The organism is Gardnerella vaginalis (genome assembly GCF_001563665.1).
Lineage (GTDB): Bacteria > Actinomycetota > Actinomycetes > Actinomycetales > Bifidobacteriaceae > Bifidobacterium > Bifidobacterium vaginale_A.
In genome coordinates, this window is the sequence record NZ_KQ961857.1 from 45842 (window position 1) to 90479 (window position 44638).

Annotated in this window: 35 protein-coding genes, 1 tRNA gene and 1 pseudogene; 8 read left to right on the forward strand and 29 right to left on the reverse strand. The window is 37.4% G+C overall.

Going from position 1 to position 44638, the window contains the following annotated elements; genetic code table 11:
• The 5 genes from HMPREF3230_RS06505 to HMPREF3230_RS02230 all read right to left on the reverse strand — a co-directional run.
• The coding region (locus HMPREF3230_RS06505; RefSeq protein WP_196489631.1) for a hypothetical protein at positions 1-274 on the reverse strand (274 nt) is incomplete at its 3' end.
• A 15-nt stretch (positions 275-289) separates the two neighbouring features.
• Positions 290-607, reverse strand: coding sequence for a hypothetical protein (locus tag HMPREF3230_RS02215; RefSeq protein WP_075523351.1), 318 nt, complete (start codon positions 605-607; stop codon positions 290-292).
• 61 nt (positions 608-668) lie between these two features.
• Complete coding sequence (locus tag HMPREF3230_RS02220; RefSeq protein WP_075523352.1) at positions 669-1436, reverse strand: trimeric intracellular cation channel family protein; 768 nt, start codon at positions 1434-1436, stop codon at positions 669-671.
• A 51-nt stretch (positions 1437-1487) separates the two neighbouring features.
• On the reverse strand, positions 1488-2639 hold the full coding sequence (locus HMPREF3230_RS02225) for a branched-chain amino acid aminotransferase (protein WP_419471020.1): 1152 nt from the start codon (positions 2637-2639) through the stop codon (positions 1488-1490).
• Positions 2640-2815: 176 nt separating this feature from the next.
• A complete protein-coding gene (locus HMPREF3230_RS02230; protein WP_075523353.1) occupies positions 2816-3433 on the reverse strand; it encodes a 50S ribosomal protein L25/general stress protein Ctc in 618 nt (205 codons plus the stop codon).
• A gap of 326 nt (positions 3434-3759) precedes the next feature.
• Here HMPREF3230_RS02230 and HMPREF3230_RS02235 point away from each other — a divergent pair, with 326 nt between their 5' ends.
• Entirely contained in the window at positions 3760-5799 is a 2040-nt protein-coding gene (locus HMPREF3230_RS02235) for an AMP-dependent synthetase/ligase (protein WP_075523354.1), read from the forward strand.
• Positions 5800-5891: 92 nt separating this feature from the next.
• Here HMPREF3230_RS02235 and era read toward each other — a convergent pair whose 3' ends face one another.
• The 6 genes from era to HMPREF3230_RS02265 form a co-directional block, all read right to left on the reverse strand.
• A complete protein-coding gene (era, locus tag HMPREF3230_RS02240; RefSeq protein WP_082266238.1) occupies positions 5892-7049 on the reverse strand; it encodes a GTPase Era in 1158 nt (385 codons plus the stop codon).
• 131 nt (positions 7050-7180) lie between these two features.
• Complete coding sequence (locus HMPREF3230_RS02245; protein ID WP_419471021.1) at positions 7181-8557, reverse strand: hemolysin family protein; 1377 nt, start codon at positions 8555-8557, stop codon at positions 7181-7183.
• Between the two features lie 233 nt (positions 8558-8790).
• Positions 8791-9330 (reverse strand): rRNA maturation RNase YbeY, encoded by a 540-nt coding sequence (gene ybeY, locus HMPREF3230_RS02250; protein ID WP_075523355.1) that lies wholly within the window; start codon positions 9328-9330, stop codon positions 8791-8793.
• 86 nt (positions 9331-9416) lie between these two features.
• Positions 9417-10616: a PhoH family protein gene (locus HMPREF3230_RS02255; protein WP_075523356.1), complete on the reverse strand. Its 1200-nt coding sequence runs from the start codon at positions 10614-10616 to the stop codon at positions 9417-9419.
• A gap of 3 nt (positions 10617-10619) precedes the next feature.
• The gene (locus HMPREF3230_RS02260; protein WP_075523357.1) at positions 10620-10982 is read right to left on the reverse strand and encodes a histidine triad nucleotide-binding protein; all 363 of its coding nucleotides are present in this window, start codon (positions 10980-10982) and stop codon (positions 10620-10622) included.
• Between the two features lie 91 nt (positions 10983-11073).
• Complete coding sequence (locus HMPREF3230_RS02265) at positions 11074-11871, reverse strand: 16S rRNA (uracil(1498)-N(3))-methyltransferase (protein WP_075523358.1); 798 nt, start codon at positions 11869-11871, stop codon at positions 11074-11076.
• Between the two features lie 87 nt (positions 11872-11958).
• Here HMPREF3230_RS02265 and HMPREF3230_RS02270 point away from each other — a divergent pair, with 87 nt between their 5' ends.
• Positions 11959-13047 carry a succinate dehydrogenase/fumarate reductase iron-sulfur subunit gene (locus HMPREF3230_RS02270; RefSeq protein ID WP_075523359.1) on the forward strand — a complete coding sequence of 363 codons (1089 nt, stop codon included), beginning with the start codon at positions 11959-11961 and terminating at the stop codon, positions 13045-13047.
• Positions 13048-13135: 88 nt separating this feature from the next.
• On the opposite strand, the gene HMPREF3230_RS02275 is transcribed toward HMPREF3230_RS02270, so the two are convergent.
• From HMPREF3230_RS02275 to HMPREF3230_RS02295, 5 genes are all read right to left on the reverse strand, one after another.
• Positions 13136-13870: an LOG family protein gene (locus tag HMPREF3230_RS02275; protein WP_082266251.1), complete on the reverse strand. Its 735-nt coding sequence runs from the start codon at positions 13868-13870 to the stop codon at positions 13136-13138.
• A 98-nt stretch (positions 13871-13968) separates the two neighbouring features.
• Positions 13969-15282 (reverse strand): Na+/H+ antiporter NhaA, encoded by a 1314-nt coding sequence (locus tag HMPREF3230_RS02280; RefSeq protein WP_075523361.1) that lies wholly within the window; start codon positions 15280-15282, stop codon positions 13969-13971.
• Positions 15283-15472: 190 nt separating this feature from the next.
• Positions 15473-15546, reverse strand: a tRNA-Arg gene (locus HMPREF3230_RS02285).
• Positions 15547-15691: 145 nt separating this feature from the next.
• Positions 15692-16390: an ATP-dependent Clp protease proteolytic subunit gene (locus tag HMPREF3230_RS02290; protein ID WP_075523362.1), complete on the reverse strand. Its 699-nt coding sequence runs from the start codon at positions 16388-16390 to the stop codon at positions 15692-15694.
• 5 nt (positions 16391-16395) lie between these two features.
• On the reverse strand, positions 16396-17007 hold the full coding sequence (locus HMPREF3230_RS02295) for an ATP-dependent Clp protease proteolytic subunit (protein WP_103043086.1): 612 nt from the start codon (positions 17005-17007) through the stop codon (positions 16396-16398).
• A 514-nt stretch (positions 17008-17521) separates the two neighbouring features.
• On the opposite strand from HMPREF3230_RS02295, the gene HMPREF3230_RS02300 reads away from it, so the two are divergent.
• A complete protein-coding gene (locus HMPREF3230_RS02300; protein ID WP_230955898.1) occupies positions 17522-18262 on the forward strand; it encodes a hypothetical protein in 741 nt (246 codons plus the stop codon).
• A gap of 43 nt (positions 18263-18305) precedes the next feature.
• On the opposite strand, the gene HMPREF3230_RS02305 is transcribed toward HMPREF3230_RS02300, so the two are convergent.
• The 7 genes from HMPREF3230_RS02305 to HMPREF3230_RS02335 form a co-directional block, all read right to left on the reverse strand.
• Positions 18306-19748 (reverse strand): chloride channel protein, encoded by a 1443-nt coding sequence (locus HMPREF3230_RS02305; protein ID WP_075523363.1) that lies wholly within the window; start codon positions 19746-19748, stop codon positions 18306-18308.
• A 233-nt stretch (positions 19749-19981) separates the two neighbouring features.
• Positions 19982-21340, reverse strand: a complete 1359-nt coding sequence (gene tig / locus HMPREF3230_RS02310; protein ID WP_075523364.1) for a trigger factor — start codon at positions 21338-21340, stop codon at positions 19982-19984.
• Positions 21341-21391: 51 nt separating this feature from the next.
• Positions 21392-22906: an HRDC domain-containing protein gene (locus HMPREF3230_RS02315; protein WP_075523365.1), complete on the reverse strand. Its 1515-nt coding sequence runs from the start codon at positions 22904-22906 to the stop codon at positions 21392-21394.
• A 181-nt stretch (positions 22907-23087) separates the two neighbouring features.
• A complete protein-coding gene (locus HMPREF3230_RS02320) occupies positions 23088-23462 on the reverse strand; it encodes a hypothetical protein (protein ID WP_075523366.1) in 375 nt (124 codons plus the stop codon).
• 103 nt (positions 23463-23565) lie between these two features.
• The gene (pflA, locus tag HMPREF3230_RS02325) at positions 23566-24447 is read right to left on the reverse strand and encodes a pyruvate formate-lyase-activating protein (protein ID WP_075523367.1); all 882 of its coding nucleotides are present in this window, start codon (positions 24445-24447) and stop codon (positions 23566-23568) included.
• 89 nt (positions 24448-24536) lie between these two features.
• Complete coding sequence (gene pflB, locus HMPREF3230_RS02330; protein ID WP_075523368.1) at positions 24537-26912, reverse strand: formate C-acetyltransferase; 2376 nt, start codon at positions 26910-26912, stop codon at positions 24537-24539.
• Between the two features lie 166 nt (positions 26913-27078).
• Positions 27079-28776, reverse strand: coding sequence for an NAD+ synthase (locus tag HMPREF3230_RS02335; RefSeq protein WP_075523369.1), 1698 nt, complete (start codon positions 28774-28776; stop codon positions 27079-27081).
• Between the two features lie 359 nt (positions 28777-29135).
• On the opposite strand from HMPREF3230_RS02335, the gene HMPREF3230_RS02340 reads away from it, so the two are divergent.
• The 3 genes from HMPREF3230_RS02340 (at position 29136) to HMPREF3230_RS02350 (ending at position 31565) form a co-directional block, all read left to right on the forward strand.
• Positions 29136-29969, forward strand: a complete 834-nt coding sequence (locus tag HMPREF3230_RS02340; protein WP_075523370.1) for a MetQ/NlpA family ABC transporter substrate-binding protein — start codon at positions 29136-29138, stop codon at positions 29967-29969.
• A gap of 102 nt (positions 29970-30071) precedes the next feature.
• Positions 30072-30851: a methionine ABC transporter ATP-binding protein gene (locus tag HMPREF3230_RS02345; RefSeq protein ID WP_075523371.1), complete on the forward strand. Its 780-nt coding sequence runs from the start codon at positions 30072-30074 to the stop codon at positions 30849-30851.
• A 33-nt stretch (positions 30852-30884) separates the two neighbouring features.
• The gene (locus tag HMPREF3230_RS02350) at positions 30885-31565 is read left to right on the forward strand and encodes a methionine ABC transporter permease (protein ID WP_075523372.1); all 681 of its coding nucleotides are present in this window, start codon (positions 30885-30887) and stop codon (positions 31563-31565) included.
• 127 nt (positions 31566-31692) lie between these two features.
• On the opposite strand, the gene HMPREF3230_RS02355 is transcribed toward HMPREF3230_RS02350, so the two are convergent.
• The 3 genes from HMPREF3230_RS02355 to HMPREF3230_RS02365 all read right to left on the reverse strand — a co-directional run bounded on the left by HMPREF3230_RS02355 (position 31693) and on the right by HMPREF3230_RS02365 (position 34975).
• A complete protein-coding gene (locus HMPREF3230_RS02355; protein WP_075523373.1) occupies positions 31693-34032 on the reverse strand; it encodes a RelA/SpoT family protein in 2340 nt (779 codons plus the stop codon).
• A gap of 169 nt (positions 34033-34201) precedes the next feature.
• A complete protein-coding gene (dut, locus tag HMPREF3230_RS02360) occupies positions 34202-34681 on the reverse strand; it encodes a dUTP diphosphatase (protein WP_075523374.1) in 480 nt (159 codons plus the stop codon).
• Positions 34682-34975 carry a DUF4193 domain-containing protein gene (locus HMPREF3230_RS02365; RefSeq protein WP_075523462.1) on the reverse strand — a complete coding sequence of 98 codons (294 nt, stop codon included), beginning with the start codon at positions 34973-34975 and terminating at the stop codon, positions 34682-34684.
• Positions 34976-35135: 160 nt separating this feature from the next.
• Here HMPREF3230_RS02365 and sepH point away from each other — a divergent pair.
• A pseudogene (sepH, locus tag HMPREF3230_RS02370) lies at positions 35136-36089 on the forward strand (septation protein SepH); the annotation flags it as partial.
• Between the two features lie 484 nt (positions 36090-36573).
• Here the strand turns inward: sepH and HMPREF3230_RS02375 are convergent.
• Positions 36574-37914: an alkaline phosphatase family protein gene (locus tag HMPREF3230_RS02375; RefSeq protein WP_075523376.1), complete on the reverse strand. Its 1341-nt coding sequence runs from the start codon at positions 37912-37914 to the stop codon at positions 36574-36576.
• Positions 37915-38106: 192 nt separating this feature from the next.
• On the opposite strand from HMPREF3230_RS02375, the gene HMPREF3230_RS02380 reads away from it, so the two are divergent.
• Positions 38107-40779 (forward strand): DNA gyrase/topoisomerase IV subunit A, encoded by a 2673-nt coding sequence (locus HMPREF3230_RS02380; protein WP_075523377.1) that lies wholly within the window; start codon positions 38107-38109, stop codon positions 40777-40779.
• A gap of 27 nt (positions 40780-40806) precedes the next feature.
• Here HMPREF3230_RS02380 and HMPREF3230_RS02385 read toward each other — a convergent pair whose 3' ends face one another.
• Both HMPREF3230_RS02385 and HMPREF3230_RS02390 read right to left on the reverse strand, forming a co-directional pair.
• A complete protein-coding gene (locus HMPREF3230_RS02385; RefSeq protein ID WP_075523378.1) occupies positions 40807-43281 on the reverse strand; it encodes a DNA gyrase/topoisomerase IV subunit B in 2475 nt (824 codons plus the stop codon).
• Positions 43282-43378: 97 nt separating this feature from the next.
• Positions 43379-44638: RNA polymerase sigma factor (locus HMPREF3230_RS02390; RefSeq protein ID WP_155642879.1), on the reverse strand; the 1260-nt coding region annotated here is incomplete at its 5' end.

Consider the following 44638-nt stretch of genomic DNA (forward strand, 5'->3'; position numbering starts at 1 on the left):
TGTCTTTTATAACATCTGGATAAATATTAGCTAGATCCCTCAAAGATAAAATCGCTGCATCCGGATCTTCAACTACGTTAAGACAATTAAATAATATTTCATAAGATATGCATTCGCATGATTTTAAAATTGATTCTATTGCATCTCTCGCTGAATCCGGTCGCAAAAATCCTGCTCTAATAAGACTTCTCGCGCTAATAAACGAATCCTGAGCAGAATCACTATTACCCATATAAGCAGAATCACTCAAAGAATCAGCAGATTTTCTTGCCACAATCTTCACAATCAACTAATTTTTACGTCTAGGATCATTATTGCTCAAAAACATATAAGGGAATTGACTTAGAAGCCAACTATGAATTGGAGGAATCTTTCCAACAAACATTCCAAAACACAACGCAAAAATCACGCATAATGTTGCAATTTTCATATTCAACATAAACAAAACTATTGCAAGCACAATGCAAACAACACTCAAAACTTGCTGAATAATATTTTGCATTTTAGTCATTTGTGACATTCTTAAAGGTATTCCAGCGAAATAAATTCCAATAACTAAAGATAATACAAAAGCAATCACTGTTATAAGAATCTCTATTAGCGACATGACTGTTACCTTTCACGCACAGCAATAATATCTTTAGTTTAGCATTTAACTAGCATTACTATCATATGTTTTTAATATTGCTATTCTTTTTCTCATCTATTGATTCACTATTCTTATGCAAACGAATCTTATGCGCATGCATCCTAATTTTAGGAGCACGCACTTTAATAGCCTCAGTTCTTTTAACAGCGCCTAATAAAGTTAAATCAAATTTTACAGAAATAATTCGCATTAAAACAACAATAATCACAATAAAAGTATCTAAAATCATCTCTGTAGTAACATCAAACGCTCTAGAATGAGCAAACTTCCAAACAAAAACAGTTAATACACATCCAATTGCAGCAGGAAAAGCGTACCAATGTTTATCTCTTACAACAACAGGCACTTGATTAAGCATCATATCTCTGATTAAGCCTCCTGCTAATGCAGTAAACATGCCTAAAAATACAGATGCCATACCAGACATACCATAATCTAAAGCTTTAGCAGTACCATTAACAGCAAAAAGACCTAGAGCGAGCGCATCTAGAGTAAGCATAAACCATTTCCATTTTTCTATTTCAGGATGAGCAATTGCTACTATGACACCTGCTAATAGACCTGTTAAAACAAATCCGCGATCTGAAATACCAACTGGAGGAAGTGCGCCTAATAAAACATCGCGCACAATACCTCCGCCTAGAGCTGTAATCCAAGAAGTTGTAATAATGGCAAAAAGATCATATTTTTTGCGTATCGCCCACATTCCACCAACCATTCCGCAACATCCCATTGCCACATACTCAACAACAAGGAAAAAGATATTATCGCCTAATGCCCCTTCCACAAATTTCCTTTCGCAATAATTTTTTAGAAAACAAATATTATTAACTTAAATCTAATCGCAAACTTTCCACATCCAATTATGCTTATCTTCAACTTCTCCAAGTTGAATACCAAGTAATTCATCTCGCAATGATTTAGTTAATTCACCAATCTTTCCTCCAGAAACTTCAACTTCTCCATCTTCTGATTTAAATTTTCCGATTGGAGTTACAATAGCAGCAGTTCCGCAAGCAAATACTTCACTAACTTTTCCGCATCGAATATCATTTAGCAATCCATCTAAAGAAATCATGGTTTCAACTACTTCAAGACCACGATCTTTAGCAAGTTCAATAATTGAACGACGTGTCACTCCAGGCAAAATGTTTCCAGTTAAAGAAGGAGTTTTCAATATACCATCTTTATAAAGTACAAATACATTCATTCCGCCGAGTTCTTCCAAGTATGTTTTCGTAGCAGCATCAACGAAACATACCTGTTCACAACCATGCTCAATACCTTTATATTCTCCAAGCAATGATGCAGCATAATTACCACCACACTTAGCGAAACCTGTTCCTCCTGGACCGGTTCTAAACCATTGATTTTCAATCCAAATGCTTACAGGTTTCAAACCACCTTTGAAATATGGTCCAGATGGAGAAGCTATAACGCAATAATCAACTTCTTTGGCTTCTCTAACTCCTAAAAATGGTTCAGAAGCAAACATGAAAGGCCTTAGATAAAGCGTGTATTCCCTTCTTGAAGGAACCCAATTTCTATCTTTTCTAACTAAAGCTGCAACTGAACCAAGAAAATCGTCAATAGGAAGCCCTGGAAGATAAAGTCTGCGAGCTGAATTTTTGAATCTTTCAGCGTTTACATCAGGTCTAAACAGCCATATTGACCCATCTTTGCGCTTGTATGCTTTAAGACCTTCAAAACACTCTAATGCATAATGTAAAACAGCAGATCCTGGATCCATTTTCAAAGGAGCATATGGCTCAATTCGCCTGTCTGACCATCCTTCTCCTTTAGTCCAAGACATGTGAGCCATACTATCAGAAAAAACTTCTCCAAAAGAAGGCTTATCTATGAGTTCATTTCGCTTGGAATCGCTCACAAGATTATCATTATAAAGGACAGTAAATCTGCTTGCTAAATCGTCTAAATCACAAGCATTATAATGATTTTCTTGAGCCAATAATGAGTTTGCTTCTATCATTGAATCAGACATTTTCTCCTCTTTCTTTAAAGCTTTAAAGCACATGAATCCATTTCTAATAATTCTATAAATTATTGCGAAATTTACGAATACTATTAACAATAAATTTAGACTTGCGTGAATTAATCATGCAAGCCTAATTTATTCTAAAAAGTATTTAGATTACTGTTATTAAATCACTTAGCGTCAGATGCTGGAGCATCAGATGCTGCAGAGGCAGAAGCCGGAGTTTCAGCTTCTTCACTTGTAGCAGCATCTTCAGGAACAGTAACGCTTACAACAGATTCCTCGCCGTCCATATCAAGCACAACGCCTTCAGGAAGCTTTACATCTTTAGCGAAAACTTTAGTTCCATCAGTTAATCCATCAACATTAACAACCAAGCGCTCTGGCAAATTAGCAACATCTGCGCGAACTTTAAGTTCCTGAACATCAATGAATGCAACAGCAGCACCCTTTGGAGTTCCTTCAACGAAGACTGGAACTTCAACATCAATCTTTTCTCCAGCTTTAACTTCATAGAAGTCAACGTGTTCAACGATGCGCTTTACAGGATTGCGCTGAACATCCTTAACAACAGCAATACGAGATTCATTTCCAAACTTAATTGTGAACAATGCATTTGCGTGACGCAAAGCTAAAGTTGTTTCCTTCATAGGAAGAGTAACATGTGTAGGTTCAGCTCCACCAGCATAGATACTAGCTGGAATCAGTTGAGCTACACGCAAACGGCGAGCAACACCCTTGCCGAATTCATTACGTACGCTGCCTTCAAGAGTAATTTTTGTAGCCATATCGGTCTCCTTATGGTCTGGTTATTATTCCAGCTTCAGGCGCACCGACGCGCCGAAAACCACCATAAGTTGGCTATCAGCCCAGTCGATAACGGAACTTGTTAAAACGCATACATTAAAAATACGCGCACTATTCCCTCGCCAAAGCAACTTTGTAAGTATAAACATAAGCTAAGACTAATCGTTTTATAAAATATAAAACAAAATATTGTAGCAATTGACAATAGTACTTGAGCACTGGAGCTATTATCATAGTTATTAACAATACAAGCGCACAAAACAATGCGCTTACAGGGAGCCGTTTTCGGCATGATGAAGGAGCAGACGTGTCCGTCCTTAATAAACTCCAACAACAGGCATACGATCTAGCGAGAAAAGCACTCAGAATCGGAAGTAATTTTGCACATCCTGTCAGCGATGACCGTGCTGGAGGTCCAGACTATCCAGAATTACACAACACATCAGAATCTAATGGCAACCCACTTCTTCCACGCGTTGATGAATGGGGTCCAGATATGCCAACTACAACAATGTTAGATCCTGAAACAGGCTTATTAACTACATGCACTCAAGGAAATCCGCCTCTTGACGAAGGCACAAGCATATATGATTTGTATGCAAATAGAGCTTCAAGAATGGGAGATGAACCACTTTACACTTATAAAAATTCAGATCAATGGGTTACTAAAACAGCGAATGAGTTTCTTTCAGAAGTAAGAAAAGCTGCTAAAGGTTTAATCCATTATGGATTACAAAAAGGTGATTCTGTTTCTCTAATGTGCAAAACATCATACGAGTGGGATGTTATTGACGCAGCTGTTATGGCATGTGGAGGTGTGTTAGCTACTATTTACGACACTGACTCTCCTGAACAAATTCGAAATATTGTAAACAACTCAGATTCCAGATTCCTTATTGTTGGAACTACGGAAATGAGAGATAAAGCAGATGGCGCTATTGAGGATTGCCCTACTCTTGAAAGAATTATTTGCGTTGAAACAGGAGGATTAGCAGAACTTCAAGCTTTTGATTATTCTGTTAGCGATGAAGAGCTTGACGAGCGCATAGATTCCGTAAAAAAGACTGACTTGTGCTCTATTGTTTACACTTCAGGTTCTACTGCAGCTCCTAAAGGCGTGGAAATGACGCATGAAAACTATTGCACTACAGCATTGAATTTGCCAACATATTTACCTGAACTGTTAAGCGAACCAAACGGATCTGTGTTGTTGTTCTTACCACAAGCACACTCATTCGCTCGAGCAATCAATTACATAGTTGTTGCAAGTAATTTACGCATCTATATTGCTCAAGGTATTTCAACTCTTATATCTGATTTACAAATTGCAAAACCAACTGTAATGATTGTAGTTCCTAGAGTTCTAGAAAAAGTTTATAACGCTGCATCTCAAAAAGCTGGACATGGCGTAAAAGGACTTGCATTCCAAGGAGCTGTCGTTACAGCTCAACAATATATGAAAGAAGTTGCGAAGTACGGTAGCGCTAAAGCTCTTACTAAAGCAAGACGCGCAGCATATGATCCTATGGTCTACTACCCTCTTCGTCAAGCTTTAGGCGGGCGCGCTCGCTGGATTGTTGCAGGCGGAGCACCACTAGATCCAGAACTTCTTTCATTCTTTAGAGGAGCAGGAGTACCTGTATATGAAGGATATGGATTAACAGAAACAACAGCTCCATGCGCATTCAACCCTCTAGGAGTGCCTTTTAGAGAAGGCTCAGTCGGAATCGCATTCCCTGGATTTACTTTGAGAATCGCAAATGATGGAGAAATTCAGATTAAAGGCGCATGCGTATTTAAGTGCTACCACAAGAACGCTGAAGCAACTGAAACATCTTTCACGCAAGACGGATGGTATGCTACAGGAGATCTCGGAAGAATTGATAATGAAGGTTTCCTTTACATTACAGGGCGAAAAAAGGATTTGATTATCACAGCAGGCGGAAAGAATGTTGCTCCAAGTCCTATTGAAGAAATAATTAAGCGTTGCGAAATCGTTTCTCAAGCTTTAGTACTTGGAGATAAACGTCCATTTATTTCAGCATTAGTTACTTTAGATGAAGAAACGTTGCGTAGATGGCTTAAAAATAAGGGTCTTGATGCAACTATGAGCATGGAAGACGCGTCAAATAACGCTGTTGTAAGAGCTGAAGTACAAAAGTTTATAGATCTAGCTAATGAAGGTGTTTCTAGAGCTGAATCTGTGCGCAAATTCATTATTTTGCCAGAAGAATTCACTCAAGAAAATGGTTTATTAACAGCATCTATGAAAATAATTCGCCCTCGTGTTATTAAAAGATATTCAACTCTTCTTAACACAAAGATGTATACTTCTCGTAAAAAATAAATATTAACATTTTCTAATACAAAATAGAGGAGCAAATAAGTTATTTATCTGCTCCTCTATTTATTTGCAAAACACTTTATTTTGCAAAACACTTAGAATCCGAGTCGCTCAAGTTTCTTCGGATCACTCTGCCAACCTTTAGCAACTTTAACATGCAACTCAAGAACAGCTTTAAAACCTGTAATACGATTAACAGCTGTACGTAAACGCTTCTTAACGCGCACTAAATGCTCAGCACGATGACCTATAATAATCGGTTTTTGTGAATCACGTTCAACATATACAGATACGAGTACGTGAGCTTTAGAATCATTGTATTTAGTTTCTAAATCTTCTCCTGGATACACAATATCGTCAACAACTACAGCCAACGAATGAGGCAACTCGTCATCTAACTCTTCAAGAAAGGCTCCACGAATCAATTCTGAAATCATCTCTGAAGGACTTTCTTCGCTAAGCTGATCTTCAGGATACATTTGTGGACCTTCTGGAAGATTATCAATCAAAACTTTTTTAACTTCATCTACATTGTCATTTTCAATAGCGCTCACAGGAACAATATCTGTAAAATCAGCAAATTCTTGAATTTTTATTAGATGAGAAACGAGATCACTGCGATTCAAAGTATCAATTTTCGTAACTATACCTATAACAGGGATTTTCCACGACCATTTAAGAGAATCATCCTTTTTCGCAAAATCAGCACGTAGCCGACTTAAAATTCTTCTATCTCCAGGTCCAATCTCTTGATCTGCAGGAAGTAAAAATGCAATAACATCAACATCTGAAAGTGATTCATCTACAATATCATTCAAACGCTGACCTAAAAGCGTGCGAGGTCTATGAATACCAGGAGTATCAACTATTACCATTTGAGCATTTTGTGTAGTTACAATTCCGCGAATTGCTTTACGAGTAGTTTCAGGTCTAGATGAAGAAATTGCAATATGAGTACCAATTAAAGCGTTCATAAGAGTAGATTTACCAACGTTTGGGCGCCCAACTACTGCCACAAATCCTGAACGATATCCATGAAAATCATTATTAGAAATAGTTACATGAGTAGAAGAATCAAGATTAGAGAAAATATCATCGTCATCAACAATATTATTATCGGATTCATCTAAATTATCACTAATAGAATCATTTGAATAATTTGAATCAAATGAAGTTAAATCAGTTGTTTCATTAGACTTTTTATCGTCTAAATAATTTTCATTATTCATATAATCATCTTTCACACTATCCATCTAATACACCTTACATAAATACTTAACTTAAGTTAATAGACACATTACCTAAATACATTACTTAAACACTTAACTTATACACAAACTATTACTTATTTACAGTTTTATCAAAACTATTACTTATTTACAGTTTATATCGTTTTATCTTCACTATTATCTTGTTCTTCGTTAGTTTCTTGCAAACCTTGAACATCGCGTTCAACTAGGATAGTAGACACTTTTTTACGCCTGCCTGCAGAATCAACAGCAGTTAATTTAAGACCCCTAGTTACTGCGCTTGAGCCAACAATAGGCACATTCCCAAGCAATTTAGTAAGCAATCCAAAAACTGTATCAACATCATCTTCATCAATATGAACTTCAAACAAATCTTCTAAATCTGCAATAGGAGTACGAGCAGGCATACGCCACACACCATCGCTTACTTCAACAGGATCAGCTTTTTGAGTGCGATCATGCTCATCTTCTAACTCACCAACAATTTGTTCAATAGCGTCTTCAATTGTAACTAAACCAGCGATACCGCCATACTCATCTACTACGACAGCTACGTGTTGACGGATACGTTGCATCTCATGGAACAAATCATCAACAGGCTTAGATTCAGGAACAAACATTGGTTCACGAATAATAGTAGAAACAGGTCTTAATGAAGCAGCGTGATTAAATACTGTAGCACGCACAGCATCTTTCAAATATGCAATCCCTACTAAATCATCCACAGAATCGCCGATAACAGGAACTCTAGAAAATCCTGAGCGAGAACATAATTTAAGGAAGTTTTCCAAAGTTTCATCACTTTTTACACAAATCATATCCGTACGAGGAACCATGATTTCGCGAGTTAAAGTATCTGAAAGAGTCAGAACATTCCTCATCATTTCTGAAACTTCTGGATCAAAATCATTTGCTTCAACTAGCCGATCGATACTTGCTTTAGCTTGATCTCTCTGTATGTCTTCTAATGCTTCATCTTCTGAAAGATCCGTATGTTTTTTTCGCGAAATATCTACATCATTGGTAATTCGAACAAATGGATTTAATGCAATCGCAATAGAAACAATACGAGATAATCGTATAAGCTTTGCAACAGGCTGAGCTGCTCCAACAGTTCTAGGACTTACAAATAAAGATACGATAGCAACTAATATTGATGCAATAACACCTAGCAGAACAGTAAGCCATAATGGAGAATCAAAAACACTAGCAAGGGACGCAATCAATACTCCATCTAAAACATTACAAAAAATTCTTACAAAAACACACGCGCTAGATGCAGCATAGCGATCTGAAATTAAACGCTTTACTCTGTGTATTCTCGCAATTTTACGCATACGAACAATAGCACTAATTTCATCTTCATTAGTTTGAATTTCAATCACCATATTGTTCAAACTTGCACGAGTTACTCGCGGTATTGCACCCTCTGCAGCAGCCATTGAAAGTGAAAGCCACACGAAGCACACAGCTATTACAACACAAGTAAAAACTATTATCCACATATTCATAGATAGCGTAGGAAAAGCATGGAATGTAAGATTTTTCAATATGCTCATAACTGTTATCATCGCCTAGATTAAGTAAAATTATTTTATTATTATATTTTATTTTAAGCTTTAAGTATTTTATTGATTTATTTAAATCCTAGTAAATCGGACGAAAAACAAAAAATTCGAAAAATCAAAAAATCAAAAAGCGCTTACTATCTTTTACTATCGTTTACTATTCCTATTATCGATTACTATCTTTTACTATCTTTTGCATGCTCAAGCTCGTATCGTTCTAACTCATTTACAACGCCATCTGGAAGAGTAGCATCATAAAGTTCTCCAGAACGAGCAGCAAAAAAAGTAAGCAATAATTGCCGTTGCAAACCAAACATTTGCTTTTCTTCATCAGGCGTAGTGTGATCATATCCAAGTAGATGAAGTATTCCATGAATAGTTAATAGCAACATTTCTTCCATAGTGCTATGACTTGAAGCTAAAGCTTGTTGCTGTGCAACCCAAGGGCATATCACTAAATCACCAAGCATCCCTTCAGATACTTTATCATCACTTCCAGGAGTCAACTCGTCCATAGGAAAACTCATAACATCTGTTGGACCTTCTAAGTTCATCCATCTTTCATGCAAACTTGCAATAGGCTCAGGATCTACGAAAGTAATTGACAAATCAGATTGAGTACTTACTTTCATTTTTTGTAAAACCCACATGCCTAAATCTGAGAAAATCTTAGAATCAATATTCCATACAGTTTCATTCATTACATCAACGCTCATAATAATTTACTATCCTCTCAAAAGTAGCAAAATATATCTTTGCAACAAACGACTCATTAGATTCCTAAAAATAATTTTAGATTCTTTTAGATCCCTTTAGATTCTTGTAATTCGCTTGATTCTTTAACTTCTTTAAGTTCTTGAGATTTCTGACGTAGCTCAATCTTCTTACGCTCTAAAATAGAATCATAACGATCATAAGCTTCCACAATTCTTCCAACTAAAGCATTACGAACAACATCTTCTGAACGTAAATGTACAAAAGAAATATCTTTCACACTATTCAAAATTCGTTCAATTGAAAGCAAACCAGACTTAGGCACAGCTAAATCAACTTGCGTAATATCTCCAGTAATTACCATCGTAGTATTAAAACCAAGACGAGTAAGAAACATTTTCAACTGTTGAACAGTGGCATTTTGTGCTTCATCTAAAATCACAAAAGCATCGTTTAACGTACGCCCACGCATATAAGCAAGAGGAGCAACTTCTACAACATTCTCATCAAGATAACGCTTCAATTGAGTAGCACCTAACATATCCGAAAGAGCATCATAAAGAGGTCTTAAATATGGATCAACTTTATCGTTAAGAGTACCAGGCAAAAACCCTAAACTCTCACCTGCTTCTACAGCAGGCCTAGTGAGAACAATTCTACGAACACGCCCATCTTCTAATGCTCTAACAGCTTTAGCTACAGCCAAATACGTTTTACCAGTTCCAGCAGGGCCAATACCAAAAGTTACAATATTAGAATCCATTGCTTGAATATAAGCCATTTGACCTTGAGTTTTAGCTCGCACAGGATAGCCGCTTGCAAAAGTGATTACACCTTTAGACATTCTAGCTTTGCGATTCAAAGATTTCCTAGTTGAGTCACGATCAGAATCAAATAAATCACTTTTTATGTAAGAAAACTCGTTTCTTAAAGATGGCACAAAAGAATTATCTAAAACACCACCATTATGACCAATATGAGCCAAACCAACATTATGCTCAGAATTTTTAAGTATATCTCTCTCAAGCATACGCTTAACAGAATAAGCATCCATTGGACGCTCATACGCAGCATCAATCATTCGCTGTATAGCATACTCAGCTTTTGAAGCATCTTCTTCAAAAGCTGCTTGGCGAGAAACAATTTTCACACTTTTACCATGTACACTAATATCTAATTTAGCAAAAGCATGTTCAACTTCTCTTAAACCAGCGTCAGCAACACCAAGAACAGCAACAGAACTTAATTCATCAGGAATTTGCACTATTCGCGTTGTAGTATGTACCACGATTTACAAACTACCTTCTACAAGTTTTTCGCCAGTCAACACATGTGCATGAACATGGAAAACAGTCTGACCAGCAGCTATACCAGTGTTAAACACAAGACGATACTGTCCATTAAAAGCATCGTTTGCAATATTTTGAGCTACTTCAACAATATGCGCCAAAGTTGAAGAATCATTATTTGCAAGCTGAAAAACATTCTCATAATGTTTGCGAGGAACAATCAAAACATGCACTTTAGCTTGAGGATTTATATCTTTAAAAGCCACAACACAATCATCCTCATACACTCTAGTACTTGGAATTTCTCCAGAAATAATCTTACAAAAAATGCAATCATTGTCATTATTGCATACCGAATCGCTCATAACTCTCCCCTATAGATTATTTTCATATAACAAATACTTAATAATTATGCTATTAGCACACTTCTTACTATTTTACACAAAAACATGCCATTTACTCATATCTTCCTAATGCATAAGAAAGCAGAGATAAAGCTACTGGACCAGCAGTAGATGCGCGCAAAATATTAGATCCCAATACGCAAGTTTTAGCACCAGCGTCAACAAAACTATTCACTTCATCATCACTGATTCCGCCTTCAGGACCAACCAGCACATAAACTGAGCGCTCGCGACCATCACAAAGACAACGTTCTGTAAGAGAATTAACATATGACTCTATTTTATTCCATGAGCAAGTTGCATCTTGATGTAAAACAACAACTAAATTACCGTAAACGCAAGCTCTTCTACATATTGACAAAATATTCTTACTAGAAACACAATCTTTAAGTTCAGGTATCCAAGCTCTTCTAGATTGTTCACTAGCAGATTGTAGTACTTTACTCCAACGCTTGTCACTTCGACCTTGCTTCCACTTTGCAATAGATCTATCTGCACACCATGGAATTATTTCATCAACACCAATTTGAGTAGCCATATCTATTGCTTGCTCATCAGATCCGCTTTTAGCTAGTGCTTGTACAAGAACTAAACGAGTACTTGTACGAGGCTGGCGCAAAAAAGAATTAACACGAACTAAACCATTTTCTTCATCCGTAACAGTAGCACGAATTCGCAAGCCTTTACCATCTGAAAGTTGCAAATCATCACCAACACTCAATCTCATAGCGCTAATAGCATGACGTTTTATGCGATCAGGCAACTTCAAAGTCCAACCTTCTTCAATGCCATTTGCAAGCATAGGTGCATCATCGTGATCAATATCTAATAAAAATAAAGCGTCAGTCATAGTTCAAGCCTAACCTGAGGAGCAGCCAAGGATTTATTCTGTGCAACGATTGTGGCAAACTAGAAATAGAATAAGGAAGGATATTAGATGTGCAAAGAGTACAATCGCAAAACTATTCAAAGCGAAGATAATAATGCTTTGGTACTTACTTTGCGCGTATCTCGTTTTACACCTATAACATCTAATTTCGAAAATCAAGAACATGTAAAACAAGAGTTTTCAAATACACAATCCACAAATAAAGTACATAAACGAAAACATAAGGAAAACCCATTCGCAAAAACAAAGCACAATAATCCTTTTTCAAAATTAGATGAGTCTGAAAACAAAAAGCTTCAAGGAAAACATTGGATTCAAGACTACACTATTTGTGCTCATGAAAATGATACGATTTTAGATTGTCTTCTTAAAATTAAACGTACTTTAGATCCAACTCTAGCTTTCAGATACTCATGCGGTCATGGAGTATGCGGTTCAGATGCTGCAAACGTAAACGGAATGCCAACGTTATTATGCACTGCAACAATTAGAGAACATGCTAGAAACACAATTGAAAGCTCAACAATTAAATCTCATGGATTTAGAAAAACAGGATCTAAAACTAATAACTCAACTAATGACTTAGATAACACTAACTCAACCACTAACTCAACCACTAATTCAGCAGATGATTCAATCACTAATAAAAAGCTTTATTTAAAGAATACGCATAATAATTTTGGAATTATTGAACTTTCACCACTTTCTGGATTTACAGTTCAAAGAGATTTAATATGCGATATCACACCAATGATCTCTCAAATAAAACGCTTAGAACCTTACTTACAAGCAAATAATATAGGAAATCTTAACATTCTTGAGTTTTTGCAAAATCCTCAAGAACTTCAAAAATTTGAGCTTTTAAGTAATTGCATTTTATGTGGAGCATGCGAAGGAGTTTGCCCTATATATGCAAGCGGAGAAGCATTCATTGGACCAGCTGCTTTAGTTAACGCTGCACGATTTATTTACGATTCGAGAGATAATGCTGGAAAACATCGATTGGATTTAATAAATAGCGCAGACGGAATAAGTGCATGCCAATCAGTAAGAGCATGCTCAAAACAATGCCCTAGAGGAATCGATATAGGCGAAGAAATTTGGCAATTAACTACACTCGCAAACGAAAAATCTTAAAAATCAAAGATCAACTAACATTCTCGCATCTGTAATAGTTATAAGCGATAACAAAAGGCTCAAAGTTAAATACTCAACTTAAAATAATCTAAGCTCTACATGCTATACGTACTGCTTGTAAAGGATCATCTGTAATAGCAAAAAGATTAGGATCAATAGAAGAAATCAAACCTCTTTGCATAACGCTATTTTGTAACCAATCTGTAAGTCCCTTCCAATATGAACTACCAAACAACACTACTGGAACACTAGCTACTTTGTGAGTTTGAACAAGAGTTAAAGCTTCAAACATCTCATCCATAGTTCCAAATCCGCCAGGGCAAACAATAATCCCAGAAGAATACTTCATAAACATTGTTTTACGCACAAAGAAATAACGAAATTGCATACCAAGATTTACCCACTTGTTAAGACCTTGCTCATGAGGAAGTTCAATACCAAGCCCAACTGAAGTTCCACCAGCCTCGTTAGCTCCACGATTCGCTGCTTCCATAATTCCAGGTCCACCACCTGTAATAACAGCAAAGCCACGCTTTACAATTTCTTCGCCCATAATACGTGCAGCATTATATTCCGGCTCATCTTCCTTAATACGAGCAGAACCAAATACGCTTACAGCAGAACCTAACTTAGAAAGCGCGTCAAAACCATCAACAAATTCTGCTTGTATACGCAGAACTCGCCAAGGGTCTTCGCAACGCAAACAAGATTCGTCATTAGCTTGAAAATTCGAATCGTGCTTTAACAATGTTTCAGTACTACTTTCACTAGGAATCATTGGACCTTTTAACACAGATGCACCTCTATAATACGCTTTATCCATTTGCTCAACATCATGAGATTTTTTAGCTATCAAAAAATTCACTCCTTAAAACAACAAGCTAAAACATTACTTTTTAACTTCATTACTTTTTAACTTCATTACTTCGCAACTTCATTATTTCTCGAAACTTCATTTTTAGCGCCAGAATTATTATCTTTTGAATTTTTTAAGCTCCTCTTATGCATTGCCTTTGATTGCGCAGAAAGTAAGTATCCAGAAACTCCAGCAGCAATAAGAGAAGCAACCAATACTCCAAATCTCGCTTCTCCAGAAAGGTCAGCATCACTATAAGCTAAGGATGCTATTAACAAAGATACAGTAAATCCAATTCCACATGCACAAGCTGTAGGCAATAAATCGAATACTCGTAACTTATCTGGAACTTTCAATCCAATAAAACTTTTAGCAACCCAAGCTGTAAGCATAATCCCAAGAGGCTTACCAATAACTAAAGCAATCGTGATTGCAATAACAATAGGAGAAATAAACAATTCTAATGTAAAAGTTTCAAAATGAACGCCAGTTGCAAAAAGCGCAAACACAGGCAAAGCAAATAATGAAGAAAGAGGCTGAATTTTCTCACGATATCTTTCAGCGCGCAAAGTTTTTTCACCATGTACTAGATGAGCAGGAGTAAACAATCCAACCATAACACCAGCTAGAGTTGGATGAACTCCAGCTTGATACATCATAATCCATGCAAAAATACCAACTATCGCAACAAGCGGCCAAGGTACTCTTTTCAATCGAACTAGCATTGTCCAAAGCAATCCGCAAACAAGCACGCCAACAAACCAATACCAATCATTCAATGAAGAGAAGAAAAGCGCAATTAAAGCAATACCAAGCAAATCATCAACTGTAGCTAAAGTCATTAAAAACGCTCTTAAGGATTTAGGCAAATATGCCGCAAATAACGCTAATACAGCTAAAGAAAATGCTATATCGGTTGCTGTAGGAATAGCCCATCCATCGCGCACCATTGCAAGAGAAGGCAACGCTCCAGAAGTCAAGCGCATAATTTCTTGACCTGCATGAAATTCAGAAAAAAGTGTAACTGTTCCTACAAATAATATTGGAGGCATAATCATACCACCAACTGCACAAATCATAGGCATAGCTGCAGCTCTAGGATCAGAAAGAGAGCCAGCTACTAATTCATGCTTTAAATCAAGTCCTACAGTAAGAAAGAAAATAGTAAGAACACCATCTTGCACCCAATGGCCAATAGACATGGAAATATTAGTGTAAGGTATGCCAATTTGAGTATGAGAAACAGATTCAAATATAGTTGACGTAAAAGGCAAATTAGCAAGCAATAATCCAGCTAAAGCAAAACCAAGCATAATCAAGCCAGATATTCGCTCATTATTAGCTATATTGCGAGCTGTTAGCAAACTGCGCCGTATCATATTGTAAATATTTCCTCCACAAAACCATTATGCAAAAAGCAATATGCGAAACACTTTAATTTTGCATTATTTAGTATAACTTAGAGGGATAAACAGAGCGAGTTGAAATAAAGGTTATTCGGGCTATTCCCCAAAATGAGAATTGAAATAAGAACAAAAAAAGACGCAGTCAAAATCTACGTCTAACGCGTGCGCCAGACAGGATTCGAACCTGCAACCTTCTGATCCGTAGTCAGATGCTCTAATCCGTTGGGCTACTGGCGCATATTACCGAACTCAAACACATTGTTCTCGTTTCCGGCAACTTGACTAATATACAACTTATAAGATAAAAACACAAACTTCGGCGTGTCGGCAAAGCTTGTGTTTTTATATGTATATTTTCTAGATTTCTTCTACTTATATTATTTTACAAATTCTGCTGCGTATAAGTTTTATCTCTATGCTTCAGAACTTGGTCAACAATTCCATATTCCTTTGCTTGAGGTGCAGTCAAAATAGTATCTACCTCAATATCTTTGCGAATACGCTCAACATCTTGACCAGTATGTTTAGCAAGAGTATTTTCCAACCATTCACGCAATCTAAGCATTTCTTTAGCTTGAAGCTCAATTTCAGTTGCTTTACCAAAATCTTGTCCCATAGCTGGTTGATGAATCAAAACTCTAGCATTAGGTAAAATCATGCGCTTGCCTGCAGTACCTGCAGCAAGCAAGATTGCAGCAGCAGAAGCAGCCTGGCCTAAGCACACAGTTTGAACATCAGGATTTATATATTGCATAGTGTCGTAAATAGCAGTCATAGCAGTCATAGATCCACCAGGAGAATTTATGTACATCATAATGTCACGATTAGGATCCATGCTTTCTAGCACAAGCAATTGAGCCATGATATCATCGGCAGACGTATCGTCAACCTGAACACCCATGAAAATTATTCGATCATCAAAAAGCTTAGTATACGGATCTTGCGTTTTCATTCCATAAGGAGTTTGCTCACCAAATTGAGGCAAAACATAACGGTTATTAAAACGCTGAGCAGAAGAAATACCCTCATAACCAGCTAAACGCTGAGCGCGATACACAAACTTTGCTTCTTCACTTGCCATAATATTTACTCCTCACCTCGCATTGAAGCTGGTGTGGTTACAATCTTATCTACGAAACCATATTCCAAAGCTTGTTGTGCATTAAACCAATGATCATATTCATTGTCACGGTAAATTTCCTCTACAGTATGACCAGTTTGCTTAGCTGTGAGTTCAGAAAGTGTTTTCTTCATATCCATAATCAATTCAGCATTGATTCTAACATCAGTAGCAGTTCCACCAACTCCACCAGAAGGCTGATGCATAAGAACACGAGCATGCGATGTAATAAAACGTTTACCAGGCGTTCCAGAACTTAACAAGAACTGTCCCATAGAAGCAGCCATGCCAACAGCAATAGTTGCAACATCTGGCTCAATAAGCTGCATTGTGTCGTAAATAGCCATACCAGCAGTGATAGAACCACCTGGAGAATTTATGTAAAGCCAAATATCTTTCTTAGGATCTTGCGCAGCAAGCATAAGCATTTGAGCGCATATGATATTAGCATTCTCATCTTTAACTTCAGAGCCAAGCCAAATAATGCGATCCTTTAACAATCGATTAAAAATCGAATCTGTTTGGGCTGGCGCTTCATCCTGTTGCATAACAGTAGAAGACGTAAACAGATTATTCACTTTATCTCCTTACATTTGTCAATTGTTTCTACATTATCGTGTGCGCGTGACTGTATAGAAAATATTGCGGATATGAAATCAGCGAAATATTCCACACTGAATTTCTACATACAATACAAATAATTATTTAACTATTATATAGATTTAGCATGAAATATTTAGTATATTTTTTTATGACTGTAAATTCACTCATAGAGGAGAAGTCATGGATTCTAGCAACTTGCAAAACAACAATTATCCTCAATATGCAGAACAAAATAACAGCAATAATAGCAATATCTACACTAATAGTTCAAGCAATACAAGCAACGCTAACAATACCGACAACGCAAGCAACACTGACAATACTGACAATACAAACAACACTAACACTTACAACGCAAGCAACTTGAATCCAACAAACACTTATCAGAGCAACTCTTACCAAAATAACGCTTACCAAAATAGTGGATATCAAAACAGCGGATACACGAATAACACTTATACGAATAACAGTTACCAAAACAATAACTATATGAATAACGGATATCAAAACAACGGATATCAAAACAATAACTATATGAATAATAGTTATCAAAACAACAGATACCCAAACGGCACAAATCCAACAAACACTTACCAAAACGGCGCTTATACGAATAACACTTATCAAAACAACACTTATGCAAACAATAGTTACCAAAACAATAACTATATGAATAACGGATATCAAAACAACAGTTATCAAAACAACAATAATCCAATAAGCACTTATATAAACCGAGATAATCTAATAAGAACATATAAAAACGTTATTCAACGAACAACAAGTTTAGTAAATGCGATACTAGTAGATAATCGCAAAAAAATGATCGCTTTAATTGTCGCTGCTGTTTTAGCACTAACACTTATTGGAAGCGCAATCGTAAAAACTTTTAAACCAAATTACAATTGCTCTGCAGAAAAAAGCGCAAACATAGAGGAATATTTTCATTGTCACCCATCCAGCTTTGAAAAGAGGGGTGACGATGACGTATCCGCAACATTTGACGCTAAAGGAGATGACCTAAATATAACTATTAAATTCACAGATCGTGTACCTGACTATGGAATTTCAAAGACTCAAGCTGAGTTTTCTGACAGACTATTACTAACAAATATGTTTCCAGAAGTTGAAGAAGCTAAAAATAAAGTCATTTCTCCAATACATTTACACTATACTTTCTTAAATAATGATGACAGTGTTATTTTTAAAGATGACTTTATCGATAACTAAATAATACAATATGCGCTTTTGCTACTCGTTGAATAAACAAATATCAAAGGCGCATATTTTTATTTTCGAAGAGTTTTGCGAACAGAAACGTTATACTTCTAGAAACAGCACAAGCTACAGCCATAGGAACAATCACAATAAGCGAAACGTTTACTAATTGAGCTACAAGCAAAAGCGCAAACCATAATGACTTTCTACTAGCAGTCAATAAGCTTGCAGCACCAAAAATAGCAGCCAAAATCAATGCATTAGGCTGACTTAATACTAAGCTAGAAATAAATGGAAGTTTCATGCTTACAATGCCTACAATCAGCCCAATACAAGCTCCAGTTGAAATACTCGGCTGAAGAATGCCTCCAGAAGCACCGGCTCGCAAAACAAGCAAAGTAGCAGCCATTTTCATTATTGCAAGAATCAGCAAAATAATCATAATATTCGAGAAAGCTAAAAAATGCGGAGAACTAGACACAGAAAATGCAAGTTGGCAAAGTGATCTACCATTTCCCATGATATGTGGAAACCAGCAAGCTGCAATACCAATAGTTAAGCCGGCTATTGGCATAAAACACAACATTTTTATGCCACGCAAAGCATGAGTACGACACCAAATAATACACAAGCGAAAAACGTAACCAACTAAACCGCACACTAAACCTACAACAGCAGCCAAAACACAAATTTGCCAAGAAATATCGCACGAAAATTGAGAAATATTGTAGTATCTAGAATGATGCATTAAAAATTCAGCAACAAAAGCAGCAACGTAATTCATAGAAAGCGCAAAAGGCAAGCAATACAAACGATCAGAGCGCAAAATATGCTTAATTACATTAGCTACTACAGAACCATTTTCACGATTTAGCCATGCGTAAAAACCAAAACCTTGAGTTTTACTAAGTAATCCTAAAGCAAGCACGCTTCCAGCTAAAGGAGCGTGATACACTGCAGCCAAACCAGCGCCAGCAGCAGATGCAATAAGTACGCGCTGAGTTTTAGAAGATATATGAAAAACACTGCTGTAACGCTGAGCAATAAGCGCAGCTAATTCTCTAGGAGCTACTTCCCTGCCTATTGAAATTCCAGAACCAACAATTCCGATTTGCAACAAAACATGCGCAATAGTAGAAAAAATTGGCATAACACTTCCGAAAACAGCTTGAGGGATTGTGACAATACGAGGAGGATTTTCTCTTTTGCGAAGAAAATACCAAGATACGCCAGCAATAGTCATCGAAATTGTGCAAGATAGCACGTAACGATACCAAGGAAGAGATGAAAATACAGTATTTTTAGCAGATTCGATTGATCCAAAAGCAATGTATTGTACTGCATAAAGAATGAATGTAAGAAGAGTCGCACCTAAACCAGTGAGAATGCCAATAAAAATAACAGATAAAGCTAAGAAAGCAAAATTTAAAAACTTAAAAAGCACTGTTCTACTATTGCAACTGCGATTCTTCACATTAGTTTTGATAGTACTTTTCATTATTTATACTTTCACTAAATTATATGAGATCAAATTGAAGATCATATTTACATGAGATTACATTACAAATATACGAAAACGAATATATAAATAAATAAATAAATAAATAAAGATAAGAGTTATAGGCAAAAAATAAATAAAATAAATAAAAATAAATAGACCCAGCAGAAAATAATTCCGCTAGGTCTTACTTAAAAACAGTTACTTTTAAGTAACGTAGAACTTAGTTACTTCTACTTAGAAAGCTCATCAGCTACTTCAGCTGCAGCAGAAGCAGCTTTAACACTCTCCTCTTCAGAAGTACCATCATCTTCAGTAAGGAAAGCACTCAAATCGATCGTTTCACCATTAGAAACGAACTTTACTGCACGCATACCAGCGATTAACGCCTTAGAGCGAGCAACTTCTTGAACAGCTGAACCGAGCTGACCATTGCGCACAATCGCGCTAATGAACTGACTTGGATCCATACCATACTGCTGTGCAACTGAAATAAGGAAATTAGTGACATCAGCTTGCGAAACTGATACATCTAGTTTCTCAGCTAAAGCATCTAACACCATCTGATCACGAAGTTCTTTTTCGGCAGCCTTTTCAGCTTCTTCTTTCTGATCCTTAGTAGCTTTCTCAGGATCTGGAGTCATACCCTTAAGATGCTCAGCAACAGCCTTTTCTTTTACGCCCTTTGGTACAGGAATTTCAACTTCTTCCTGAATCTTAGCAATAAAAGCATCACGAGCAATAGTTGCTTGACGACCTTCATTAGACTGTTCGCAAGCCTTACGTACATCTTCTTTAAGCTCATCTAAAGTATCAAACTCAGAAGCTTCTTTAGCGAAATCATCGTCAAGTTCTGGCAATTCCTGTGTCTTTACAGAATTAACTTTAACCTTAACTTGAGCTTTTTCGCCTTCATGCTTGCTGTTCTTGTACTGATCGGTTTCAAAAATAGCTTCTTCGCCAGCAGAAAGACCTTCCAAAGCTTCATCCATTTCATTAAGAATACGATGAGTTCCAACCTCAATGCTTTCACCTTCACTACTCGCTACTACTTCATCTCCGAATGAAGAAGTGTAGTCAATATTGGCAAAATCACCCTTCTTAATTGGACGATCGACACCAACAAGAGTTGCGAAACGATGACGCAATGCTTCAAGACGAGCATTTACATCTTCATCAGTTACTTCAGGCTTTTCTACTTCGATATCTACACCATCAAACTTATTAAGTTTGAACTCTGGGCGACGCTCAACAGTAGCAACGAACTTTAACTTTTCTTCGCCAGTAGCTGATTCAGGCACTTCTTGCACTTCAAACTCTGGCTGATCCATAGGACTGATCTTCTTTTCTTCCAAAGCTTGAGAATAAAGCTCTGGAACAGCAGAATTCACAGCTTCACCGGCAACAGCTGCGAAGCCTACGCGCTGATCTACAATCTTTCCAGGTACATGACCTTTACGGAAACCAGGCACGTTGATTTGCTTGGCGATTTCCTTACGGGCCTTATCTAAGTAAGGCTTGAATTCTTCGAGTTCTACGGTAATGGTGAGCTTAACTTTAGTTGGCTCAAGATTCCTGACGCTGATTTTCACGCTTGCGCTCCTGAAATTACGTTTTCTTATCTCTGCCGTATGGCACAACCGTTATATGATAACGCGAGTCACGGACTCAGAAATTAAATCCACTTGCCAAACTCTAGCTCCCTGCTCAATAAGGAATAAACGTACATCAATATTTTTTATATCATCATTCCAGCAAAGATTTCGAATTATTTGCGGTTTAATTAAAACATCCATAGGCGTATGGGTATCTTCAGCGATTCTCATAACAACAGCTTTCACTTTTTGCAATATTGCAAAACGATTAGGATGATGCTCACGCCAGTATTTCATTGATTTGGGAGCGCATTGACAATCTTGCTCAAAAGAATTCTCAAAATCACTTATATTTTTATGCTCAACATGCTCATCATCCGCAATATTCTCATTATTTTTAATATGATCTCTAGAAGATTCAGAATCTTTATAATTTTCGCTATCACTGTAAAATCTAGTATCAGCATGATTAGCATAATCAGCATGATTGCTAGAAGAATTTACTAAACATCTATAAAAGTTATTAGAGTTATTAGAGTTGTTACAATCACTTGAATCATCGTCAATAGACATTGCATCTATGCCACTTTTAGCTTTAGAAATAGCTTTTTCAATAACAAGTTTCCAGACATTGGGCTTAATTTTACGCTGAATTGGAGCATATCGCTCAAACATCTTATCTTGCTCACAACCAGTATGAATTCGAACTCTCTCATTAAGAATACGTATTGAGCGGAAAGACCTTGAATTATTTGGCTTGCGCTTACTTGCTTCAATAATTGCAGCATCAGATAGCAATAGAGTTGGAGCAATATCGTATTGTCTAGCAAGCTCATCTCTCTTTTGCCACAGCTCTTTAGCTATCATTAAGCCGATTTTATCGTGCATAAGAACACTAATATGAGATATTCGAAGCCAAGGACGAGGATGCTTAGCTTTCTTTTTTGCTCCAGCTATCAACAAGTGTGCAAATTCTTCTTCAGCCCAAGAAAGCTTACCTTGTTTCTTTAGTTCAGCACGCATCACTTCTTCTAATTCGATTAGCAATTCAACGTCTAAAGCCGCGTAATTTCGCCAATCTCTAGGAAGAGGTCTATATGACCAGTCCGCTGCAGAATGTTCTTTTGCAAGAGTCAATCCCAAATAATATTCAGTTACAGAACTTAATCCGAAACGCTTTCTTCCAAGTAATTTAGCTGCGATTTCTGTATCAAATAAAGCACGTGGGCGTAAACCAATGTCGAAAAATCCTGGCAAATCTTGCATAGAATCGTGAATAATCCAAGGCGCATCCCCTACTGCCTTGTTAAATTCGTTCCAATCGGCTCCAAGTTTTGTAAGTTCTATTGGATCTAATAACCCAATTCCTGCACCTTTGCGCTTGAATTGAATCAACCAATCTTCATGACTATATCGAAAACCTGAAGCTCGCTCAGCATCTGCAGCCAAAGGTCCAGAGCCTTCAGTCAACAAACTGCAATATTTTTTATATGCTTCAAGCGTATCAATGACTTCTGGAACTCCTTCTCTAGGCTCTTTTAAGAGCTTTGGTTCCTCGAACAAGTACGCCTCCCGATTTGCATGCTTTAGCCAAATTCTTACGCTTTTTACATCTTACTTTGCAATTTTTGCAAAATATCTGTAAAAAATATTTAAGCCGTGTTATAGATTACGCATCTTTTAACACGGCTTCAACTTTCGCACACAACTACGACTATTCAAAAATAAAAAATCAAATAAATAATCAATCTGTTTTATTGTTTGCTATTTCGTCATTTATGCGTTTAACAAGCTTAGTTTTAAGGAATCTAGTAAGAGTAAATGCAACTGCTGATAATATAAGCGTTGGAAGAAGGTATCCAAAATATCCAGCAAAATCATTTCCAGATTTGAAAGTAAAAACTTCTAAAACAAAAGTTATTAAAATTGATATTATCGGCACTTCAATAAGAAGTTTCTTATCGAAAGATGCAACAATGTTTATCGGAAATAAAATTAGCGGCAAAATAGCGAAAATAACAATCGCGCTAGTAAAACCATATCTATCGCTATACCGCACAAAAATAGCTAGTGCAAACGCAAAAGCTAATGCAATCCAACAACCTATTCTGCGCTTCATTGCGTATCCTTATCTCTAAAAAAGTATTTGTATAATTATACAAAAATCCTTCAAAAAAACAATTAAATACGCAAAAATTGCCTAAAACGCATCGAGGTTCAATCTAGTACACTACAAAACCATGATCTTTGAACTGGTTTACAACTCGCTCTTTAAGAGCTCTAGAAGGTCCTTTTTGATTCTCAAGAGGATACGGGATTCTGAGCTCATGCCACTTTGGACGGCCTAGTTGATGGAAGCCAAGAACGTCAATATGCTCAACAGCATCCCCAAACGAATCGCAAATCTCAGCAACTTTTTCAACATTTTCTTCGCTGTCAGTCAAACCTGGAACGAGCACAAAACGCACCCAAATCTTCTTACCAGCCTTCGCCAATCGCTGACCAAAGTCAATAGTTGGCTGAAGCAAGCCACCAGTAACTTTCTTATACGTTTCTTCAGTGCCAGATTTAACGTCAAGCAAGCAAAGATCAATGTCTTCAATCATTTCGTCCGTATAATTGCGATTCAAAAATCCGGAAGTATCCAAGCAAGTGTGCACGCCCATTTCTTTAGCAGCGCGAAATACTCGAGATACGAAAGCAGGCTGCATCATGGACTCTCCACCAGAAAAAGTAATTCCGCCTCCTGTTGCTTTAAAAAGACTTTGATAACGGTCTACTTTTTTAATCATCGCATCCAAGTAGACTGGCTTGCCATCACGCATTTTCCAAGTATCAGGATTTTGGCAATATTGGCAGCGAAGCGGGCAGCCGCTCATAAACACTGTCATACGAGTTCCAGGTCCGTCAACAGAAGTGTTAATATCCCACGAATGCACGAACCCAATATCGCCAGTTTTGAGAGCTGCTAAACGATCTTTTCTGTCTAATCCAATTGGAGATTCAAAACCGGAAAGCCCACCCATTAAAGTCTGTCGGGCATACTCTTTCGACTCTTTAAGCATATGCTGCGTTGTAGTTCGAAACGCTGTATTATCAGCCATTAAGCTGCCCTCCTATATTCCGCAAAATATGGTATAAACCGCCGAAGCAATAATACTCACTCCGGCGGTTTATAAACAATCTCTAGCTATTACTCTGTAACAGATCCTTGGTGGAACGTACGAGAAATAACATCAAGCTGCTGCTCTTTAGTGAGCTTTACAAAGTTCACTGCATATCCAGAAACTCGAACAGTCAAATGTGGATACTTTTCTGGATGTTCAACAGCATCTTCAAGCTGTTCCTTACGCAAAACATTGATGTTTGCATGATACAAGCCATGTCCGTTTCCTGCATCCAAAATGCCCACTAAGTTAGTGATACGCTCATCTTCGTCACGACCCAAACCATCAGGAGTAATTGTGTTCGTAAGCGAAATACCATCTAGAGCATCATCGTAGTCAATCTTACCAACTGAGAACATTGATGGAAGCATTCCGTGAGCATCCATACCGTTTTCTGGATTTGCGCCCGGAGCATACGGAGTACCCTTCTTGTGCCCAGATGGGAACGAACCAGTATTCTTACCGTATTCAACGTTAGAAGTAATAGTCAAGATTGACTGAGTTGGAACAGCATTACGGTAAACAGGCAAGCGCTTTACCTGACCCATAACAGTACTTACAACCCACTTTGCTAAATCATCAGCACGATCATCATCGTTACCGTAAATTGGGAATTCACCAACAGTCTTGTAGCCTACGACTAAATCATCGTCGCCACCTTCAATGTACTCGTATTCGTGACCCTCTGTTTCTTTAGCATCCTTATTATAAATTGGATAAACTTTTGCATACTTCAAAGCAGACAAAGAATCCGCAGCAATCGACAAGCCAGACATACCGCAACCAAGCGTGCGATAGACTTCCCTATCATGCAAAGCCATTTCAATTGACTCATAAGCGTACTTATCGTGCATGTAATGAATTATGTTAAGAGCTTCAATATATGTTTCAGAAAGCCATTCCAAAGCTTTCTCATAATTAGCTTTAACTTTCTCATAATCAAGAGTGCCATCAGCTTCTGGGCGAATTGGCTCAATAACACCTTTATCGATAACTTGCATGCCAGTCATCTCATCACGGCCACCGTTAATAGCGTAAAGCAAAGCCTTAGCAGAGTTCACGCGAGCTGCAAAGAACTGCATTTGCTTACCGACACGCATTGGCGAAACACAGCAAGCAATAGCTGCATCATCACCCCAATGCTCACGAATATCTTTATCTGACTCATATTGAATAGCAGAAGTATCAATAGAAATACGTGAGCAGAAACGCTTATAAGCTTCAGGAAGTTTTGGATCCCAGAAGATTGTTATATTTGGTTCAGGACCTGGTCCCAAATGCTCAAGAGTTAAAGTGTTAAGCAAACGGAATGATGTCTTAGTAACGAAAGTGCGTCCATCGTCACTAAAACCTGCATCAGACCAAGTTGCCCAATATGGATCTCCAGAGAAGATTGCATCGTAATCCTTAGTGCGCAAGAAACGCACAATACGAAGTTTCATAACAAGAGCATCAATAATTTCCTGAGCATCAGTTTCGTCAATTAAACCAGCTTTAAAATCACGCTCAAAGTAGCAATCAAAGAATGCAGATACACGTCCAAAGCTCATTGCAGCGCCATCCTGGCTCTTAACAGACGCAAGATAGCCCATATAAGTCCATTGCACTGCTTCCTTAGCAGTTTGAGCTGGACGAGTCAAATCCAAACCGTACTCTTTGCCTAAGTTAATAAGCTGCTTCAAAGCTTTAATCTGCTCATCATGCTCTTCACGGAAACGAATCCAATGCTCAATTTCAGTTTCAGTAAAATCATTACGATATGGAATCGAATCCTTATCGCGCTTCTTAAACTCAATAAGCATATTAACGCCATAAAGAGCTACACGGCGATAATCACCAATAATACGACCACGTCCGTAAGCATCTGGCAAACCGGTTAGAATCTTGTTGTGGCGAGCAATCTTAATATTCTTTGTATAAACACCAAACACGCCATCATTATGAGTTTTACGATAAACAGTAAAGATTTTCTTAATTTCTGGATCTACTTCTTTTCCAGCTTCTTTAATGGCTTGCTCAACCATGCGCCATCCGCCATTTGGCATCATTGCACGCTTGCATGGCTCATCTGTTTGCAAACCTACTATTACATTATCTACTTCTGGGCTTTCAATATAGCCTGCAGGCATCGCATCAATACCAGCTGGAATATGTGTTTCAACGTCATAAACACGGCGCTCACGTTCAACTGCTAAATAATTGTCGTCAAGGTACTTCCACATATGCTTAGTTTTTTCAGTGGCGTTTGCCAAGAAGCTCTCATCGCCTTCATACGGCGTGTAATTCTTCAATATAAAGTCTCGAACGTCAATATCGTTCTTCCAATTGCCTTCGACGAAGCCATCCCATGCCTTTGTGCGAAGCTCCTCGTCAGTGAGAACGGAGGTATCCGTTGGTGTCATATCTGAACTCCTTTTATAATTGCAGCGCTTCTTCACGTTGCTCTAAGTAATATGTTAAAGCAAATAGTCAATAAACAAGTCGAATTTTTTAAAATTTCAAGTGAGTTACATCACATTTATATATAGAAACGCTGATTGACAACAATAAACATAAGTACTTGAGCTTTTATTCACGGAATGCTGTTGTTATAGGCATTCTTCTATCTCTTCCAAAAGCAATTGAACTAACTTTAGGACCTAGAGGATATTGACGCCTTTTCCATTCAGCACGATCAACTAAACGCATAACAGTATCGACAGTTTGCTCATCAAAACCATCTAAAAGCAAATCAGCACGACCGTGAGCAAGTTCTATATGCGCTTGTAACACTCGATCAAGCAGATCATATTCTGGCAAAGAATCAGAATCCTTCTGACCAGGCCTTAATTCTGCACTAGGAGGCTTAATAATTGAGTTTATTGGAATCAACAATCCATCATCTGGAATTTTTTGATTTTCTAAATCTTCAAAACCAACAATCGGCAACATGCCAATTCCAACACCATTTGCTGCAGCGCGATTACGCCAACGAGATAAAGCCCAAACACGAGTTTTGAATAAATCTTTAAGAGGAGCATACCCACCTACAGCATCTCCGTAAATAGTTGAATATCCGCATGCAAGTTCTGACTTATTACCAGTTGCGAGCGCAAGCAATCCTTTAGAATTTGAATACGCCATAACGATTACGCCACGAACTCTAGCTTGCAAATTCTCTGCAGCAATACCTTGTAAATCAAGTTGAGTCTGAAAAACTTTGAAAAGCGGTTCAATAGGTTGAATATCATAATTAGCACATATACGTTTTGCTAAATCATAAGCATCATCTTTAGAACCATCTGAAGAGTACATGCTTGGCATTGAGATTCCCCAAACATTTTGCCCACCGCAAGCATCTGCAGCCATAGTCGCAACTAAAGCTGAATCAATACCACCAGAGAGCCCTAAACACACTCCTTTGAAACCATTCTTACGCATGTAATCACGAAGACCTAAAACGCACGCACAATAAACTTCTTCGTCTTGTTCCAATTTTTTCGCAATAGTAGAAACTTTTTGTTTGCAAACAGAAGAATCTATATCAACATAAGAAATATCTTCTTTAAACATTTTAGAGCGTTCAAGCAAACTTCCATCGCGATCAACTACAAAGCTTCCGCCGTCAAAAACTAAATCATCTTGACCACCAACTTGATTTACATACACTACTGGTGCATTGACTTCAGATGCTCTTTGCTTTGCAAGTTTTACGCGCACATGCGTTTTACCTTCTTCATAAGGAGAGCCATTCATAGTGACGAGTACGTTAATACCTTTATTAGCTAATTGCGCAACAGGACCTCCGTCTTGCCAAATATCTTCACAAATAGCGAATCCGATGCGAAAATCGTCAATTTCTAGAATTGAACATTCATTTCCTGAAGAGAAGATACGGAACTCATCAAATACTCCGTAATTAGGCAAAAAATGCTTATCGTAATGAAGAATAATATTGCCATTATGCAATACAACAAGTCTATTACGAGGTTTTCCAGAGGATTCATCTAATCCTACTGTTCCAACAACTACATATAAGTCAGATAATTCTTCACTACATAACCTTTTTGCAAGAGTAAATATAGCATTATTAGCTGCTTTGCGGAAAGTCGCTCGCAATGCAAGATCTTCAATAGGATATCCTGTTAAAGTCATTTCAGGGAATACGACCATTTGCGCATTATTTTCTTTAGCTTTTTTGCAATATTGCAAAATCTTTTCGCTATTTACTTCTATATTTCCAACGCAAGTATCAATTTGCGCTAATGCTAAACGAATTACACTCATGACTATAAGTGTAATCGAAAAAATGCAAATACTTTAAAAAGGAGATATTTTTTCACTTCCTTTTATTTTCAACGTTTTCTAACCAGTCATAAGTAATACAAATAATAAAACAGTAGCATTAAGCAGATTTCTCCCATATATTTGGATTTTGTACTCGCGAAGGGGAACATATTGAGAAATAAAAAGAGATAGAAGAAAAACTGAAAAAAGAAGAAAAAAGAAGAAAAAGAGAAACAGAAAACTGAAAACTAAAAACTGAAGAAGAGAAAAGAAAAAACTGAAAAAGAAAAATAAAACAGAAAACTGAAAAAAGAGAAAAAGAAAAAGAAAAATAAAATCTATAATGTTAGGAGAAAAATATGAATAATAAGAAAATTATTTCAGCAGCAATTGCTTTAAGCGCACTCGTAGGATTAACTCTCGGAGGATGTGGTTCTCAAAAAGCTTCCGATAAAGATAGCCATACAATTACTGTCGCAGCTTCTCCTACACCTCATTCAGAAATATTAAACAAAGTAGTAAAACCAATTCTTAAAAAACAAGGATACAAACTTGTTGTAAAAGAATTTACAGATTACGTACAGCCAAACACTGCAACTGAAGAAGGCGAAGTTGATGCAAATTATTATCAGCATTTACCTTATTTAGATAATTTCAATAAAGAAAAAGGAACACACCTTGTTTCTGTTGCAGGAATACATTTTGAGCCTTTCGGATTATATCCAGGAAAATTAAAATCTCTTAAAAATGTGAAAGATGGCTCTACTATTGCCGTTCCTAATGACGCAACTAATGAGGCACGCGCATTGCTACTTCTTCAAGATGCAGGTTTGTTGAAATTAAAGAATCCAAAGGATGTGAATTCCACTACTAAAGATATTGTTTCTAACCCTCATAATTTGAAGTTCAAAGAGCTTGAAGCAGCAATGGTTCCAACTGCTGTTAAAGATGTCGATTTTGCTACATTAAATGGAAATTATGCTATTCAAGCTGGATTTGATCCTATAAAAGATCCACTAATTTCAGAAAAAGTTGGCGGAATTGCAGCAAAAACTTATGAAAATATTATTGTTGTCAAAAAAGGTTCAGAAAACACAGACAAGATCAAAGCTTTGATTAAAGCTCTAAAGACTGACGAAGTGCGTAATTTCATTAACAAAAATTACAATGGAGCAGTATTACCTGTTTTCTAAACTTTTCAAACTCGTATAAGGTACTTCTTACTTTATACGAGTAGAAATTTTACAATATTGCTAAAATCGCAAAAAACTATAGATCGGAACAAGTGAGAACATATGATTCAAATTGAAAATCTTCATAAAAGCTATTCAAACGGCAAAGAGTCACGCGAAGTATTACATGGTATAAACGTAACTGTTGAATCAGGTGAAGTATTTGGAATTCTTGGATCTTCCGGAGCAGGTAAGTCCTCACTTGTCCGATGCATAAATCTATTAGAAAGACCTACAAGCGGAAAAATAATCATCGATGGAAAAGATATAACAAACGCTAAAAATCTAGAGCTTTCTAAAATCCGCTCAAATATAGGCATGATTTTTCAAAACTTTAGCTTATTTGGGCAGCGCACAGCATTACGAAATGTCACATTCCCGTTAGAGCTAAACCATACTCCTAAAAAGAAACGAGAAGAAAGAGCACAATATTTATTAGAGTTAGTAGGATTAAAAGGTTTTGAAAACAGCTACCCTAGCCAACTTTCTGGCGGACAACAACAACGTGTAGCTATTGCACGCGCACTTGCAAATAACCCTTCTATTATGTTGTGTGATGAAGCAACAAGTGCTCTTGATTCAACTACTACTGCGCAAATTTTAGACTTGCTTCGTAAAATCAACAGAGAACTAAACGTAACTTTGGTTATAATAACTCATTCACTATCTGTAGCTCGAAATATTTGCGATCGAGTAGCAATGATAGACGGTGGGAAAATAGTTGAAATCGGTGACACATCAACATTATTTAAAAATCCTCATAGCGAAATTCTAACTACTCTTATTGCTGATTCTCTTGTTGAAAATCATCGCAATAAAGACACAAGCGAACAGAATCAATAAAGGCGAATCTGCAAAATTAAACTGGGAGCAAAAATGCTTAATGCTGTAACAAATTTCTTTGAAGAATATGGTGACTTACTGCTTGAAGGAACTCTAGACACAATAGTAATGACTTCTATTGCAACACTTTTAGCATATGCAATAGGATTGCCAGCAGGCGTTTTACTAATAGTATCTTCAAAGAAAGGAATAAAAGAAAACGCGACTATTCACGCTATTATAGGCGGAATAGTTAATATAGTCAGATCTGTACCGTTTATCATTCTTCTAGTTGCATTGATACCAATTACTAGACTTATCGTAGGAACTTCGCTAGGTGTTCCAGGAGCTATTGTTCCACTTGTTGTTACAGCAGCACCATTCGTAGCTAGAATAGTTGAACAATCTTTAGCAGAAGTTGATGGAAGTCTTATTGAAGCAGCACAAAGTTTTGGAACAAGCAATATACAAATAATCTTCAAAGTATTACTTTTTGAAAGCCTTCCATCCTTAATTCGTGGAGTATCTCTCACATTTATAACACTTTTCGGTTTTTCTGCAATGGCAGGAACAGTTGGAGCAGGTGGACTTGGCGACATTGCTATACGATACGGATATCAAAGATATCAATATGATGTTATGGGCGTAGCTGTAATCTTATGCATTGTTTTAGTTCAAATAGCACAAAGTATTGGCGATGTAATATCAAATAAAATAAATCATCGCGAGCATTAAAAAATGTGCTTTACGTATTCAACATGAATATGTAAAGCACATAATTATATAAGATTACTGAAGCTAATCGCTTAATAACTTAATAATCACTAGAGCTAATCACTCAGCTAACCACTCAGCCAATTACTCAGCCGCGTTCCATCTTTCTAAGCCGAGGCTCAGCACTATCTTTTGCACCAGTAATACGATAAACGTCAAAAACGCCTTCAATCTTACGAATAGCAGCAAGCAATGTATTAAGATGCTGAGGATCTGCCATTTCAAAAGTAAACTGACTTGTTGCAACTCGATCATCCCCAGTAGCAATATTTCCTGAGAGAATGTTTACACCATGATCAGAAAGTACTTTAGTAACATCTGAAAGCAAATGCTGTCGATCCAAAGCTTCAACCTGAACTTTAACCAAAAACAGGCCTTTATCACTTGTCCATTGAACAGGAATAACGCGTTCAGGTTGAGTCTTTTGCAAATCAATCATATTTTGACAATCATTCCTGTGAACAGATACGCCTTGATTTCTAGTTATAAACCCTACGATATTATCTCCAGGAACTGGCATGCAACAACGAGCAAGCTTAACCCACACATCTCCAACTCCCTTTACAGAAACACCAAGAACACCATTAGACTTTCTGGCTCTCTCAGGTCTCCTTAAAGGCAAAGCTTCTTGTTCAACTTCTTCATCTACTTCATCAGCTCCAGCGTCTTTAACAAGTCTAGAAATAACATTTTGAGTCGAAACTTGACCTTCGCCGATTGCAGCATAAACTGCATCAACATTAGGCATAATATTCAACTCGTCAGCAACACCAATTAAAGCTTGTGGAGTCATTAAAGTAGATATAGGCAAGTTTCTTTTACGCATAGCACGAGTTAACTCGTCTTTACCTTCTTCAATAGCTTCAGAACGACGCTCTTTGCTAAACCACTGGCGAATCTTATTTCTAGCACGCGGAGATTTTACAAAACTAAGCCAATCTCTTGATGGCCCAGCAGTATCTGATTTTGAAGTCAAAACTTCAACTGTATCTCCATTAACTAGCTTCGTATCAAGAGGAACTAAACGGCCGTTTACACGAGCGCCCATCATACGATGTCCAACTTCAGTATGCACTGAATAAGCAAAATCTACAGGAGTTGCATCTTGAGGAAGTGCAACAATGCTTCCTTTAGGAGTAAATACATATACTTCTGCAGCACCTAAATCTTGCTTTAAAGATCCTAAGAATTCATCTGAATCAGGAGTTTCACTAGTCCAATCAGCTAATTGTTGAATCCATTTAAGATTATCTGCTTCGCTTAGCTCTTTACGATCCTCTTGCTCACGCTTCAAATCTTCATTATCTGGCTTACTTAAAGCACGACCAGCTTGACCGTTAGCCTTATACTTCCAATGAGCAGCAATACCAAATTCAGCACGCCTATGCATATCCCAAGTACGAATTTGAATTTCAACAGGCTTTCCACCTGGACCTACAACAGTAGTATGCAAACTCTGATACATATTCAGCTTAGGAGTTGCTATATAATCCTTGAAGCGCCCAGGAACAGGACTCCATCTTGCATGCACAGCACCCAATGCAGCATAGCAATCTCGGATAGAATCAACTATTATTCTAACTCCAACAAGATCGTAAATATTTTCAAAATCGTGACCTCTAACAATCATCTTCTGATAGATTGAGAAATAATCTTTTGGACGACCTTTAACAGAAGCTTTTACATGCTGTTCAGATAAATCTTCGTTGATTTCTTCAAGAATTTGGCGTAAATAAACTTCACGCTGACCAGCTCTACGAGCGACTAAAACAACTATTTCATTATAAATTTTTGGATACAATACTTTAAAACTTAACTCTTCAAGTTCTGTTTTAATAGCATTCATACCAAGTCTATTTGCAAGAGGAGCATATACATCTAGCGTTTCTCTAGCTTTTTTATGCGAACTTTGAGATTTAACATATCTCCACGTACGAGCATTATGTAAGCGATCTGCGAGTTTTACAACGAGAACACGAACATCTCTGCTCATTGCTACAACCATTTTTCGTATAGTTTCAGCTTGCGCATTATCTCCGTATTCCATATTTGAAATTTTGGTAACGCCATCAACTAAACCTGCTACTGTATCACCAAAATCAGCTCTGCACTCTTCTAAAGTGTAATCAGTATCTTCAACAGTATCGTGCAATAATCCAGCTGCAACAACTACAGGACCCATACCTAGATCTGCAAGAATTTGTGCAACTGCAAGAGGATGAATAATATATGGCTCACCTGATTTACGCCGCTGACCAGTATGTTGCTTCACTGCTCGTTTATACGCACGATGAAGTATATCCATATTTTCACCGGGATGATGCCATTGACACATTTGTAAAATTGGGCACAACGGGTTATTTGGTTCTTCGCTAATTTCACATCCAAGCTTATTAGCACACCTAATCTCTTCTTGTGATTCACCCATCACACATCACCTCCCGCGTAACACTATCCTACATGTTTCAACAAAATACAGCACTTAAATTGTTAAATAATGTAAAAAATCAACAACTAATACACTAAGAATAAGCTAATTTACAAAAAAAATTACTATAAATCCGACATAGCACACGCTAGTCGGATTTATTTAAAATTTATTGCAAACCTGTTGAACCAAAGCCTTTATCAGATCTATCAGATGAAGGAAGACTTTCCGATTGAATAAAATCTGCTTCAACATAACGCTGAATAACTAATTGAGCAATACGATCTCCTCTATGAAATTCAGCAACATGCTCAGGATCTAAATTTATAAGTGGGACTTTTATTTCTCCACGATACCCTGCATCCACTGTTCCAGGCGCATTCAAAACAGTTACACCTTGCTTTACAGCAAGACCAGAACGAGGATGTACAAGAGCTACGTAACCAGCAGGCAAAGCAATTGCTACACCAGTAGGCACAAGCGCTCTTTCAAACGGCTTCAAAACAAAATCCTGTGTGGTTCTTAAATCAGCTCCAGCATCTGAAGCATGCGCATAACGAAGAGGCTCAATATGCTCGGCAACTTTATCCAAATATTGTATAAGTACTTCTAATTGCTCTGGGCTGTTATAAGTTTCATCATATGCCATTTAAGCAGCGCACTCCTTGCATACAGGCTGACTTTCAGTAGAAGATTCAGCAAGCTGACTACGATGCTTCACTAAGAAGCACTCAGAGCAAATAAACTCGTCACCTTGCATAGGAATTACCGTAACAGATGCATCTTCACCACTAAGATCAGCTCCAGGTAATTCATAATCTTCAGCAATAGCATTCTCATCATCGTCAATCTCACTAGAAGAGTTCTGCGAACCCTTAATCAGTGCTTGCAGCGACTCCTCATCCTCATCTTTACTACGAGGGGAATCATAATCCTGTGCCATTATGGTCCTTTCGTTCTCTAAAGCTCCTACGCGCATAGCATACATGAATGCCACCCCGCATAGAATACACTCTTTTAAATATATGTAAAATGCTAAAGAAGGCATACTATAGACTAAAGTATATATATAGTATTGTTAAAAGCGAGGAAAGTGGTGCACAATGCTTGAAAATCCGCCAAAAACGGCGAGTTTCGATCATGTAGATGAAAACGGAGATTTAATTTTTATTTACGAAAACACGCCGTTAAAAATTTACATGGACGACACGCTGAAGCACGCTATATCAGAATCACAACGTATTAAGAATGTAAACGATGCAGATTCTCAAAGCAACACTTCTCAATCAAGTGCAGCACTTCCAATATCACAAATACAAGCACTCATACGAGCAGGTATTGAGCCATCTCAAGTTTCAGCACGATATCATATAAGTGAAGCACAAGTTAGACGCTTTTCTTCTGGAGTCGAAACTGAAAAACAATACGCTATTGAACAATTCTTATCTGTTCCAGCTCCAAAACAAAGCAATATGCGCACACTTTCAGATCTGATTGAACGCACTTTAGCAAAAGCAAGAATTGGAATGGAAACAGTAAAATGGCGCGCAACTCGAAGAGGTCTTGAGCCATGGCGTATAATCGCGCAATTTAATACAGCGACTCGCACAATCAAAGCAGAATGGACTTGGAATATGCACGACAACACTGTTTCGTGCATGAATACTTCTTCTAGACTTTTACTCGGTGAAGAAATAGCTTCTGCAACAAACTTAAACTCAAGTAAAACATCGTTTAATAACACTTATAGAGATACTGTAAATATATCCTTCCCGTTTACAAATAACGAAATACCAGGAAATTCAATACGCTCTGCAAGAATAGAGCGCGCAATTTCTCAATGGGAAAATTCAAATTCTGAAGAGAATAATAATTCGCAAAATATATCTCAATTAGATAATCAAACGGATTATAAGTCTGGAAATAAAACAGAAATTCATACTTTAGAAGATTATGTAAACAAATCTTCTATATTAGATAATTCTTCAAAAGTTAAGTCTGACTCACACTTATCTAAAAAGGAAAATCGTGATTACGAATTTTCTAATAACTCAGATCATGCAAACAATTCACCTAAATTGCAATCCAATACACGAGATTCTCATTATTCACAAGAAAATCTTATATTGCAAAAAGATGATATTTCAGAAATAAACTCAAGTGAGTCAAAAAAGCACACTAATAAAGATAATAGATCTAATAAAGAATATGATAGTGCAAGCGTTACAAGCGCGAATAAAAATACGTATTCACAAGTAGCGAATTCGAGCGAAAATTCGATCGAAAATTCGAACGAAAATTCGAGTACAAACGCAAATAGCAACAATTCAAACAATGCTTACAAGAATAACAGAAATAGCAAGGATAACAGCGCTAAAAACAACTCCAATTCCACTATTTCTAATTCAAATTCGAAAACGCATGAAACACAAAATAATGCGAATACAGTAGAAAAATCTCACTCAACCGAGCACAAAAGAAGAAGTGGAAGATCTGCAGTCCCTAGCTGGGATGAAATCTTATTTGGCGAAGGCTGATATCTTAATCAACAAGATCAATAAGGCAAGGTATTTCAAGTTCCATACGAGTCATAGACCCATGAACACTTGGTAAACTCATAGCCTTTTGTGTTTGTGTTCGAGAATCAACTATGGTGACGCGATTTGCAGCTTGAACAATTACGTCACCTAAAATTTCATTTGCTCTATCACAAACTTCGCCAAAAACACCATCCGAAATAGCTTGTCTTTTAGTTCTAACAAGTGCTTTATCTTCTAGCTCATCCGCCCAACGCTTAGCTAAATCGTTTACACTAACACCATCTTTTGCGTAAATCATAACAGATCTAGGCTCTCCTGCAACCATGGAAACACCTTCAGCTAATTTAGGATTTTTAGCTATATCTATGCACATAGACGGATCAGATTGTATCATTCCATGATCTGCTGTAATAATAATCAAAGTTCCAGGAGCACACTTTTTCCGCAATAAGCGTAATTGAGCGTCAACTTGCTCAAAAGATGCAATCCACTCATCAGAATCACAACCGTAGTTATGACCCACTTTGTCTGTATCTCGTAAATACATGTAAGTTAATCCAGGCTCTAAAGTTGTGTTTGCAGCAACGCAAATACGTGCTCTAGGCGTTTTTGCGCTAATATAACGTGCACCTCGCAAAGCAGCGCGAGTAAGAGGAGAATTTTCAAATTTAGGAAGACTTACACTATCAGCACGAACACCTTGCTTAACTAATAATTCAAATATAGTTGGTTGAAGTTGAAGATTTTCAGGTAAAGGAGCATCTCTAAATTGAATTAACTGAGCTAAAGCACCAGTTTCATTATTTTTTTGAGTGTATCCAGTCATACAAGTAAGACCTGGGCAAGTACCAGTACCAAAAGTACCCATTGCTGCAACAGTAGTACTTGGTAAACACGAGTAAATAAAACGCTGATTCAAAGGTTCTTTCATAAGAGAACGGAGATAAGGAGCGTGTCCAATCCTATTAACAATATTCCAGTACCCTAAACCGTCAACAAGAACAACAATAGCTCTACTAGCAGAAGGTATATTTAATGATTTACGCAAAAATGAAGGATCATGATGTATTGCAGTGCTTACAGGCGTTCCAATAGCATCACAAACAGCTGGAAGAACAGAAGATAAATGTAATGCTCCACCAACTTTAGCATAATCAGAATCATCTCTACTAAATTTAGTACCATCATTAGCAAAGTTACTAACTTTAGTACTACTAACATCAGTTACACTACTAACATCAGTTACACCACAAACAGCTAAATCTTTCGAATACCAATCCCCATATTCAACTTTTTCAACGAATTGCAATAATTCTTTAAAAGACGGCATTTCAACGCTCATACATATTATTGAACCACTTCGTGAAGAAAACTCATATATTTTAAAAAATTCATATAATAAAATAAGTAAAAAATTCATAAAATTACTGAAAATTTTAAATAAGTTTACTAAAATCACAACGAAGAACAACATTCTTGTGCACGTAAATTGCTACTATAGTAGTCTATAAAAGTCATTCAAGGAGTTCATATAATGCCTTCACGCCGCCATTCAACAGCACCTGCTTTTGACCCACGAAAAGTTAAAGAGCATATTGTTGAAACGCCGTTAAATGAAGAAATGAGCAAATCCTTCTTGGAATACGCTTATTCTGTTATCTACGCCAGAGCTTTACCAGACGCGCGCGATGGTATGAAACCTGTTCAAAGAAGAATCGTGTATCAAATGGGCAATATGAACTTAAGCCCAGATCACGCTTATATGAAGTCTGCTCGAGTAGTAGGCGAAGTAATGGGTAAATTACACCCACATGGCGATAGCGCAATTTACGAAGCAATGGTTCGTTTAGCTCAACCTTTTTCTTTGCGTATTCCTTTAGTTGACGGACACGGAAATTTTGGCTCTCTTGACGATGGTCCTGCAGCATCACGATATACTGAGGCACGCTTAGCACCTGCTGCTTTAGGCATGAATGCAGATATTAACGAAAACACTGTTGATTTCACTCCAAATTACGATAATAAACTTAAAGAACCTACAGTTTTGCCAGCAGCAATACCAAATTTGCTTGTAAACGGAGCTTCTGGAATCGCTGTTGGAATGGCAACTAACATGGCAACACATAATCTTGGAGAAGTAGTTGAAGCCGCAAAATATTTAATGAAACACAATGATGCAACTTTAGATGATTTAATGCAATTTGTTCCAGGACCAGATTGGCCAAGCGGCGGAATTATTGTAGGAAGATCCGGAATTCGTGAAGCTTATAAAACTGGTAGAGGAGCATTCATAACTCGCTCACAAGCTCATATTGAAAATATTACAGCACGTAAAAAAGCTATTATAGTTACAGAACTTCCTTTTATGGTTGGTCCAGAACGAGTACTAGAACGTATTTCTCAAGGAATTAAAGCTAAAAAACTTGACGGAATTACTGGAGCTATTGATTTAACAGACCGTCATAACGGAACTCGTTTAGTAATAGAAATTAAAACAGGATTTGATCCTAACGCTGTTTTAGCACAGCTTTTCAAACACACGCCTTTACAAGAAAGCTTTACAATCAATAACGTTGCTCTAGTAAACGGCAGACCTCATACTATGGGATTGAAAGAGCTTTTAGATGTTTGGATTTTACACCGCAGAACAGTAGTACGCAGACGTAGTGAATTCAGAAAGACTAAAGCGGGCGAACGTTTACATCTTGTTGAAGGACTTCTTCTAGCAATGCTAGATATCGATGAAGTAATTCAAGTAATTCGTTCTTCCCAAGATGCGGATACTGCTAAAGCAAAATTGATTAAAGTATTTGACTTAGACGATGTTCAAGCACAATATATTCTTGATTTGCGTTTGCGCAGACTTACGAAAATGAGTCGAATAGAACTTGAGTCTGAACGCAATGACTTATTAAAGAAAATAGAAGAATTAGATAAAATATTAAGCTCTGAACTCGAACTAGATAAAGTTGTAATATCAGAAATGGATTCTGCTGTAAAACAATGGGATTCTCCTCGTAGAACAATTATTTTAGATGAACAAGTTGATGGAAGTTTTACACCAGTTCGCACACATAATGATAAAAATTCAAATACAGATTCGGCGCTTATTGCTGTTCAGGAAGCAAATAAAATGACATCTGTACAAGCTGACGTTGCAGCTGCAAACGCAGCACGTCTTGCAGGACAATCAGATGTAGCGCAACAAGCATTACAATTAAGCGATGATCCATGCGCAATAGCTTTAAGCGCATCTGGGTTTATAGCTAGAACTAGCGTAGATACTTTCAACAAATGGAAAACAAATACTGGAAATATTTTCGATACTCCATGTCTTACTATGTTTACGACTACAACTCGCTCAACATATGGTTTAATTACTTCTGTTGGAAGACTTGTTCTCGCACATGTATCTGACTTACCTCAACTTCATTCAATAGCAAATAGTGAAAATGTAAATATTGAGCTTCTATCAAAAGGCGTTAGCGCAAACGAACTACTATTATCTACTCAAAGCAGCGACCATGTTGCTGGAGAAAAGGTTGTATCTGCTATACCACTTAATTCAGATAAACCAAATCCAATAGCTATTGGAACAAAAGACGGAGTAGTAAAACGTTGGAATGGTCAATCCCCTACAACTATGGATTCTTGGAGCATAATAGATTTAAAGCCTAAAGATGAAGTAATTAACGCTGCAATTTCTGGCGATGACGACCGTTTAGTATTCATCAGTTCAGATTCTTCACTACTAACTTTCGATGCAAAGCAAGTAAGACCTCAAGGACGTACTGCTGCAGGAATGGCAGGTATTCGTTTAGCACAAGATTGCAAAGTTGTTGCTTTCGCAGTAGTTCCAAAAGATCTCGTTGAATGGAATTATGAAGAAGGTGAAAATGGATTATTCTCCGCATCTGGAACAATCGTTTTTACTTTAGCAGGAGATGAAAACGCTCTTCCTGGAACAGATAACGGATCTGCTAAGCTAACTCCACTAACAATGTATCCAACTAAAGGAAGAGGAACAAGCGGAGTAAGATCGCAACGATTCTTAAAAGGTCAAAATACTTTATTAAACGCATATGTTGGGCATTATCCGCTTTATGCAACAACTCCTGGAGGAGCTAATGTTGAATTGCCAAAACCAGATATGCGAAGAGATGCTTCTGGAACAGAACTTGTTTCTCAAATAGCTCACATTGGTTAAAGAAATAAAACAGCATAGTGCAGAAAATCATGTATCAATTTTAGAGCGATCGAAATCGTCTGCGTTATCAACAATAAACTGTTTACGCGGAGGAACGTCATCGCCCATTAAAAGATCAAATACTTCACTCGCTTGCTGAGCATCCTCCATACGAATCCTTCGAAGCATGCGAGTTCTAGGATCCATAGTGGTGTCTGCAAGCTGATCTGCATCCATCTCACCCAAGCCCTTATAACGCTGAATATCGCTGTTAAAATCAATGCCCTTAGCTTGCAAATCATCAAGCTTTCCAGCTAGCTCATCGTCTGAATAAGTGTAAATATACTCACCTTTGTGCTTTCCTGCGAGCGCAATCCTATGAAGCGGAGGAACAGCAGCATAAACGTGCCCGTGCTCAATAAGCGGACGCATATAACGATAGAACAACGTTAAAAGCAAAATACGTATGTGAGCACCGTCAACATCAGCATCAGTCATCATAACAATCTTGTTATAACGAGCTTGTGAAATATCAAAACTTGCGCCTGATCCTGCTCCAACAACTTGAATAATTGCAGCGCACTCTTTATTAGAAAGCATTTGCGAAAGACTTGCTTTTTGAACATTCAAAATCTTACCGCGAATTGGCAATAATGCTTGGAAAGCAGAATTTCTAGCAGCTTTTGCAGTACCAAGAGCAGAGTCACCCTCAACAATAAAAAGCTCAGCAACATCGTCATTTCCAGGTTGACAATCTGAAAGTTTTGGAGGCATAGAAGCTGATTCAAGTGCGTTCTTCCTACGAGTAACTTCCTTTGTTTTACGCGCTTGAATTCTTGCATGCATTTCTGAAACGATTTTCTCAAGCACTCTAGCAGATTGCTCTTTAAATCCTCGCTTAGAACCAGTAATCATCTCCCCGAACTGAGAGTCAGTCATTTTAGTAACGATTGGCTTAACTTGAGCAGTTCCAAGAACATCCTTAGTTTGACCTTGGAATTGAGGCTCAGCAATACGAACAGTTATAACAGCAACCAATCCTGCTGTAATATCATCTCGTTCAATTTTCGTATTCGAATCTTTAAGATTTACTTTTAGCTTGCGCGCGTTATCTTCAACAGCTTTACGAATTTGCTTAGTTAATCCTTGCAAGAATCCGTCTACGTGAGAACCTCCACCTGGAGTTTCAACAACATTGACAAAACTTATAATCGTTGAATCATATCCATTTACCCAACGCATTGCAATGTCAACACCACACTTGCGCGTTACCTGCTGAGCATGCAATTCACCAGACTCGTCAACAGCTTGTGTTTCTTCCAAGTACGTATCTTCACCAGAAATACGCCAAATATCCGAAACTGATTGACCGTGAGATAGAAAATCAACGAAATCTTTAACGCCACCATTATGTAAGAATTCAATTATTCTAGGATGATGATTTCTTTGAATGGATTTATATGATTCAGCATTTGTAACTGCTTGTGCTTCAGAAGAATCTAAAGAATCAGAATCAGAATCAGAATCATCAAGCTTAGTCAAAGTTTCAGAATCGTCAGAATCGTCAGAATCATCAGAATCATGTAATTCTTCAGATTCATACTCATTATCTAAATCATCATAATCTTTTAGATCGCTTGAGTTATCTAAATTCTGGCTGTCTTCATAGCTCTCAGTTTCTGTAAACTCGCTGTGTGAATCCTCTGATTTATTAGATGATGTAGAAAACTCATCTACTTGTTCCTGAGAATTATCTAAGTTAAGCTCATCAATCTCTTGAATATCACTAAACTCACCTTCAGGAACATTTTCATCTATAACAGTTATGCGTAATCCTGGAACCAAAAAACTTGTTTGTCTAACACGTGCAATCAGCTGTTCATAGCTAAAGCGAGCTGTTGAATTAAAAATCTCAGGATCTGCCCAATAGCGAACTCTAGTGCCAGTAGTTTTAGGAGAAACAGTACCGATAATTTCAAGCTCTGTAGGACGATTCTTACGAGTACGTTTAAAAGGAGAAGATGGAGATGGATGCTCAGGATCAGCGTCACTATAAACTCCAGGATGACCTTGATGAAAAGACATGTGATGTGTTTTGCCATCGCGATCAACTTCTACATCTAAACGAGAACTCAATGCATTAACAACAGAAGATCCAACACCATGCAAACCACCTGCAGCATTATACGAAGAATTTCCAAATTTAGCACCGGCATGAAGTTTAGTTAAAACAACTTCTACACCTGTTAATTTTGTTTTAGGTTCAACATCAACCGGAATACCACGACCATTATCTGCAACTTCAACAGACCCATCAGAATGTAAAGTTACAACAATATGATTGCAAGCTCCAGCTAAAGCTTCATCGACAGCGTTATCAATAATCTCCCAAAGGCAATGCATTAAACCTTGACTGTCAGTAGTACCAATATACATACCTGGACGCTTACGAACAGCATCTAAACCTTCAAGCACAGTTAAACTGTCAGCATCATATTGCTCTTGCTCTTTACGAGATACCACTTCTACCCCTTGTAATAAAACTATTCAGTCAAGCAATAAGTGTCGCACTCTTGCTTAAATGCAAAAATACGACACTTCAATATGCATTATTTTATAATCACTGATCCAAGAAATCACGCAATGTTTGAGAACGAGAAGGATGGCGCAACTTAGCCATAGTCTTAGATTCAATTTGACGAATACGCTCACGAGTTACACCATAAACACGCCCAATATCATCCAAAGTCTTAGGCTGTCCATCTTCCAAACCATAACGCATCTTAATAACGCCAGCTTCGCGAGGAGATAGCGTTTCAAGAACTTGTCTGAATTGTTCTTGCAAAAGTGAGAATGCAACAGCATCAGATGGAGCAATAGCATCAGTGTCTTCAATTAAATCACCGAATTCAGAATCACCATCTTCACCCAAAGGAGTATGCAAAGATATAGGCTCACGTCCATACTTTTGCACTTCTTGTACCTTTTCTACAGGCATATCAAGCTCTCTAGCTAGCTCATCAGGCGTAGGCTCGCGACCTAAATCTTGAAGCATTTGACGTTGAACACGCGAAAGTTTGTTAATCACTTCAACCATATGCACTGGAACTCGAATAGTTCGAGCCTGATCAGCCATTGCACGCGTAATTGCCTGACGAATCCACCATGTAGCATAAGTAGAAAACTTAAAGCCCTTTTTCCAATCGAATTTTTCAACTGCTCTAATTAAGCCAAGATTGCCTTCCTGAATCAAATCAAGAAAAAGCATGCCTCTACCTGTATAACGCTTAGCAAGAGAAACAACTAATCGCAAGTTTGCTTCCAAAAGATGATCTTTAGCTTTTTTACCATCAGCAGCAGCCCATTTTAATTCACGCTTACGCTTAAACTCCATTTGATCAATTTGAGTATCAAGTAAATGCTGAGCATATAATCCAGCTTCAATGCGCTCTGAAAGATCAACTTCTTGTTCAGCATTTAACAAGCTAACGCGACCAATTTGTTTCAAATAATCTTTAACAGGATCAGCAGTAGCACCAGTAGCAATAACTCGACGCTTTGGATTTCCAGGAGTAGAAGTTAATGTGTCGTCATCGTCATCATCGCTAACAACAAAAGCACCTTTAGCTTGAGGAACTACAGGCTCTTCGGATTTTGTATTTTCATCAGATTCTTCTACATCATCAATATCTGAATCTTCATCAAAATCTTGATCCACATCATCAACATCAAGACCATCAACATCGTCAATTGAATCAACATCATCAAGATCATCATGATGAAGATCATCAATATCATCGTGGTGAAGATCGTCAAGATCATCTAAATGCATATCTAAATCATGCTCATCAACATCGTCAATTGAATCAACATCATCAAG

Bases quoted from the DNA above. Each gene is read 5' to 3' on its own strand.
- pflA (WP_075523367.1), bottom strand. From the start codon at position 24,447: ATGGCTGATAATACAGCGTTTCGAACTACAACGCAGCATATGCTTAAA.
- HMPREF3230_RS02230 (WP_075523353.1), bottom strand. From the start codon at position 3,433: ATGGCTACAAAAATTACTCTTGAAGGCAGCGTACGTAATGAATTCGGC.
- HMPREF3230_RS02345 (WP_075523371.1), top strand. From the start codon at position 30,072: ATGATTCAAATTGAAAATCTTCATAAAAGCTATTCAAACGGCAAAGAG.
- dut (WP_075523374.1), bottom strand. From the start codon at position 34,681: ATGGCATATGATGAAACTTATAACAGCCCAGAGCAATTAGAAGTACTT.
- HMPREF3230_RS02290 (WP_075523362.1), bottom strand. From the start codon at position 16,390: ATGGCAAGTGAAGAAGCAAAGTTTGTGTATCGCGCTCAGCGTTTAGCT.
- HMPREF3230_RS02265 (WP_075523358.1), bottom strand. From the start codon at position 11,871: ATGACTGACGCTTTATTTTTATTAGATATTGATCACGATGATGCACCT.
- HMPREF3230_RS02275 (WP_082266251.1), bottom strand. From the start codon at position 13,870: ATGGATAAAGCGTATTATAGAGGTGCATCTGTGTTAAAAGGTCCAATG.
- HMPREF3230_RS02270 (WP_075523359.1), top strand. From the start codon at position 11,959: ATGTGCAAAGAGTACAATCGCAAAACTATTCAAAGCGAAGATAATAAT.
- ybeY (WP_075523355.1), bottom strand. From the start codon at position 9,330: ATGAGCGTTGATGTAATGAATGAAACTGTATGGAATATTGATTCTAAG.
- HMPREF3230_RS02225 (WP_419471020.1), bottom strand. From the start codon at position 2,639: ATGATAGAAGCAAACTCATTATTGGCTCAAGAAAATCATTATAATGCT.
- HMPREF3230_RS02350 (WP_075523372.1), top strand. From the start codon at position 30,885: ATGCTTAATGCTGTAACAAATTTCTTTGAAGAATATGGTGACTTACTG.
- era (WP_082266238.1), bottom strand. From the start codon at position 7,049: ATGGATAGTGTGAAAGATGATTATATGAATAATGAAAATTATTTAGAC.
- HMPREF3230_RS02260 (WP_075523357.1), bottom strand. From the start codon at position 10,982: ATGAGCGATTCGGTATGCAATAATGACAATGATTGCATTTTTTGTAAG.
- HMPREF3230_RS02245 (WP_419471021.1), bottom strand. From the start codon at position 8,557: ATGAATATGTGGATAATAGTTTTTACTTGTGTTGTAATAGCTGTGTGC.
- HMPREF3230_RS02280 (WP_075523361.1), bottom strand. From the start codon at position 15,282: ATGATACGGCGCAGTTTGCTAACAGCTCGCAATATAGCTAATAATGAG.
- HMPREF3230_RS02335 (WP_075523369.1), bottom strand. From the start codon at position 28,776: ATGAGTGTAATTCGTTTAGCATTAGCGCAAATTGATACTTGCGTTGGA.
- HMPREF3230_RS02215 (WP_075523351.1), bottom strand. From the start codon at position 607: ATGTCGCTAATAGAGATTCTTATAACAGTGATTGCTTTTGTATTATCT.
- HMPREF3230_RS02320 (WP_075523366.1), bottom strand. From the start codon at position 23,462: ATGAAGCGCAGAATAGGTTGTTGGATTGCATTAGCTTTTGCGTTTGCA.
- HMPREF3230_RS02300 (WP_230955898.1), top strand. From the start codon at position 17,522: ATGAATAACGGATATCAAAACAACGGATATCAAAACAATAACTATATG.
- pflB (WP_075523368.1), bottom strand. From the start codon at position 26,912: ATGACACCAACGGATACCTCCGTTCTCACTGACGAGGAGCTTCGCACA.
- HMPREF3230_RS02365 (WP_075523462.1), bottom strand. From the start codon at position 34,975: ATGGCACAGGATTATGATTCCCCTCGTAGTAAAGATGAGGATGAGGAG.
- HMPREF3230_RS02355 (WP_075523373.1), bottom strand. From the start codon at position 34,032: ATGGGTGAATCACAAGAAGAGATTAGGTGTGCTAATAAGCTTGGATGT.
- HMPREF3230_RS02380 (WP_075523377.1), top strand. From the start codon at position 38,107: ATGCCTTCACGCCGCCATTCAACAGCACCTGCTTTTGACCCACGAAAA.
- HMPREF3230_RS02340 (WP_075523370.1), top strand. From the start codon at position 29,136: ATGAATAATAAGAAAATTATTTCAGCAGCAATTGCTTTAAGCGCACTC.
- HMPREF3230_RS02375 (WP_075523376.1), bottom strand. From the start codon at position 37,914: ATGAGCGTTGAAATGCCGTCTTTTAAAGAATTATTGCAATTCGTTGAA.
- HMPREF3230_RS02305 (WP_075523363.1), bottom strand. From the start codon at position 19,748: ATGAAAAGTACTATCAAAACTAATGTGAAGAATCGCAGTTGCAATAGT.